Consider the following 57,671-nt stretch of genomic DNA (forward strand, 5'->3'; position numbering starts at 1 on the left):
CTCGATGCCGCGGGTGGAGGGTTCGTCCGTCTCCCAGGTCTCGATCCTCGCGCGCATGCCCTCGACGGGCTCGACCTTCGCCTCGGTGCCGAGGACGACGACACGATCGGCGGTGCGCAGGACCTCGGGGTCGAGCGCCTTGGGGTGGCCGGCGGACATGTCGCCGCCCACCTCCGCGATCGACTCGACCGACTGGGCGTTGAGTTTGCTGCCGGGATTCGTCCCGGCGGACAGTGCGGTCACCCCGCCCTCCGAGCGCAGGGTCGCGAGTGCCGCGGCCATCTGCGACTTGCCGCCGTTGCGCGCGCAGACGAACAGGAGGGTGGGAGCGGTGTCGGTGCGCGCGGAGTTGCCGGTGGTCATGAATGAGTCCTTTCGGAGGATCGTCAGGGCTCGGGTCGAGAGGCCGGCTCAGCGGGCCGGGACGGACGGATCACCCGGGAACAGGCGTGGACCCACCCACAGCAGGACATAGACGAATGCGACGAGGATCGGCACCTCGATGAGCGGACCGACGACACCGGCGAGGGCCTGTCCGGACGTGACCCCGAAGGTGCCGATCGCCACGGCGATCGCGAGTTCGAAGTTGTTGCCGGTGGCGGTGAATGCGACGGCGGTCGACTTCGCGTATCCCAGGCCGACCCCACGGGAGGCGAGCAGACCGACGGCGAACATGAGGACGAAGTACGCGAGCAAGGGCAGGGCGATACGGGCGACGTCCCAGGGGTTCGAGGTGATCGCCTCGCCCTGGAGAGCGAAGAGCAGGACGATGGTGAAGAGCAGGCCGTAGAGGGCCCAGGGGCCGAGCTTCGGCAGGAATCGGTCCTCGTACCAGGCGCGGCCCTTGGTCCGTTCTCCGATCAGTCGGGTGAGGAAGCCCGCGACGAGTGGGATGCCGAGGAACACGAGGACGCTCAGGACGATCGCCCAGAAGCTGAACTCGGCGCTCGTGGTGGGCAGGCCCAGCCAGCCGGGCAGGATCTGGAGGTAGAACCAGCCGAGGAAGCCGAAGGCGAGGACCTGGAAGACGGAGTTGACGGCGACGAGGACGGCCGTCGCCTCACGGTCGCCGCAGGCCAGGTCGTTCCAGATGAGGACCATGGCGATGCAACGTGCCAGTCCGACGATGATGAGCCCGGTGCGGAACTCCGGGAGATCCGGGAGCATGAGCCACGCCAGGCCGAACATGAGGGCGGGGCCCACCAGCCAGTTGAGTACGAGCGACAGGACCATGAGCCTGCGGTCCGCGGTGATGCGGCGAGTCTCGTCGTAGCGGACCTTTGCGAGCACCGGGTACATCATCACGAGTAGACCGATCGCGATGGGCAGGGAGACGGAGCCGATCTTCACGGCTTCGAGCGCGTGGTCGATACCGGGGACGAAGCGTCCCAGGGCCAGGCCCAGCAACATCGCCGCGATGATCCAGGCGGGCAGCCAGCGATCGACGAAGGACAGCTTCCCGGCGACCGGGGCCGAGGTCGGAGTGGGGGCCGTGGAAGCGGTGGCGGTCATGTGGCCTTCCTGTCGGTGGTCGTGCCGGAGGTCGGGAGGGTGCCCGCGGTGGCGAGTGTGGCGGCCACGGAGTCGAGTGCGCCCGGTACGAGTGAGAAGTACGCCCAGGTGCCGCGCTTGGTGCGGTGCAGGAACCCGGCGTCGGTGAGCAGTTTGAGGTGATGGGAGACCGTCGGCTGGCTCAGCCCCACCGGTTCCATGAGGTCGCAGACGCAGGCCTCGTGTGCCTCGGTCGCCTGGATGATCGACAGCAGCCGCAGGCGGACGGGGTGGGCCAGTGCCTTGAGGGTCGTCGCGAGGGCGTCCGCGTCCTCGGGCCCGAGGGGTACGTGCGTGAAGGGGGTGCCGCAACCGGCGGGGCCGCAGTTCGCCGGTGCGTGGCCGGCGGCCGTCCCCTGCGGAGGAGCGTCCTGGATGGTGGTCATGCATCGAGGATAATCGATATTGACGAACGTCGATACCCCGAGGATGATTCACCCCATGGAACTCATCGACCTGACTCCCCGCCTGGTCCCCCACGACCCCCTCGCGGATCTCCCCGTCGCCGTCATCGGTGCCGGTCCCATCGGCCTCACGGCCGCCGTGCACCTGCGCGAACGCGGTCTCGACGCCCTCGTCCTGGAGAAGGGGGACGAACCGGCCTCCGCTCTGCGGGAATGGGGACACGTCCGCCTCTTCTCCCCGTGGGAGCACCTGGTCGATCCGGTCGTCGAGACCGCGCTCGCCGCCACCGACTGGTCCCGCCCCACCGATTCCTACGAACCTCTCGGCTCCGAGTTCGTCCGTGACTACGTCGAGCCGCTCGCCGCCCTCCCGTCCCTCGACGGTGTGGTCCGGTACGGCACCGAGGTCCTCGCCGTCACCCGCGAGGGCAAGGACCGCACCCGTACCACCGCCCGGTCGCAGGCCCCCTTCGTCCTCCGGGTCCGGTCCGCGGACGGGCACGTCGAGGAGCTCCGCGCCCGTGCCGTCCTCGACGCCTCGGGGACCTGGGGACAGCCGGCTCCCCTCGGCTCCCACGGGCTCGACCCGCTCGGCGCCGAGGAGGTGGCCGACCGTCTGCTCCCCGGCCTGCCCGACGTCCTCGGGGTCGACCGGGACCGCGTGGCGGGCACGCACGTGACCGTCGTCGGTGCCGGTCACTCCGCGGCCAACACCCTCATCGCACTGGCCGCCCTCGCCGAGGAGGAACCGGACACCCGTGTCACCTGGCTGCTGCGGAATGCGAACGCCGCCCGGGTGAGTACCGGGGACGACGAGCTCGAAGGCCGCGGGGCCCTCGGGTCCCGGCTCGAACAGCTCGTCGCCGACGGCCGCGTCGAGGTCGTCGACTCCTTCGAGATCGCGCGCCTCGAAGACCTGCCCGGCGGGGGAGTCCGGGCACACGGGGTGCCCGGGGCAGGGCGCCTCGGTGTCGGGGAGGGCGGCGGGAGTGCCTGCTGCGGCACGGACTCCGCGGCGGACTGCGGGGACGGCGCCGGAGCCCCGGTGCACGACACGGACCTGCTCGTCGCCGCTACCGGGTTCCGCCCGGACCTGTCGATCCTGTCGGAGGTCCGCACCGCGGTCGACGAGATCGTGCAGGCCCCGGTGCGCCTGGCGCCGCTCATCGATCCGAACGAGCACTCCTGTGGCACCGTCGCACCGCACGGGTACCGGGAGCTCTCCCATCCGGAGCCGGGGCTGTACGTCGTGGGTATGAAGAGCTACGGACGGGCCCCGACCTTCCTGCTGAAGACCGGCTACGAGCAGGTCCGTTCGGTCGTCGCGTGGATCGCGGGCGACACCGAGGCGGCCGCCCATGTCGAACTGGAACTCCCCGAGACCGGCGTCTGCAACGTCGACGCCGGTGGCTGCTGCTGAAGCCCCGTCCCCCACCGTCACCGAACCGAAGGGAAACCTCCCATGACCGACCGCCCCACCGTCCTCTTCGTCTGTGTCCATAATGCCGGTCGTTCGCAGATGGCCGCGGGCTTCCTGCAGCACCTGTCCGGTGACCGGATCGACGTCCTGTCGGCCGGCAGCGAACCCAAGGACTCCGTCAATCCCGTGGCCGTCGAGGCGATGGCGGAGCTCGGGATCGACATCGCCGCCAACACCCCGAAGGTCCTCACGACCGAGGCCGTCCAGGAGTCCGACGTCGTCATCACCATGGGGTGCGGCGACGCCTGCCCGATCTTCCCCGGCAAGCGCTACGAGGACTGGGCGCTCACCGATCCCGCCGGGCAGGGCATCGAGGTCGTCCGCGGGGTGCGCGACGACATCCGCGTCCGGATCGAGACCCTGATCGGCGAACTCGCACCGGCGAGCTGACGCGAATACCGCCCCGATATGTTCCACGGCCCTCGGAATGTGCTGACATTCCGAGGGCCGTGAAACATATCGGGGCGGTGGGGTTCCGGGGCTGGGGCGGAGTCAGGCACAGCCGGGGCGGTGGGGCCTCACTCCGCCGGGGGTTCGGTGCTCCCTCCGATGTTGAACATCCAGTGGATTCCGAACCGGTCGACGACCTCACCGAAGTGGTCGCCCCAGGGAGCGGCCTCCAAGGGGATGACGACGCTGCCGCCCTCGGCCAAGCGGGGGAAGGCGGCGCTCATCGCCTCGAGGTCCTCGGGGCCGGCGTGGAGCGCGATCGTGCCGTTGGTGAAGGGGCCGCCCATCTGCTCGGCCATCCCGGGTGGGGTGTCCGAGGCCATGACGGAGAAGTCGGCGGCGAACACGAGCATCGAGTGCATGACGAGGTCGGCCTGTGAGTCGTCGGCAGCAGCGCCGAATTCGCCGTAGGAGGCCAACGACAACTCACCGCCGAGGACTTCCTGGTAGAAGGTCATCGCCTCGCGGGTGGAGCCCTCGAAGCGCAGGTACGGGGAGACACGGGGTGTCATGGACATGGCATGGAGCCTTCCGGTCGTCGACGGGCGGCCTCGCTGCCGCCTCCGGTGACCATCCTCGTCGCTGCCCGGAGAGGGGACAAGACCCTACGGTGGACGGCTCCGAGAAGTGCGTCCGAGGCGCCCTCTAGGGTGGGTGCCGGACGTGACAGAACGGTCGAGGTCGCAAGCAGGGGAGCGGGACTATGACGGATACGGGAACGACCGGGATGACCGGGGCGGACGTGACGGGTAGGGGTGAGGGTTCGGAACTCCACCAGCAGGCGCTCGGGGTCCTGCGGGACCTCACGGGGGCACCGGATGCGCAGTTCCACCCCGGCCAGTACGAGGCGATCGAGGCGCTCGTCGCCCGTCGTCGGCGTGCCCTCGTCGTCCAGCGCACGGGGTGGGGCAAGTCCGCCGTGTACTTCGTCGCCTCCCTGTTGTTGCGGCGCATGGGCCGGGGACCGTCGCTCATCGTCTCGCCGCTGCTCGCCCTCATGCGGGACCAGGTGGCCGCGGCCGCCCGGGCGGGTGTGCGTGCGGTGACCATGAACTCCTCGAACGTCACCGAGTGGGACGCGGTCGTCGACGACCTGCGCGACGGCAACGTGGACGTCCTGCTCATCTCGCCGGAACGCCTCAACAATCCGCAGTTCCGGGACCGGGTCCTCGGTCCGCTCATGCAGCAGTTGGGCATGATCGTCGTCGACGAGGCCCATTGCATCTCCGACTGGGGCCACGACTTCCGGCCGGACTACCGGCGGATCGGCGCCCTGCTCGCCACCCTGCCGGGCGACATGCCGGTCCTCGCGACCACCGCGACGGCCAACTCCCGCGTCGTCGAGGACGTGGCGGAGCAGTTGGGCCACGACACCCTCGTCATCCGCGGTCCGCTCTCGCGCAAGTCCCTGCGTCTCGGTGTCACCCCGACCACGGATCCGGGCAGCCGCATCGCCTGGTTGGTCCAGCACATCGGGGACTTCCAAGGCTCCGGCATCGTCTACACGCTCACGGTCTCCGCGGCGGAGGACGTCGCGCGGGCTCTCCGACAGGCCGGGTACGAGGTCGCTTCCTATACCGGTCGGACGGACCCGGAGGAGCGGGAGCGTCTGGAGGCCGCGCTCAAGGGCAACGAACTCAAGGCTCTCGTCGCCACCTCGGCTCTCGGAATGGGCTTCGACAAGCCGGACCTCGGGTTCGTCGTCCACCTCGGCGCTCCCTCCTCCGCCGTGGCCTACTACCAGCAGGTGGGGCGCGCCGGCCGTGGGACCGACAACGCGGACGTCCTCCTGCTGCCCGGCCCGGAGGACCCGGACATCTGGGAGTACTTCGCGACCGCCTCGATGCCGGAGGAGGACGCCGCGAAGGCGGTGCTCTCCACTCTCGACGAAGGACCGGAGGAGGCGTGGAGCATCCCGCGGTTGGAGACGGTCGTCGGGATCAAGCGGTCCAAGCTCGACCTGCTGCTCAAGACCCTCCAGGTCGACGGGGCGGTCGACCGGGTGAAGGGTGGCTTCGTGTCCACCGGACGGGGCTGGACCTACGACGCACAGCGGTACGCGAACGTCGCCCGGGCCCGGAAACAGGAGGCCGACGCGATGCTCGAGTACGAGCGGACCACCATGTGTCGCATGCGGTTCCTGGCCGAGGCACTCGACGACCCGGAGGCCACCGACTGCGGCCGATGTGACACCTGTGCGGGGGTGTGGTGGGACCAGGAGGTCTCCGAGCAGAACCGCACCGGGGCCCGGAAGTTCCTCTCGACCGTCGGTGTACCGGTCGAACCGCGCGGGTCCTGGCCCTCGGGCCTCGCGAACATCGGGGTCGACCTCAAGGGCCGGATCCCCGTCGAGGAGCGGATGGAGGAAGGGCGGGTGGTCGCCCGCTTCACCGATCTCGGGCCCGGTCAGCAACTCCGGGACTTCCTCGCCCCGGGTGCCGAGGACGCCCCGGTGCCGGCGGCGATCGGGCGGCACTGCCTGTCGGTCCTCGGGGACTGGGGTTGGGCGGAACGTCCGACCGTGGTCGTCGGGATGGCGAATCCGCGCAGGCCCGTGACGGTCCGGTCGCTCGCGGCGGAACTCGCCACGGCCGGGCGGCTGAACGACGCCGGGGACCTGCACCTCGTCCACTCGACGGGGGACCCGGACGTCAACAGTGCCTTCCGGGTCAAGGACGTCCACGACGCCTTCGCGGTCCCGTCCGAGGTGGCGCAGGCCGTCAGCGGTCAGGTCGTCCTGCTCGTCGACGACATGGTCGTCTCGCGCTGGTCGATGGCCGCCGCGGCCCGTGTGCTCCGCCGGGCGGGCGCCCGTGCGGTCCTTCCCTTCGCCCTGGCACTGCGCGCCTGATAGGTGTTCCATTGAGTGCGAGATGGCGGGTCTGGTCGGAGCCTTGGAACCGGACGTGAACGGTCCGACGTCAAGCTTCAGGGTTGGATTTCCGCCCTTGTCATCCAACGTTAAGGATTAAAGTTGGATCGCTGACCCTATCGTCCCACCCTGAGCGTCAGGTCGGGTGGAACCGTCAGAGGTCCTGGTTGAGCTGGAAGGTCGCACCCTCGGGGTCGATCACGGTGGCGATCCGGCCGAAGGGTGTGTCCATCGGGCCGTCGGCCACCCGACCGCCGAGCTCTGTGACCTTCGCGCAGGCCGCGTCGCAGTCCGGCACGGCGAAGTACGTGCGCCACAGCGACCGTTCGAACCACTGGGCGGCGTCGCACAGTCCGGCGGTGGCGGAGTCCCCGGCGCCGTTCGTGAAGTAGTGGGTGCCGTCCTCCTGGTCCCCACCGTCCTCCGGACCCATCGGGGTGGCCTCCCAGCCCAGGACGTCGCGGTAGAAGGGGAAGGCCGCGTCGAAGTCGGTGCTCATGCACTCGAACCACACGGGTGTCCCGTGGCCCTGCTCGACGGTGAAACCGTCATAGGTCTTCGCCTGCCACAGTCCCAGGTGCGCGCCGTCGGGAGCGGTCACCATCGCCATCCGGCCCAGGTCACCGACGTCCATGGCCGGGACGTCGGGGGTGATACCGGATTCGGCCGCGCGAGCCACGGTCGCGTCGAGGTCGGCGGTCTCCAGATAGGTCGACCAGGCGGCGGGCGGCGCCTCGGCACCTTCCATGCCCATGTCGTCCATCGCCGCACCGGCGTCGGCCATGGACATGAAGCCGCCCACGTCGTTGCCGCCGGAACGGATCATGTGGTAATGCCCGAATTCGGGGCCCATGTCCTCGAACTCCCAGCCCAGGAGTGCGGAGTAGAAGGCCTTGGCGGTCTCTGGGTCGTTCGAGGAGTAGTCGATCCAGATGGGTGAGCCCGACGGGCGTTCGGTGGTCATGGCGGCTCCTTCGCCTCGCGGAGGCCACCACGTGCGGGAATGCACGCGGTGGTGGTCCCCTTGACGACTACGAGAGTAGACCCGGGGTGAGCAGCCCGGAATGCCTTGGGTTCACTCGTCGGTGACCGGACTGCGCTCTCCGGTCGGTGACGACGGGTCAGTCCGCGATGATGCTCTCGGAGGACTCGGACTCGTCACGCTTGTAGACGACGCAGATGACGTGGCGGCCGGTGGCGATCTGCCATTCGGACTCGTCGAGCGGGTAGAGCGCCGCCCAGTAGTACTCGGAGAGCAGCTTGACCATGTCGAGCTGGTCGAGCTCGCCTCCGCAGAAGTCGTCGGCGATCTCGACGACCGCGTCCTCACCCGGCCAGTCGCCGTCGAGCGGTTTGGTCGCGTAGACCTCGTACTCGTGCGGCTCCGTGCAGTCGACGTAGTCGAGGGAGCTCTCGTCGTCGGAGACGTCCAGACACTCACCGGCCATCGCATAGGGCTCGGAGGTGTTGCCGCTGCCGTCGTGCTCCTCCGCGGCGTTCGAGTCGGTCGACTCGTCGGGGCTCTCGGTGGATCCCTGGCCCTCGCCCTCGCCGATCTCGGTGAGGATGTCCTCCTCCTCGGAGGTGGACGGGTCCGTGGGTTCGTCGGTGCCCGCGGGCTCCTCCGCGGTCGGCCCCGGTGTGGGCTGGGTGATCGGATGGGGTTCGTCCTCACCACCGCGGAGGACGTTGACGAGGATGATGGCACCGAGGGCGACGACCGCGATGAGGAAGAACCCACCGGCGACGACCGCAGCGATGAGGCCTCCCTTGCCCTTCTTCTCCGGCTGCTGACCGAAGGGGCCGCCCTGGGGAGGTCCTCCCTGCCCGGGGCCACCCGGCCCTCCACCGAACCCGCCGGGCGGGCCGGCTCCGGGGCCGCCTGCGCCGGGATACCCGGCGCCCATCGGTCCGGGTGGCGGGCCCTGTCCGCCGGAGTTCGGTCCCTGTCCGTACGGCCCCGCCTGCGGATTCGTCGGCGCCCAACCCTGTGAGCCGGGCTGCTGAGGGCCGGGTGCCCCCGGGTTGCCCGGGGCCTGCGGGTACGGAGGGTTCGGCCCCTGCGGGTTATGCCCGTAGGGGTTCTGAGGATTCGGCGGGCCGTACTGGTTGCCGTTCATGGCCCCACCCTAGGGACCGCTGTCCCCACCCCGCCAGGGTGGGGAACCCCCGTATGGCCGGACTGTGACATCTCCGCCGGGGCGAGGTCGGCGTACGACCGGCGCACGGCGAGCATCGCGGGTATGACTTCCCCTCCGATGATCATCGGATCGATCCCCGGGACAAGTCCCTCGGTTCCCACGTGATCCGGTGCCTGGCGGCCCACGGGGTCACCACGGTCCTCGGGATCCCCGGCACCCACAACATCGAGTTCTACCGCGGGCTCGGCGCCCACGGGATCCGCCACGTGGCACCCCGGCACGAACAGGGCGGGGTCTACGCGGCCGATGCGATGGCCCGCGCGACGGGACGAACGGGTGTCGTCCTCACGACCTCCGGGCCGGGCCTGACGAATGCGCTCACCGGACTGGCGAACGCCCACGGCGACTCCCTGCCGGTCCTCGTGATCTCCCCGGGCATGCCCCGCGGGGCCGAACGGCGTGACACCGGTGACCTCCACGAGACCCGGGACCAACGGGCCCGTCCTGGTCCACGTCCCCGCCGAGGTGGCCGCGTCCTGGTGAGCCAGGTCACGCAAGGAGAGCCTCAACTGGCTGAGGTTTTCCTGTGCATACTGGCCGACGACCGAGAGCGGTCGTAGCGTTGGCCCTGATCGGCGATCCCGTCGATCAGGGCCACATGACCGGATACGTTGCACAGAACTCGCATGCCTCCGTCGCCCGGCGGGGGACACCGAAGGAGTAGGTATGGAATACACCGTTCCCGGACTCACCACCGACACCGGCCGCAAGGTCACCGAGATCCTGCAGGACCGCCTGGGCGTCCTCAACGATCTGCACCTCACGCTCAAGCACGCGCACTGGAACGTCGTGGGCCCCACCTTCATCGGTGTCCACGAGATGCTCGATCCGCAGATCGAGCTCGTGCGCGGATACGCCGATGAGGTCGCCGAGCGCATCGCGACGCTCGGTGGGTCCCCGGTCGGCGTGCCCGGACGTACCGCCTACACCCGTCCGTGGGACGAGTACACGCTGGACAAGGGGAAGACGGTCGACCACATCGCCGCGCTCGACGGCGTGTACACCGGCCTGATCTCCTCCCAGCGCACCGCGATCGAGGAGGTGGGCGACCTCGATCCCATCACCGAGGACATGCTCATCGCCCAGTCCGCAGAACTCGAGAAGTTCCAGTGGTTCCTCCGGGCACACCTCGACGGCTGAGTTGTACGCCGCCCGAGCCCCGGCACCTCGCCGCTGCTCACGGCTGAGTTCTACGCCGCCCGAGCCCCGGCACCCCGCCGCTGCTCACGGCTGAGTTCTACGCCGCCCGAGCGCTGACACGTGGTTGGGCCCCGACACCGAGCACGGTGTCGGGGCCCAACCACGTATCTGTCGGCGTTGCTGTCAGTAATGGCCGGGCGGATCACTGCTGGGGAAGGACTCGTCGCCCCACTCGTCGGCCAGGGCGTCGTCGTGGTCGTGCTCGGCCTGCTCCTCGGAATCCCGTTCCGAGTCGTCGTCCGGGGTGTCGGCCGCGTCATCGCCGGCGGACGCGAAGAGTGCGTCCGCGAGGGATTGTCCGTCCGGCCCGGTGAGTGGCTGGGTGTCGTTCGCGCCGGACGCCGGTTCCTCCACCGGATCCGCGTCGCAGGGGGTGTCGGGTGTGAGTGAGTCGGTCATGGCGCCCTCCTGAGGGTCTGCGAACCGTTCGTACATCCACGCTACGCCGCACCACCTGGCCCGACAAGGGTTCCTGTTCTCCTGTCAGGGGTACTCCATGCGGTGTTCACAGGACTCTGCGAAAAATTCTTCTCCCTCGCGGAATAGATCGACGCGACGCTTAGTTGAGTCGAGTACACGCAAGTTTGGTGAGTGTGGCTTTGACACGCTCCGGACCCGTCCGCAGACTTGAGTCGGAATCACTCAGGGACCGTCCGGACCCGACCGCGGTGGACACCGCCGGTAGCCGGAGGAACCGCAAACCGTAGGAGGAAACTCATGGCACGTGCAGTGGGCATCGACCTGGGCACCACGAACTCCGTCGTCGCCGTCCTCGAGGGTGGCGACCCCAAGGTCATCGCGAACGCCGAGGGTGGCCGCACCACCCCGTCGGTCGTCGCGGTCAACAAGAACGGTGACTCGCTCGTCGGCGAGATCGCCAAGCGTCAGGCGGTCACGAACCCCAAGAACACCGTGGCCTCCGTGAAGCGCCACATGGGCACGGACTGGTCGACGGAGCTCGGTGACAAGACGCTCACCGCCCCGGAGATCTCCGCCCGCATCCTGCAGAAGCTCAAGCACGACGCCGAGGAGTACCTGCAGGAGGAGGTGACCGACGCGGTCATCACCGTCCCGGCCTACTTCAACGACGCCGAGCGTCAGGCCACCAAGGACGCCGGTCAGATCTCCGGCCTCAACGTCCTGCGCATCATCAACGAGCCCACCGCGGCCGCCCTGGCCTACGGCCTGGAGCGCGGCAAGGAGGACGAGCTCATCCTCGTCTTCGACCTCGGTGGCGGTACCTTCGACGTCTCCCTCCTGGAGGTCGGCAAGGACGAGGACGACTTCTCCACCATCCAGGTGCGCGCCACCTCCGGCGACAACCGCCTGGGCGGCGACGACTGGGATCAGCGGATCGTCGACTGGCTCATCGGTGAGGTCAAGAACGGCTACGGCGTGGACCTGTCCAAGGACACCACCGCCCTCCAGCGCCTCAAGGAGGCCGCGGAGCAGGCCAAGAAGGAGCTGTCCTCGGCCTCGAGCACGAACATCTCCCTCCAGTACCTGTCGATGAGCGACAACGGCCCGATCCACCTGGACGAGTCGCTCACCCGCGCCAAGTTCGAGGACCTCACCAAGGACCTCCTCGAGCGCACCAAGAAGCCCTTCGAGAACGTCATGGCCGACGCCGGCGTGAAGATCGACGAGATCGACCACGTCGTCCTCGTCGGTGGTTCGACCCGCATGCCCGCCGTCTCGGAGATCGTCAAGAAGCTCACCGGCGGCAAGGAGCCCAACAAGGGTGTCAACCCGGACGAGGTCGTCGCTCTCGGCGCCGCCGTCCAGGCCGGTGTCCTCAAGGGTGAGCGCAAGGACGTGCTGCTCATCGACGTGACCCCGCTGTCGCTGGGTCTGGAGACCAAGGGTGGCGTGATGACCAAGCTCATCGAGCGCAACACCCCGATCCCCACCAAGAAGTCCGAGACCTTCACGACCGCCGAGGACAACCAGTCCACGGTGTCGATCCAGGTTTTCCAGGGCGAGCGTGAGTTCACCCGCGACAACAAGCTCCTGGGCACCTTCGACCTCACCGGCATCGCCCCGGCTCCCCGTGGCATGCCGCAGATCGAGGTGGCCTTCGACATCGACGCGAACGGCATCGTCCACGTGTCCGCCAAGGACAAGGCGACCGACAAGGAGCAGTCGATGACCATCACGGGTGGCTCGTCCATCCCGCAGGAGGACATCGACCGCATGGTGCGCGAGGCCGAGGAGCACGCCGACGAGGACAAGAAGCGTCGCGAGGCCGCGGACAACCGAAACACCGCCGAGAACATGGCGTACTCCGTCGAGAAGCTCCTCGAGGAGAACGACGAGAAGCTGGACGAGGAGGTCAAGTCCACGGTCAAGGCCGACGTCGAGGCCGTCAAGGAGGCCCTGAAGGGCGAGGACGACGACGCCGTGAAGACCGCGATGGACGCCCTGTCCCAGTCGCAGCTCAAGATCGGCGAGGCCCTCTACGCCCAGCAGGACGCCGCGGGTGCCGCTGCGGGTGCCGAGGCCGGCGCCGAGTCGGCGGACGCCGATGACGACGTCATCGACGCCGAGGTCGTGGACGAGGACGAGGACAAGAAGTGACGTCCGGCGACCAGGACCCGAACCTGCCCGACGAGAACGAGGACGTCCCGCAGGACACCTCCGCCGCCGAGGCGCCCGCCGATTCCCAGCCGGACGCGGACTCCGCGTCCGCGCAGGAGGACCAGGGCGCCTCGGGCGCGGGGGAGTCCGCGGAGGCCGACGCCTCCGACCTCGGCGTCGAGATTCCCGAGGACGCCTCGGAACTCGACGGGATGACCGAGGAGGAGAAGGAGGCCGACCGGAAGACGGCCGCCGGGTACCTGGCTGACCTGCAGCGGATCAACGCGGAGTACGCCGCGTACCGGATGCGGGCCCAGCGGGAGCAGGAGCGGGCCAAGGAGTCGGGCATCGTCAAGGTGGTCGAGTCGCTGGTCCCCGTCCTCGACGAGGTGAAGCTCGCCCGCGACAACGGTGACGTCACCGGTCCCTTCGAGACCCACGTGGCGAAGCTGGAGTCGGCGCTCGAGAAGCTGGGTGTGACCCAGTACGGCGAGCCCGGCGACGAGTTCGACCCCAACCTCCACGAGGCGCTCATGCAGCAGCCGAACGAGGAGGTGGAGACCACCACGGTCTTCATGGTGATGCAGCCCGGCTACAAGGTCGGTGACCGCGTCGTCCGTGCCGCCCGCGTGGGTGTGCACGCCCCGGCGGAGTGACCGTCGGCTGACCGCTTCCGGCCGGTCGGGATCCTGCCCGGCCGGCCGGAAGCGTTCCGGCGCACGACGCGTCGGAGAACCCACATCCCACATCAGCCCCGGTGTGGGGATCGTCCGTTCGGAGGAACCGACCCTTCGAGGAAGGAGGCGCACGGTGAATACCGGTCCGCAGCAGGAATGGTTCGACAAGGACTACTACAAGGTGCTCGGCGTCTCCGAGGACGCCACCGAGACCGAGATCAAGAAGGCCTACCGCAAGCTCGCCCGCAAGTATCACCCCGATCAGAACCCCGGTGACGAGGTCGCCGAGTCGAAGTTCAAGGAGGTCGGTGCGGCCCACCACGTGCTCGCCGACCCGGAGACGCGCGAACAGTACGACCAGGTGCGGAAGATGGGCAGCGGCGCCCGCTTCACGGCCGGCGGTCCCGGCGGCGGCGCAGGTGGATTCGAGGACGTCTTCTCCGGTCTGTTCACCGGCGGTGGCGGCCGCCCGCGTCCCGGTGCCGGTGGGTACGGGGACGTGCCCCCGGACCTCGCCGACCTGCTCGGTGGTTTCGGCGGCATGGGTGGTGGCAGCCCCTACGGCGGCGGTTTCTCGACCGGCCCGCAGAAGGGCGGCGACATCAAGGCCTCGACCACGCTGTCCTTCACGGAGGCCGCGAGGGGCGCGACCGTCAAGCTCACGATGCCCGGCGGCAAGCCCGTCTCGGTCCGCACCCCGGCGGGTGTGACCGACGGGCAGAAGATCCGCCTGCGGGGCAAGGGCAAGGACGGAGTACGCGGTGGTGAGAAGGGCGACCTCATCCTCACGGTGAAGGTGTCCGGCCACCCGGTGTTCTCCCGGGACGGCGACAACCTGCGCGTTGAACTGCCCGTCACCTTCGCCGAGGCCGCTCTCGGCGCCGAGGTGCGGGTCCCCACCCTCGACGGGCAGCCCGTGACGATGAAGATCCCCGCGGGCACGCCTTCGGGTCGCGTCCTACGTCTGCGCGGACGGGGGATCGAGACGAAGAAGGGCACCGGCGACCTGCTCGTCACGGTGGAGATCTCCGTGCCGAAGAACCTGTCCGAGGAGGCCGTCGCCGCCGTCGAGGCGTTCCGTGACGCCACCACGGCCGAGGACCCGCGGGCGGAGCTGTACAGTCGGGCGAAGGACAGCTGACACCTGGAGGTGAGCCGCCATGGACATCGCACCGGGCAAGGCCGTCTACGTCATCTCCGTGGCCGCCGAACTGGCCGGGATGCACCCGCAGACCCTGCGCCAGTACGACCGGATGGGACTCGTGTCGCCGCAGCGGACCTCGGGCCGCGGGCGGCGCTACTCCGCCGCCGACATCGAGCGCCTGCGCCTCGTCCAACGCCTGTCGAAGGACGAGGGCGTGAACCTCGCGGGCATCAAACAGATCCTCGACCTGCGGACCGAGCTCGAGGACCTGCGGAACCGGGCCGAGCAGCTCTCCGGCCAACTCGACTCCGTGCGTGCCCGGCTGCAACAGGCGACGGGTGGCCGGGTCTTCGCCGCCGGTTCCACCGGTGACGTCGTCTCGATCGTCCACGGGCAACGTCCCGAGGCGGGCCGCCCCGTGCCCCCGCCGCGGCTGGGTCTGCCCGCCCCGGTGCCCGGTCGACGGGCGCCTCGGGCGCGGGAGGCCCGCAATGCGAAGGGCGAGATGGTCGTCTACCGCGGGCGCTGAGGAGTTGCGGGTCCGCGCTCGTTCAGGCGCCGCGGGCGTGGCCGATCCGCCACGACCCGTGGCCGTTCCGTGTCCGAGGCGTTCCCTAGGATGGTCCTGCAACGTCCGCCCTCACCCGGGAGTCAGCCATGAAACCGCAGGTCATTCCGTCCCGTCCTCGATTCCGTACCGCTCTTCTCGGGTCCGTGCTCGCCGCCGGGCTCGTCCTCGCCGGTTGCTCGTCCCCGGGTGGTGGGGACCAGGGTGGGGAGAACGGTTCCGGTGAGGGTGGCTCGACCGTCGAACCGGCCGGCCCCGTCGGCGTCGCGACGATCGACCCGGAGCAGGTGATCGTCTCGCAGACCTACGAGAAGCCCGGCACCGAGCAGTCGATGACCATCGACGTCCTGTCCCTCGAGGTCGAGGAGGGCGGTCAGCTCATGACACTGCGTCTGGCGCTCACCCCGCAGGACGGGGACATCGGGGACTCCGACGAGATCTCGGGATACGAGATGGAATCGATGGTCGGAGTCTCGAACTTCGAGGGGGCCGTCAAGCTCATCGACCGGTCGAACCTCAAGCAGTACTCCGTGGTCCGTGGTGATCCGGGGCCCATGTCGACCGAGCTGTACAACATCGACGGGGTGAACGGCGAGACCTTCATCTGGTGGGGCACCTTCGCCGCACCGGCCGACGAGATCGGCTCGCTCGACCTGCACATCTCCGACGATCTGCCGGATTTCACCGACGTCCCGATCACTTGGTGATCACGATGGGACGCACACATATCCATCCGGGCATCCGCGCGCAAGCACGTGCCCTCGGCGGGCGGTCCGGCCGGCGGTTCGCCCCCGCTCTCGCAGCGATCACTCTCGCCCCCGTCCTCGCGACCGCGACGGTGGCGGGTCCGGCAGCGGCTCAGGTGGGTGAGGACGGGGACCTGGGTCTGCCGGGCGAACCCCCGGCCACCCTCCCGTCGGCCTCCTCCGAGGTGATCACGGAGTCCGTCGAGGCATGGTCGGACGAGGACCTCGCGGATTCCGTCGAACAGTGGGTCGGCGAGGACGTCAAGGACTCCGTGGAGGGGTGGACCGGTGGCGACATCGACGACTCCGTCGGGGAGTTCGTCGAGCAGTCCGAGATCGAGGGCCGCACCACCCTGTCCCTGTCGACGGACATCCTGTTCGAGACCGGCAGCTGGGAGGTCGCCGCCGAGTCGGAGGACGGTATCGCGACCGCCGTCGAGGACATCCCGGACGGTGCGACCGTCGAGGTCAACGGACACACGGACTCCCGCCCCGTCCGCGGGGGCGGCAGCAACCAGGAACTCTCCGAGAAGCGCGCGGAGGCCGTCGCCGAGGTGATCGCCGAGGCCCGCCCCGACCTCACCCTGGAGACCGCCGGGTTCGCCGATTCCGAACCGAAGGTCGACGAGGACCCGGAGGACCCGGACACCTACGCGCAGAACCGCCGAGTCGAGATCGTCTACGACAGCTGAGTCCGCGGTCGGGACACGTCGAAGGCCCTGCCCGCACCCCGCGGGGGGAGGGGGCGGGACCTTCGACGTGTGCCGGTGGCGTCGGTCAGAGCCAGGCGGGGGGGGTGGGCAGGGCCCTCGACGTGTGCCGGTGGCGTCGGTCAGAGCCAGGCGGGGGGGGTGGGCAGGGCCTTCGACGTGTGCCGGTGGCGTCGGTCAGAGCCAGGCGGGCGGGGTGGGCAGGCCGGACGGCTCGTCGAGGGAACCCGGCCAGCCGCGTCCGGACAGGTGGGCGAAGACGGCACCCGCGGGGCCTTCGACCGTGTCCGTCGCCGGGGTGTCCACGTCCGCGGAGCCCGTCCGCAGGTGCCAGACACCGACCTCGGGGCGGTCGGTCAGGGTGATGTCGTAGGCGACGGTCTCGTCCCGGCGGTCCCATTCGCCGGCGATGTCGGTGAGCATGCGGTCGAGGACCTCCGTCGGGAAATCGAGTGCGGACATGCCGATACCGAGGTCGAGACTGTGCACCCAGGCCTCGCGGCCCCGCATCCACGGGATCCACTCGGCGGTGATGGGGCCGCGGTGTGTGCGCAGCGGTCGGTTCCACGCCTCCTCGGTCATGGTCGCGAGTTCCTCGGTGATCTCCTCGACGATCTCGTCGGACATGGCGATCGCGTCTCGGGCGGAGGTGTGGGAGTGCGCCTCTTCGATCTGCGCGTCGCGCCATTCACGGGAGGGGTACATGGGGTTCTCGACGCCGGTCTTCGCCCAATCGATGAGGCGCAGCATGGCCTCGCCGTTGAACAGCATGTGGAGGACCAGGTGTTTGCGACTCCAGCCGGGCAGAGGAGAGGCCTGCTCGACCGCAGCGGGGGACAACTGCCCGAGCGCCTGGAGGTAGAAGGTCTCGCCCAGCAGGCGCAGGCCGAGATCGCGTTCGAGGTCGGATGTTCCGGCGTTCGTCGTGTCCATGGTCACCACTCTAGGTCGGTGGGCCCGCCCGTGTCCGCGCGGGGTGTGTCCGGGCCGGGTGTGTCCGAGCCCACCACGTGCACGGGAAGTAGTCCCGGCGCCGGTTGTTCTACATGACGTAGAAATCATCCTCCTGAAGCGAGGCGAGGCACATGTCCACCACCACCCTGCACCCGGCGCCTGTCGTGCGGGTCGTGGGGAGAGGTGCGGGAACCGCGAAGTCCGTACCGCGGCCGTCGGTGATCGTGCCGATCCGGTGTGAGGACTGAGGGGGTCGACTGGTGAAACAGGACCACTACAAGTCCTGCACGATGGTCGAGGGCGGAGTCCACTTCACGTGTCTGGACTGCCGCGCGGAGTTCGACCCGCGCGACATCGCACGGTCCTACGACCTGGGTTGATCAGTTCTGCGGGCGGCGGGTGAGGACGACGATCGTCGCGCCCACGGCCAGGAGAGCCGCACCGGCGCCGAGGCTCAGCAGGTCGCCGCCGGTGCTCGGCAGGTCGCCGGACTCGGCGGCGAGATCGACCTCGGCCGGGTCGACCTCGGCGGCACCGGCATTCCCGGTCTCCGGCTGATCGCCGGTCACCCGGAAGTCCGCCGTGAGCACCTGTGCGCCGGTGGCGTCGGTCACCACGACGTCCCAGGTGCCGATGAAGTGGTCCGAGTTCTCGCGCTGTTCGGGGAACACCCGGGAGGAGAACACACCGTCCGCGTCCGCGGTGTACGTGTACTCGAAGCCGCCCAGTCCCTCGGTGACCCCGTCACCGGGTGAGACCGTGAGCGTGTACTCGGCGCCGGGTTCCAGGCCGGTCGCGCGGATGAGGACGACACCGCCGCGCACGAACTCCTCGGCGGATCGGGTTCCCGGTGTCACCGTGATCTCGGCGTCTGTGGCCTGCTCGGCCGGGACCGGTGCAGGGTCCTCGTCGACGGGCTCGGCATCCGCAGGAGTCGAGGGGCGCGAAGGGACGGGGTCCGCTTCCGTCGGCCCGTCGGACACGTCCGGCGATCCGGTGGGGTTCGGAGCGGGTGTGCCCGTGTCGGTGGGCCCCGGGGTCGCCGGTTCCGTGGTCGGAGTACCGGTGGGGCCGTCCGTCGGAGAGGTCGGCGTCCCCGATTCCGTCGGTGAGGGGGTCGGCGCCTCCGTGGGAGCGGTCGTGGGCTCTTCGGTGCCGGGCGTTTCCGTCGCGGGCCCGGTGGGTGTGCCGGTCGGGTCCTCGGTGGGCGCCGTCGGTGCGGCGGTCGGCCCGTCCGTCAGTTCCGGACCGGTGACCGGTGTGCTCTGCGTGGGCTCCGGTTCGATGGTCGGGCCCGTGGTGGTGGCGAGGACGGGCGCAGCTCCGAGACCCAGGGCGACCAGTGTCGCCGCAGGTGCGAGTACGAAGGTGCGTGTCCTCATGTCCGCCTCCTCCTGGAGTCGTCGACCGTCGGTCGTGGATCCGGAACACATCGTTGTGCCCGGGGTCACGATTCTACGTGGCGCAGGCCGTCCACGTCGTGCAGCCACGCGGGTCATTTGCCGTCATGTCGCCCCGACCCCGGCCTCCCGCCCCGATTTCGTTCACGGCCCTCGATATGTCGGCACATATCGGGGGCCGTGAACGAAATCGGGGCGGTGGGGCCCCCGGGGTGGGGTGGGAAACGACGAGGCGCCCTGCACTTCGAGTGAGTACAGGGCGCCTCGGCAGCGAGGGCCTGGCCGGAACGATCCGACTGCGTCGGGGTTCGAGCCAGGGCGCCTCGGGAGCGGTGACGTCGGGGGAGTGGCTCCCCGTCAGCCTCCGTGGTGGATCACTTCACGCGGCGACGCGTGAGGACGACGGCGGCACCGCCGACCAGCAGGAGGCCGGCGCCGGCGATGGCGGCGGTCATCTCGGTACCGGTGCGGGGCAGAGCGGAGTCGTCGGACTCGTCCGTGCCGCCACCGGCCTGTGCACCGGTGATGGTGATGTCGGTGGTGGCGGTGGTGCCGGACTCCTGGCCGGTGAGGGTCAGGGTGTAGTCGCCCGGTGCCAGGTCCGCCGGGATGGTGGCGGTACCGGAGACGGCGCCGTCCTCACCCGCGGTGTAGGTGCCGAGGTCGGGGTTGATCTCCAGGAGGACGTCCTCGCCGGCGGCGAAGCCGGTGGCGTCGAAGGAGATGTCGTCGCCCGCGGCCACGGTGGACGGGGTGACGTTGAAGGTCGTGCCCCCGGCCTGCGAGTCGTCGCCGGAGTCGTCATCGTCGTCGCCGGTGGTCTCGACGATGGAGAAGCCGTCGGTGAGGATGGCCTCGCCGTTCGCGTCGACGATCTGGACGATCCAGTCACCGGCGAAGGAGGCCGCCTGCGAGGGGTCCTCGGCGTAGATCTCGTGGGCGTAGGTGCCGTCCTCGCCCACCTCGACCTCGAAGGTCTGGAGGCGATCGCCCGTGCCGCCACCGGCCGGGTACACCTTGTAGGTGTAGGAGGCGTTCGGGTCGAGGCCCTCACCGGTGATCTGGATGCGGGCGCCGTCGGCGAACTCGTCGACGGTGACCTCGGACGGGGAGACTGTGAGTGCCGGGTCGACGGTGACGTCCTCGGTGGGCTCGTCGGTCTCGGTCGGCTCCTCGGAGGGCTCCTCCGTCGGGGTGTCGTCGTCCGTGGGCTCCTCGGTGGGCTCTTCGGTCGGCTCCTCGGTCGGCTCCTCGGTGGGCTCTTCCGTCGGCTCCTCGGTGGGCTCTTCGGTGGGCTCTTCCGTCGGCTCCTCGGTGGGCTCTTCGGTGGGCTCGTCCGTCGGCTCCTCGGTGGGCTCTTCGGTCGGCTCCTCGGTCGGCTCCTCGGTGGGCTCTTCCGTCGGCTCCTCGGTGGGCTCTTCGGTGGGCTCTTCCGTCGGCTCCTCGGTGGGCTCTTCGGTGGGCTCGTCCGTCGGCTCCTCGGTGGGCTCTTCCGTCGGCTCCTCGGTGGGGGCGTCGCCGGTGAGCTCGAAGTCGACTGCTCCGAAGCCGTTGTTGTTCGAGTCGAAGAGCTGGGCGGTGTAGGTGCCCGCGGCGAGCTCGGCAGCGGCGTCGGCGTTCGTCATCTCGTAGGAGAGCGAACCGTCGGCGCCGGCGACGACGTCTGCGTAAGCGACGACCTCATTGTTCTCGTCGAGGACTGCCAGGCCGTACTCGCCGTTCTCGAAGAGGCCGGTGGTCGTGAAGGTGAGGATGGCGTCACCGGCGTTGAAGTCGGCGGCGGCGGTCGAGGACGGCTCGACGGAGAGAGTCGAAGCGACCTGGTCGACGCGGAAGGAGTTCTCCGCGACGACCTCACCGTTCTCATCGGTGAGGGTGATGTGCCAGGTGCCGATGAAGATCTCGGCGTTGTCCTGACTCGTGCCGTAGAGGCTCATGACGGAGGTGCCGTCCTCCTCGGGGAGGAGGGTGTCCTCGAGTCCTCCGGCGTTCTCGGAGACGTCGTCACCCGGGGTCACGGACAGGCCGTACTGGACCTCGGGGTCGAGGCCGGTGAAGTTGACGAGCACACCGCCGGTCTCGCCGCCGTCGGGGGAGTAGAACTCGGTGGCGGACTGGACCTTCGGGTCCACGGCGATCGCCGGGTCGACGACCGGGGCCTCGGCCTCCGGGGTCGAGCTGACGGCGGCCGAGAGGTTCGGTGCCGACTGGGTGGGCTGTGCCGGGGAGGTTGAGGTGGCCAGTGCCGGGGCGACACCGATGCCGGTGATCGCCAGGGCGACGGCCGGGGCGAGGACGAGCGACTTCTTCACGGATGACTCTCTTCGTTCGTGAGTGCGGCCCGGGAGCGCTGGGCGCACGGAGGGCCTCGATGGGTCTTTGCGACCCTACGGGCTACTCCCAGGTAACGCCAAACTTTTCTGAAGAAAGTAGTGTTCCGGTCTTGACGCACGGACGAATCTCCAGGTCACAAGCGTGCTGGGAGGGGAGTGTGATGCCTGCCTCATTCAGGTCGGGGATCGGCACGAGCGGGTGTCCCGCACTTAATTCTGTATGCCGAAGGACCAGCCCGTCAGCTTGATGCTCCGGGTCTGCTCGGCCGTCGGCACGCGCAGGACGAGCGACAGCGGATCGACCTCCATCTCCAGGTAGCGGGTGCGCCCGTGGGCGTCCCCGTCGAACTGGACCTCGATGGGCCGGTCCGTCTCGATGACGATCCGACGGCACTGCAGGATGTCCATGTGCAGGCCACGCTTACCGGCCCGCCCCAGGATCGACAGCGCGACCCCGAGCCACTGGATCAGGTGTTCGGGCGTCACGAGGAGCACGTTGAGGTACCCGTCGTCGGGACGCGCCCCGGGCACGAGCTCCAGGCCGCCCTGCACCTCGCCGCAGTTGGCGCCGAGCACGGACCGGATCTCCACCTCCCGCGGCTCCTGGTCGTCGACCGTGAGCCGGACCGTCGTTCTCTCGCCCTTGAGCTTGCGGGACCCCGCCTCCAGATAGGCCAGCCATCCGGCCCGCTTCTTGAGCTCGGGGTCCGTGTCGGCCATGACGTCCGCGTCGTACCCGATCCCCGCCATCACCATGAAGGCGTGGTCCTCGCGGTCGTCGGAGGCGACCGGGGAGGGCGTGTCCGTGCCTTCCGGAGAGGGCGCCTCGGCCGCGGGGGAGGAGGTGTCCGCGGACCGTGGCGGCTCCAACTTGGCGTGGACGACGTCGAGGCGGTCGTCGCGGCCGGACAGGGCGATCCGCAGCGCCCACTCGGGGCGGTCGAGCGGGAGGTCGAGGTTCCGGGCGAGCAGGTTGCCGGTGCCCAGCGGGACGATGCCCATGGGGACGTCGGTGCCGGCGAGGACCTCCGCGACGTGCCGCACGGTGCCGTCCCCGCCTGCGGCGATGACGAGGTCGACGTGGGCGGCCAGGGCCTGCTCGGTCATCGCCTGGCCGGGGTCGTCCTCCGTGGTCTCGATGACCAGCGGCGGGGCCCAGCCCTCCTGGCGGCTGACCGCCTCGGCGGTCCGTCGCAGGTCGTCGGCCCCCGACTTCACGGGGTTGAGTACCAGCGAGGCGCGGGGTCGGTGGTCGTCGCCCGCGTCCGAGGCGCCCCGCCCACGGGCGGACCGTGTGCCGGGGCCGTCCGCCGCGTCCTTCCGGACCGCGCGGCCGATCGCCCAACCGACGAGGAACACGAGGGAGACGAGGAGGACGCCGAGGAAGCCGAAGGTCACCATTTCCGTGTTCACATGGATGAATGTACGTCCCCGCGGCGCGGTAGGGTGGGGAAACGTGATCGATCTACAGCAGCTCCGAGAGAACCCGGAGGTCTTCAAGGCCTCGCAGCGCGCCCGTGGCGACGACGAGTCGCTCGTCGACACCATCCTGCAGGCGGACGCTTCTCGTCGCTCCGCGATCACCGCCTACGAGGAGGCCCGCGCCGAGCAGAAGGCCTTCGGCAAGAAGGTGGCGCAGGAGAAGGACAAGGACGCCAAGCAGGCCCTCGTGGCCGAGGCGAAGACCCTGTCCGAGCGGGTCAAGGCGTTGCAGGCGGACTCGGAGGAGGCGGAGCTCGCTTTCGACCAGTCCATGCGGAAGCTCGCCAACCTCATCATCGACGGGGTGCCCGCCGGTGGCGAGGACGACTTCGTCGTCGTCAAGGAGGTCGGCACTCCCCGTGACTTCGCGGCCGACGGCTTCGAACCGGCCGACCACCTGGCGGTCGGGGAGAAGCTGCGTGCCATCGACACCGACCGTGGCGCCAAGGTCTCCGGCGCCCGGTTCCACTACCTCACCGGTTTCGGCGCCCGGTTGGAGCTCGCGCTCCTCACCCTGGCCCTCGACACCGCGGAGAAGCACGGCTTCCGCGCGGTCGTCACCCCCACGCTCGTGAAGCCCGAGGTCATGCAGGGCACCGGCTTCCTCGGTGAGCACGCGGACGAGGTCTACCGACTGGAGTCGGAGGACCTGTTCCTCACCGGCACCTCCGAGGTGGCGCTCGCCGGCTTCCACATGGACGAGATCATCGACCTGTCCGAGGGTCCGATCCGCCTGGGCGGCCTGTCCTCCTGCTACCGCAAGGAGGCCGGCTCCTACGGCAAGGACACTCGCGGCATCATCCGCGTCCACCAGTTCCAGAAGGTGGAGATGTTCAGCTACGTCCACGCCGAGGACGCGGAGGCCGAGCACCAGCTCATGCTGTCCCTCCAGGAGGAGATGCTCGGCAAGTGCGAGCTGCCCTACCGCGTCATCGACACGGCCGCCGGGGACCTCGGTGACTCCGCGGCCCGCAAGTACGACTGCGAGGCCTGGGTGCCCACACAGGGCAAGTACCGTGAACTCACCTCGACCTCGAACTGCACGACATTCCAGGCCCGCCGCCTGAAGATCCGCGAACGCGGCGAGGACGGCACCCGGTTCGTCGCCACGCTCAACGGCACGATGGCGAACACGCGGTGGCTGGTCGCGATCCTGGAGAACCACCAGCAGGCCGACGGCTCCGTGCGCGTGCCGGAAGCCCTGCGGCCCTACATGGGCGGCATGGTCGCCTACGGTCCGGAAGGTCCCCGGTACGCATGAGCGATCGTCACCTCGTCGCCCTCGACGTCGACGGCACGATCGTCGACTACGACGACCGGATGTCCGAGCGGGTGCGGGAGACCGTCCGCGCCGTCGAGGCCGCCGGTCACCACGTGGTGGTGTCCACCGGGCGATCCATCCGCGGTGCCCTGGAGGTGGCCAACCGCCTCGGGCTGGAGACCGGGTACGTCGTCGCCTCGAACGGTGCCGTCATCGCCCGCCTCGACCCCTCCGCGGAGACGGGGTGGGAGGTCGTCCACACCGAGACCTTCGACCCCCGCCCCGCGCTGGAGCGGATGCACGCGGCGATGCCGACCGGGATCCTCCTCGTCGAGGACGAGAACCTGGTGCGGCACTCGACCGCCGAGTTCCCGGACGGGGATCTCAACGGGGACGCGCCGCTCACGATCGTGCCCTTCGCCGACCTGCTCGACCTGCGTGCGATCCGCATCGTCCTGCGGGAACTCAGCGCGACCTCCGAGGAGTTCGCGGCGGCCGTCGAGGACTCCGGTCTGCACGGGGTCACGTACAGCGTCGGCTGGAGCAACTGGCTCGACATCTCGCCGGAGGGCGTGTCGAAGGCCAGCGCACTGCGGATCGTGGCGGAGAACCTGCGGGTCGCCCCCGAACACACCGTGGCCGCCGGTGACGGCACCAACGACCACGAGATGCTCGACTGGGCCCACCACGCCATCGTCATGGGCCAGGCCAAGGACGAGACAAAGGCGTTCGCCACCCTCGTCACCGCTCCCGTGCACGAGGACGGACTGGCGCTCGCGCTCGAGGACCACTTCGGTGTCCGACCCCTCGCCTAGGGTGGGGGCATGCGCGCAATCACGATCCCCACGCCCGGCGGCCCCGACGCACTCGTGATCGACGAGGTCGAGGCCCCGCAGGTCCCCGCAGGTTCCGTCCTCGTCAAGATCCACACGGCCGGCATCAACCGTGCCGACGTCCTGCAGCGGCAGGGCTTCTACGACCCACCGGCGGGAGCCACCCGTGTCCCCGGCCTGGAAGTCTCCGGCACCATCACCGAGCTCGGTGAGGGTGTGACCGGCTGGGAGGTCGGCCAGCGCGTCGCCGCGCTGCTGAGCGGTGGTGGCTATGCGGAGTACGTGGACGTCCCCGTCGGTCAGCTCCTGCCCGTGCCCGACGACATGGATCTGCGGGACGCCGCCGCCCTTCCCGAGGTCCTGTGCACCGTGTGGTCGAACGTCTTCATGGGTGCCCGGTTGCAGGCCGGCGAGTGTCTGCTCGTCCACGGAGGCGGCTCCGGGATCGGTACCGCGGCCATCCAGCTCGCCCGGACCTTCGGTGCCCATGTGGCCGTGACCGTCGGCTCCGAACGCAAGGCGGAGTTCTGCCGGGAGCTCGGCGCGGACGCCGTCATCGACTACACGACCGAGGACTTCGTCGAACGGATCAAGGAGATCACGGACGGTCGCGGTGCCGACGTCGTGTTCGACATCATCGGTGCCAAGTACCTGGAGCGGAACATCACGGCCCTCGCGCTCGACGGCCGGCTCACCATCATCGGTCTGCAGGGCGGACGCAAGGCGGAGATCGACCTGGGAGCGCTCATGACGCAGCGCAAGACCGTCATGGCCGCCACCCTGCGGGCCCGCCCGGGCGAACAGAAGGCCGCGATCGTGCAGGAGGTCGCCTCGACTGTGTGGCCACGGGTGCTCGACGGCAGCGTGAAGCCGATCGTCCACACCGTGCTGCCGCTGGCCGAGGCCGGCCGCGGCCAGGCGATGCTGGAGAACGGCGAGTCCATCGGCAAGGTGCTGCTCGCGGTCGAGGAGGACGCATGAGCGACGAGGACCTGACCACCGACACCGGCCACGGCGCACCCGCGGGCGGGGCGGACGAACGCCGCGAGGACCCGGGACGCAGCGACGATCAGGGCCACGGGGTGCAGGAGCGCGCCGAACGCGTACACCTGGTCGCCCACGTCCCCGACCCACCGCTCGGCGGTGAGGCCTCCGACGAGGACGACGAACCGGCGGTGTCCGAACCCGGCAAGCTCATGCGCCTGGGCACGATGGCCAAGCAGCTGCTCGAGGAGGTCCGCCAGACCGAACTCGACGAGTCCGGCCGTGAACGACTGGCGGAGATCCACCGCCGGTCGGTCGATCAGCTGGCCGAGGGGATGTCCCACGACCTCGCGGACGAACTGCGGTCGCTCGCGCTGCCCTTCGAGCGCGATGCCGTGCCGTCCACCGGCGAACTGCGCATCGCGCAGGCCCAGCTGGTCGGCTGGCTGGAGGGGCTCTTCCACGGCATCCAGACCGCCATCATGGCGCAGCAGGCGATGGCCGGGCAGCAGGCCCGGGCCCTGCCACCGGGTGTGTCAGTCCAGGGCCGCAGCCAGGGTGAGACACCGGGACACCCCGGCGCGCACGGTCAGTCCGAGGACGGTCACCACCGCCCCGGTAACTACCTGTGAGGCGACACCCGTGAGTCTGTGGTCCCGCGTGCGGGACGCCTTCGCCGGGAGCAGTGACGCCGGTGCCCGGGCGGCGGGCGCCTCGGGGGCCGACGTGGCCGACCTCGACGAGGTGTACGGCACCGGTCTGTGGCGCGCGCACCGCGACCGGTTCGTCCGTGCCGTCGACCGCTATTACGAGACGGCCGTGGCCCTGCGGAACGAGGCGGACGGCCCGGGCGGGGCCGACTCCCCGGCGGGGTCGGCGGCCGAGACCGTGGCCCGCGGAACGGTGGTCCTCAACGCTCTCACCGACCGGGTGGACGCCCTGATCGCCCGGTTGCACGCGGAGCACCCCGTCGAGGGGTCCGTGATCCCGGCGACCGTGCGCGCACACGTCGGCCAGACCTCCGAGCTGCTGTCCCGGGCCGCCGGGACCGTCTCGGAGGCCTGCCAGGCCGCGGCGATGAGCCGCGTGGCGGTGCGGACCGGTGGGGATCCGGCCGGCCCCGCCGGGTCGGCCGCGGAATTCGTCGAGCGCATCGGGACCCTCGTGGACCGGTGCGAACAGGAGGTCCCATGAGTGCGACCGCCCCGCAGACCCCGGGCCCGGAGGGCACCGGTCCGCCGAGCGGACGACCGGACGACGGTGGACCGGAGGGCCCGACGCCGCTCGTCCGGCTGGTCGCCAGTGACATCGACGGGACACTGCTCCGGCACCCCGCGCCCCTGCCGGAGGCGACGGTCGTGGCGATCCGCGACGTCCTCGACGCCGGGATCGAGTTCCTGCCCGTGACGGGCCGTCCCATGCGGTGGCTCGACGCGATGGTCGAGGCGGACCTGGGCATCCGGCACGTCGTGTGCGCGAACGGGGCCGTGGTCTACGACGTCGCCGCGGGCCGGGTCGAGCACGCCTCGACGGTGCCGGCCGAGGACCTCGCGGAGTTCGTGGCGGCGGTGCGGGAGTCGATCCCGGCCGCCCGGCTCGCCTTCGAGACGCTCGAGGGCATGCGGATGGAACCCGGTTTCCGCCGCGAGGGAGAGGGGCACAGCCGGGTGCCGGAGGTCGACCCGGCCGACGGGACCGCGCTGCGCGACGTCGTCAAGGTCCTCCTGCGGACAGGAGACTCCGACTCGGACGCGTTGCTGGCGCTCGTCACCGGGGTCCAGGACCGGACGGCCGCCGGACGGTCCTTGCACGCCTCGCACTCGAACCCGTCCAACGGACTGGTCGAACTCGCTGCCGCCGGCGTGACGAAGGCCCGCACGCTCGCGACGTACTGCGGGACCCGGGGGATCGGACGCGCGCAGGTGGCGGCCTTCGGCGACATGCCCAACGACCTGGAGATGCTCCGCTGGGCCGGACACGGCTACGCGATGGCAGACGGGCACCCCGACGCGATCGCGGCAGCCGCCCACGTGGCCCCGGCCCTCGACGAGGGCGGTGTGGCCCCGGTACTCCACGCCTTCGCCGCGGCCGTCCGCGCCGCCCGGTGACAGGTCAGGAGTGACAGGTCGGGGGTGACGGGTCAGGCCGGAGCTCCCGTGGCACTCCTCGTCCGGAGGAACTTCCGGTACCGGAACCAGGTCCCGGCGCGGGGGAGGAACGCGAAGACGACACTGGCGAGGCCGAACACCAGGAACACCGAGGTGAGCGTGGGACTCAGGGGAGTCACGACGAAGAAGGCGAGGACGACGGTCGCGACACCCACCCAGCGTGATCGTCCCGTTCCCGCCCACAGCCTCCAGGCGTAGAGCACGAAGGCCGCGGTGACGATCGCCCCGGCCACCACCCCGGCGATCAGGATCGCGGTGCCGATCTCGGAGAGGACCTGGCCAGTCGTCTCCACCGTCGAGTTGTCGAGTTCATCGCCCGTCGACCGCGTGAAGAACCCGACGATCCGGAACGTCCGGCCGCCGGTGAAGGCGAGCCACACGATGGACAGTGCGATCGCCAGCGACGCGACGATGCCGAGGACACCGGCGACGACGACCTCCCACGGTCGCTTGGGCGTGCCGTCCGGGTGCGCGTCCAGGCCACCCAGGTCCGCATAGACCCCGCGGGCCATGCCGGCACCGGTCCGGACGGCACCGGCTGTCGTCCGCGTCGCATGTCCCGCGACCGAGGCGGCCGCCGCCGCGGCCTCCTGGCGGTGGTCCCAGGCGGTCCGGGCGGTGCTCCGGGTCGCGTCATAGGCACTCCGGCCCTTCTCGCGGGCCACCCGGGCCAGGATCTCGCGGTCGTCCCAGGCGCCCTTCGCCGCCGTCCCCGCCCGTTCCGCCGCGACCGAGGCACCCTCGACCGCCTTCTTCCGCAGCCTCTCCCAGCGGTCGGGGGGTGGCTGTGGTGGGGCGGCGGGTGGGTCGGGAACGGCACCGTTCGGGTCGGGGTCGTGCGGACCGGGGTCCGGGGGTGTGGGCGCGGACATGTCCCGATTCTATGGAACCGTCGCGGGTTCCCACCGGGGAAAGCGGTGGGAAAACCTCCGTGGGCCGGCGGCACAACCCCACGGGAACCGGGTCGGCTCCGTTCTACGGTTCTTCACATGGACATCCCAGCTCGCCCTCAGGCCATCCGGTTCCTGTCCCTCTTCGCCCTCGTCGTCATGGTCGCGGTGGTGCTCGCCTCCCTGCCCGTGTACCTCGGTGCCGCTCCCGACTACCTCACCGTCCTCACCCCGGTCTTCCAGTGGGTCCCGGCCCTCGCCGTCCTCGCTCTCCACCCCCTGCTGCGACGGCGCACCGGGACGTGGACCCTGCTCGGTGCGGCAGCCGTCCGGGGTGTGCGGTTCGGGGCGGTCCTGCGGTGGTCGGCGGTGGCGCTCGCGGCGCTCGTGGTGGTGGCCGGGGCGACGCTCGGGATCTCCGGGGCACTCGGGTTCGCCGAGCTCCGGGTGGCCGAGGGTGCTTTCGTCGCACTCGCCTTCACGCTGCCGGTGATCCTCGTGTTCATGCTCTTCTGCCTCGGTGAGGAGGCCGCCTGGCGCGGGTACCTCACGACACTGCTCGCGCCGCTGGGATTCGTGCGGACCACGGCGCTCATCGGTGGGCTGTGGGCGCTGTGGCACCTGCCCCTGTCGATCGGACTGCTGGTCGCCGGGGAGATGGACGGACGCGACGTGGTGAGCAAGACCGTCGACCTGCTGCTCGCCGCCGTGTTCGTGAGTGCCCTGCGGTACCTGTCCGGCAGCGTGTGGCCGGCGGTGTTCGCGCATGCGGCCTTCAACAACCTGTTCCAGATGGCGTACTACAACTTCATGGAACCGGCCACTGGACTGGCCGAGGGTGCCTACTGGGGGCACACGGCGGTGTCGTGGGCGGTGTGGCTGGTGGTCGACGCGGTGGTGCTCACGTGGATGGTCCGCAGCGGTCGGCACCGGAGTCCACTCCCGAGCGGTGCCTGACGCCGCCCGGAGCTCAGGCGAGCATCCGGAAGAGCGGGGAGTCCTGCTCGACCTTCTCGATCTCCAGGGGGCTCTCCGCCATCCGGCGCAGGAGGGCCGGGAGGTCCTCGGCGGCACCGAGGGTGATGCCCACGAAGGCCGGGCCCGTCTCGCGGTTGGACCTCTTCACGTACTCGAAGAGCGCGATGTCGTCGTCCGGACCGAGCACCTCGTCGAGGAACCGGCGCAGGGCACCGGGCTCCTGCGGGAAGTTGACGATGAAGTAGTGTTTGAGGCCCTCGTGGACGAGGGAGCGTTCGAGCACCTCGGGGTAGCGCGAGATGTCGTTGTTGCCGCCGGAGACCACGCACACGACGGTGCTGCCCGGCTCCACCTCGACGACGGCCCCGGACCCCACGGGCCCGACGGAGGCCGCGGCGAGGGCCCCGGAGGGCTCGGCGATGATCCCGTCGATCTGGTAGAGGTCGAGCATCTCCGTCGCGGCGGCGCCCTCCGCGGTGGCGCGCACGTCGACACCGAGGTCGTGGAGGATCGCGAAGGTCCGATCACCGGCGCGGCGCACCGCGGTGCCGTCGGCGAAGGTGTCGATCTCGTCCATCGTCACCGGTTCCCCGGCGGCGAAGGCCGCGAGCATGGAGGCGGCCCCGGCCGGTTCGACCCCGATGACCGTCGTGCCGGGCATGTTCTGCGCGGCGTATGCGCTCATTCCGGACAGCAGGCCACCGCCCCCGACGGGCACGATCACGTAATCGGGGCGGGTGGGCAGCTGGGCGGCGATCTCGGCCATGACGGTGCCCTGGCCGGCGATCGTCCGGGGGTCGTCGAAGGCGGAGACGAGCAGGGCACCGGTGTCCGCGGCGTACCGCTTGGCGAGGTTCGAGGCGTCGTCGTAGGTGGAGCCCTCGACGACGACCGTGACGTCCTCCCCGCCGAAGTGGCGGATCCGGTCGATCTTCTGGCGCGGGGTCGTCTTGGGCACGAAGATCCGGCCGGTGATGTCGAGCTCGTTGCAGGCCCGGGCGACACCCTGGGCGTGGTTGCCGGCCGAGGCGCACACGACCCCGGCGGCCCGCTCGGGCCCCGACAACTGCAGCATGAAGTTGAAGGCGCCGCGGATCTTGTAGGACCGGACCGACTGCAGGTCCTCGCGCTTGAGGTAGACCTCCGCGCCCGTCCGGGAGGACAGGCGCTCGGAAATGTGCAGAGGGGACGTGATCACGGAGCGGGAGATCCGCTCGGCCGCCGCCTCCACGGCCAGGGCGGTGTCCCGCACCCGGGTGGACAGGTCCTTCTGTGTCCGTACCTCTGCTGACATGGGGTCCATCATGCTCCCCGGCGCCCGGGTTCCGGCACTCGGCCGTCATTTCGTCCGAATCCCGGGACAGGTGTCCGTTCCCCGGACGGTCCGTTCAGGAGTGTGCGGACTGTTCACCGGAACGTCCCTGTCGTGATGTCGCTCACGCGCACTAATGTTGGCACCATGAGTGGCATGGCCGGTTACTACTCCCGCATCCCCGTCGTCGATCCGCAGCCCCAGGTGGAGAACGGCGCGTTCCCCGCGAAGGCGATCCCGGGACAGGACGTCCCCGTCTCCGCGCTCGTGTTCAAGGAGGGCCACGACGTCCTCGGTGCGAACGCGGTGCTCTACGACCCACGGGGGAAGAAGGTGCACCGGTCCCTGCTCTTCAACACCGTCGAGGACCAGGACCGGTACCAGGGGTTCGTCACCCCGGAGGTCGCCGGACGCCACACGATCGTCATCGAGGGCTGGGTCGACGAGTTCCGGACCTGGGCGCACAAGGCGGAGGTGAAACTCGCGGCCGGTGCCGACGAGGACCTCATGCTCGCCGAGGGCCGCGCACTCCTGGCCGAGCACCTGAAGAAGACCAAGCCGGCCGGCCGGGGCAAGGAACTGCTCCAGGACGCCATCGATCACCTGGGTGGCGACGAAGCCGGTGCCGTCTCCGACGGACAGGGCGCCTCGACCGCGGGTGACGACCGGACCGCTCTCGACCGGTTCCATGCCGCCGTCACGCCGGAACTGCGAGAGTTCTTCAAGCGCAGCCCCAAGCGGGGGCTCGTCTCCGCCTCGAAGACGCTCGCCCTCCTCGTCGAGCGGACCGGGGCGGGCAACGCCGCCTGGTACGAGTTCTTCCCGCGTTCCGAGGGCGCCCGCCGCGACCCGGAGACGGGCGAGTGGACCTCCGGCACCTTCCGCACCGCGGCGGACTCCCTGCAGCGGGTGGCCGACATGGGCTTCGACGTCGTCTACCTGCCGCCCGTCCACCCCATCGGGCGGACGAACCGCAAGGGACCGAACAACACGCTCACCGCCGGGCCCGCCGATCCCGGGTCGCCCTGGGCCGTCGGTGCCGCCGAGGGCGGGCACGACGCCATCCACCCGGACCTCGGTGACTTCGCGGACTTCGACGCCTTCGTCTCCCGCGCCCACGACCTCGGGCTCGAGGTCGCCCTCGACCTGGCACTCCAGGCCAGCCCCGACCACCCCTGGGCGAAGGACCACCCCGAGTGGTTCACCACCCAGCTCGACGGGACGATCGCCTACGCGGAGAACCCGCCGAAGAAGTACCAGGACATCTACCCGATCAACTTCGACAACGACTACAAGGGTCTGCGCAAGGAGGTCCTGCGGATCGTCGAGCTGTGGATCTCCCACGGCGTCACGATCTTCCGCGTCGACAACCCCCACACCAAGCCCCTGAAATTCTGGGAATGGCTGATCCGGAAGGTCAACGCCACCCACCCGGACGTCGTCTTCCTCGCGGAGGCGTTCACCCGCCCGGCGATGATGCAGTCCCTGGCAAAGGCCGGGTTCCAGCAGTCCTACTCGTACTTCACGTGGCGGAACACGAAGGAGGAGATCGAGGAGTACCTCACGGAGCTCTCCACCGAGACCCACCCCTTCCTCCGCCCCAACTTCTTCGTCAACACCCCGGACATCCTCACCGAGTACCTGCAGTTCGGTGGGCCCGCGGCCTTCCGGATCCGCGCCGTGCTCGCGGCGACCTCCTCGCCGCTGTGGGGCATGTACGCCGGGTTCGAGCTCTTCGAGCACGTGGCCCGTCCCGGTGCCGAGGAGTACATCGACAACGAGAAGTACGAGTACAAGGACCGCGACTTCGACACCGCGCTCGCCGAGGGACGCTCGCTGGCACCCTTCATCACCCGGCTCAACGAGATCCGCGGCGCCCACCCGGCTCTCTCCGAGATCACGAACATCACCTTCCACGCCGTCACCGACGACCACCTGGTCGTCTACTCCAAGCGCAAGGGTGACGACGTGGTCCTCGTCGTCCTCACCACCGACCCGCTGGGTACCCGCGAGGCGACCGTGACCCTCGACCTCGCTGCACTGCGCCCCTTCGACCCGCACCGGGAACCCGCGCCGGACCATCCGACGGCCGCACAGGTGGCCGCCGCCGAGGCGGCCGGTACCCACCCGAGCACCGTCGCCTGGGACGGGGGATCGATCGACGGACAGGGCGCCTCGGCGGGCTCGGTGGAGGACGACACCTTCACCGTCCACGACCTCCTCACCGGCGAGGAGTGGACCTGGGGTCGGGAGAACTACGTGCGACTGGACCCGCGCGAGCGGCCCGCCCACGTCTTCCACGTCCGCCGGGAAGGCTGAGTCGAGTCCTACGCCGCCGAGGTGCCCTGCACCGGGCACCGCGTCGCGCGGTGCACCGCCGCCGAGGCGCCCGACGGAATTCATCGGGCGTGGACGGACATCTGTGTCCGTCACAGTCGCTAAGGTGGGGGAATACACCTGACGGCGAGGGGGAACAGTGGCGATCAGCAGCGACCTGGAGCGCCTGCTCGCGGCCTGGTTGCCGCGCAGGTCCTGGTACCCACAGGCCGCGAACCTGTCCGATTCCGTGGACATCACCCCGTTGTCGGTCACCCGTCTGTTCGGGTTCGGCCCGGCGGACACGGAGATCGGGAGCACGGACGGCGCCGGCCCCGGGACCACGGGCTTCGGTTCGACCCCGGGTGCGGGTGAGGACCCGGGCACGGAGACCGCGGACGGCCTGACCGTCGAGGGCCTCATGGCCGTCGTCGAGGTCGCCTCGGACCGGGTCGTCTCCCGCCTCAACGTGCCGCTCACCTTCCGCACGCGGGAGGACTACGCCCTGCGTCCACACCTCATCGGCGTCGTCGAGGACATCACGCTCGGCACCTGCTGGGTCTACGACGGCATGGCGGATCCCGTCTTCGTCGTCACCCTCGCGCAGGCGCTCGCCACCGGTCGGGCCTTCGACGGGGACCAGGTCGTCGCCCACGGGGTCGGGGAGACCTCCCGGACCTGGGCCGCGGTCGGGACGGGGCAACGCCTCGTGTCCCGTGCGGCGGAGGCCCGCCTGGGCTTCCTCGACGGCGCGGACGAGGTCACCAGTGTGCTCGTCTCCGATCCGCAGGAACCCTGTGTGCTCACACTCTTCCGGGTGCTCGAACCCGGGACGGCCGGTGACCCCGCCGCGGCCCGCACCCCCGGTGCCGGGGGCGCTCCGCGGCCGGCCGGGGTCGCGACCACCGGCACCGGTGTCGTCACCGTGCCCGTGGCCCTCACCGAGGCCGACTCCGCCGCCGTCTCCCCGGTGCTCGGCTGGGCCGAGGGCCGCTGGTTCGACGCCCGGACCCTGCGCACCGAGACCGCGCCGCTGGGTCTGCTCAGCAGCTGCGACACCGACACCACCCCGGCCTGGCGGGAAGCCGTCGACACCGTGCTCGACGTCGACTCCGGGTCGCTGGGTGGGTACAACAAGCGGGCGATGGCACTCGGTGGACGGGTGGGGGAACTCCACCTCGAGCTCGCCGGTGAGTTCGGGACCGTCGTGAGCGCCGGTGACCCCGCCCGTGGCTGGGTCTCCAAGTGGTCCGAGCGAGTGGACTGGGCATTCGCCCGTGCGCCTCTGGCCCTGCAGAACCTGGCCGGCCCACTGCGGCGGCACAGGAAGCTGCTCCAGCAGATGCCCGACGTCGGCGTCCTCCAGCGGATCCACGGGGAGCTCACCCTCAACCACGTCGTCACCTCGGAGGCCTCGGGCTTCCGGATCACCGACTTCGCCGACACCCCGGCCGACGACCCCAAGCCCGCCGCGATCGACCTCGTGGCGCTGTTGCGCAGTATCGACTACGCCGCCGGGTACGCCCGGCTGCGGCGGATCGGCGCGCTCGATTCCTCCGCCGATCCCACGACGGTCGGCTCCACCGGACTGGACCGGACCTCTCTGCACGAGGTCACGGAGTCCCCCGAACACCTGTGGTCGGGCCAGGCGCAGAACGCGCTGCTCACCGGGTACTCGCACGCGGTCGGGGCCTCCGTCGGTCTGGAGAACCCGGTCCTGCGGGCCGCGCTCGTCGACCGGCTGCTCGTCGAGACGGTCACCGAGCTGCGCAACCGTCCCACCTGGCTCGTCGTCCCGCTCGCGGCCCTGTCCGGCCTGCTCGGGGTTGATGCGGACGCCCCTGCACCCCGCGAGTCGAACCCGGTCGAGGCGCTCGTGCACACCGGCGACGTCGAGCCCATGGACTGGGCCAAGGACCTGGGCAAGCCCGTCGAGGGCGCCGAGGCCCCCTCCTTCGACTTCGCCTCCCCGGCCGCCCGGCGCAAGCAGGCCGGAATCGCGCAGGAGCGTGCCGCCCGCGCGGCCGAGGCGCCTGCGGAGCAGGACGAGGCGGACCGGGAACCCGCGGCGACGCCCCCGGACCCGGCGGCCGCGGAGGGCACGGACGGTGCCGGGGTGCAGGGCGCCTCGGCAGCGGTACCGGACGAGGTCCACCTCGTCGAGGACAACGATCCGGAGTTCGAGGAGTACCCACCGGTGCGATCGTCGGCGACCGGGGACCCGGACGCCGACGACGACACGATCGACTCCGGAGAGATCGACATCTACCCGCCCCGGCCGACCTCCCCACCGGCCTGAGGACCAGGAGAACACCCATGACGGACACCGGCCTCCCCATCGCCACGTTGCCCGCGGCCGACCTCGTCGGTCCCGTGGCCGCCGGCGCCCACCACGCCCCGCACTCCGTCCTGGGGGCGCACCTGGTCCAGGTGAACGGCGCGGTGCCCGGCACCGCCAAGCACCCGGTGGTCGTCGTGCGGACGGTCAAGCACATGGCGGAGTCCGTCGTGGTGCTCGTCGACGGTGAGCGGTACCCCGCGACCCACGTCGACCAGGGGCTCTGGCAGGCGGTCCTGCCGCTCGACCGGGTGCCCGACTACCGGATCGAGGCGACCTGGGCCGACGGCGAGCCCGTCGTGTCCGACGACCCCTACCGGTTCCTGCCGACGGTCGGGGAGCTCGATCTGCACCTCATCGGCGAGGGCCGGCACGAGGAACTGTGGAAGGTCCTCGGTGCGCGCCTGCGCGAGTACCCGAGCACGTACCCCGGCCAGGAGACGGTGCGCGGGACGGGATTCGCCGTATGGGCGCCGAACGCCCGGGCCGTGCAGGTCGTCGGTGACTTCAACGGCTGGGACGGTCGGGGGACCTCGCTGCGGTCGCTCGGTTCGAGCGGTGTGTGGGAGGTGTTCGTCCCCGGCGTCGACGTCGGATCCGTGTACAAGTTCCGGATCCTGTCGGCCGAGGGCCACTGGGTCGAGAAGGCCGATCCCCTCGCCCGGGCGACCGAGGTGCCACCGGCCACGGGCTCCGTCGTCACGGAGTCGACCTTCGAGTTCTCGGCGGCGGACGCGGACTGGACCGCCCTGCGCGATGCCACCCCACCGGTCGACTCGCCGATGAGCGTCTACGAGGTCCACCTGGGCTCCTGGCGGGTGGGCCTGACCTACGAGGAACTGGCCGAGCAGTTGGTCGAGTACGTCGTCGAGGCGGGCTTCACCCACGTCGAGTTCCTCCCGGTGGCCGAACATCCCTTCGGGGGGTCCTGGGGCTACCAGGTGACCTCCTACTACGCGCCGACGAGCAGGTTCGGGGACCCGGACGGGTTCCGGCGTCTGGTCGACGCCCTGCACGCGGCCGGTGTCGGCGTCATCCTCGACTGGGTGCCCGCGCACTTCCCGAAGGACGACTGGGCCCTCGCCCGGTTCGACGGACAGCCCCTCTACGAGCACCCCGACCCGCGCCTGGGCGAGCACCCCGACTGGGGCACGCTCATCTTCGACTACGGGCGCAAGGAGGTGCGCAACTTCCTCGTCGCGAACGCGCTGTACTGGATCGAGGAGTTCCACGTGGACGGCCTGCGGGTCGACGCGGTGGCCTCGATGCTCTACCTCGACTACTCGCGCGAGGACGGCGAATGGGTGCCCAACGAGCACGGGGGCCGCGAGAACCTGCGGGCGATCGAGTTCCTCCAGGAGGTCACCGCGACGGTCGGCAAGAAGCACCCGGGTGTGGCGATCATCGCCGAGGAGTCGACGGCCTTCCCCGGCGTCACCGCGCCGACCTCCGAGGGCGGGCTGGGCTTCGATCTCAAGTGGAACATGGGGTGGATGCACGACTCCCTGCAGTACGTGGCGCACGACCCCATGTACCGCAACTGGCACCACAACGAGATCACCTTCTCGATCGTCTACGCCTTCAGCGAGAAGTTCCTGCTGCCGATCTCGCACGACGAGGTCGTCCACGGCAAGGGTTCCCTGTTGCGCAAGTTCCCCGGAGACCGGTGGCAACAGCTGGCGGGTCTGCGGGGCTTCCTCGCGTACCAGTGGGCGCACCCGGGTAAACAACTCGTCTTCATGGGCACCGAGTTCGCCCAGGAGGCCGAGTGGTCCGAACAGTACGGGCTCGACTGGTGGCTGGCCGACGACCCCCGTCACGCCGGGGTCCTGCGTCTGGTCCGTGACCTCAACACCGTCTACCGCGACGAGGCGGCCCTGTGGGAGCAGGACGCGACGAGCCTCGGGTTCCAGTGGCTCAACGGAGCCGACGGGGAGAACTCGGTCCTCTCGTTCGTCCGGTGGGCGCGTGACGGTCGCGCCGTCGTCGCGGTCGTCAATTTCTCCGGTCGGACGCTCGAGGGGTACTCGGTGCCCTTCCCCTTCGCCGGGGAATGGACCGAGCGGATCAACACCGACGCGGACATCTACGGGGGTGCGGGTGTGGGCAACATGGGTTCCGTGACCGCCGACGGTCCGGGGTGGAACGGGTTCCCGACCTCGGCGTCGATCACCGTGCCGGCCTACGCCGCGCTCTGGTTCACCCCGGAGGGGTGAGGCGGCGGCCCGGGACCGCACGGCGGGTGGCCCGGGCCCCGACCGTCGACCGGGCAGCCTCTCCCGTCCATAGGGCGCTCCCTTCCATCCCCCGGAGAGCGTGGTTTCACGCGGGCGAAACATCACCGTCACGGCGAGCCGATGATCGGTGGATAGATTCCGGAACGTGAAACTGTTCGCCGACGAACTCCGTAGGGAGACCCGACGCGGTCGCAAACGTGCGACCGTGGTCCATCCGGTGACCCTCGAACTACGGGAGTCGTCAGCACTCGGACTCGTCGGGGGGCGGGAGCGGTCGGGCACCGTGCCACTCGCCGGGATGCTCGCGGGGCTCGTCGCACCGACCGCGGGGACCCTCGAACTCGACGGCGAGCCGGTGCGAGATCTGCTGCGGAACCCTGCCGGACGCAAGAGGTTCCGGCGGCACGTGCAGTTCGTCGGGGTGGAGACCTCCGCGGGGTTCGACGCCCGCCGGACCCTCGCCGAGGCGGTCGCAGGTCCTCTCAAGCCACTGCGGAGGATCACGGCCGAGGCGGAGATCAAGGAGCGGCTCACGCGCACGGCCGCGTCGCTCGGGCTCGATCCCGCGCTCTACCAGATGCACGTCATGCACCTGTCACCGGAGGAACTCCACCGGATCGCGCTGGTCCGGGCGCTCGTCGTGGAGCCTGCGCTGCTCGTGCTCGACGACTTCGGCCACGGTTTGCCGGACCCGGTGCGAGAACTCGTGTTGCGGGACCTCCGGATCCACTGTCGGGTGCACGGGATCGGGCTCGTGTGCACCGCTGCGGAGGCCCCGGTGCTCCACGGAGTCGTCGACGAGGTCCTCGTGATGAACTCCGGCCGCGTGGTCGACCGTCAGACGGTGCGCGGATCCGGGCAGGGCCACTCATCGACTGTTGGTAGAACTGCGCTCCGGAGCCCGAATTCCGCACTCCATCCAGCAGCTGATCTCTCGGATCCCTAGACCGGCAGGGGACTCACCCCACCCAGGCGCTGCCGTCGGCGCGGGGATCGGAGGCGGCGAGCACCTGTCCGCCGGTCGCCTCGGGCCGCCGGTCGATGACGTTCGCGTGGCCCATGAAATCGGTGAGCGGCTCGACGACCGTCACCTCTTCCGGGGTGGCCGCCGCGAGCACCTGCTGGACGGAATCCTCGACGTCCGCCTCGACGCTCAAGGAGAGAGGTGTGTCCCCGGGATTGCGCACCCCGGAGACCCAGCGGGGGAGCGCGACGGCCTCCGCCGGGGTCCCGCCGTGGACGAGGTGCGCGAACAGGCGGGCATGGATCTGGGCCTGCCCCTTGCCGCCCATGGTCGACTGCACGAGTGCCACCCGGCCGTCGGCCCCGGTGACGATGACGGGCATGAGGGTGTGCGGCGGGCGGCGTCGTCCGCTCACCACCTGCGGCGATTCCGGATCGAGCGAGAACATCGCCCCACGGTTCTGGAACACGATGCCGCTCACGGGGTCGAAGCAGTAGGACCCGAAGGCCGAGTAGAGGCTCTGGATGAGCGAGATCGACAGGTTCTCGTCACTCGCGGCGATGCCGACGGTGTCGCCGTCGGCAGAAGGGGTCGGCGCCGCGGCCTCCCGCAGATCCTTCTCCGGCAGGGACAGATCGAGCAGGGTCGCGTCCTCGACCCCCTCGGCGAGGATCGTGTCACGGAGGGTGTCCGAGGCCGCGAAGGAGTCGACCCAGTGTTCGGCGACGGTCTCGGCGGACAGGGCGGACGCCTCGGCGGCGGGGCCGAGTGCAGCCTTGAGACCTTCCAGGTAGCGCAGGAAGCTGAAGCCCTGACACGGTGCCGAACCGGTGTGGACCGTGTACCCGGCGAAGGTGCGCGAGAGCGAACCGGTCACCTCGACCTGGTACTCGGTGAGGTCGGCGGCCGTGAACTCGGGGCGCACCGACTGCAGGAAGGCGAGCACGTTGCCACCCACCTCGCCGGTGTAGAAGTCCGTGGGTCCTGCGGCGGCCAGACGCTCGTAGGTCGCGGCGAGCGCCGGATTCGCGAAATCGGTCCGGTTGGCCCAGTCATCACCGAAGAACTGCTCGACGAAGGCCACACCGAGTTCCCCGTCCCGCGCCGTCCGATCGATCGCCTTGCGGACCGAGGGCGCGAGGGGGAATCCGTCGCGGGCCGCGTCGATCGCGGGGGCCAGGAGGGTCTCCCAGCTCAGCGACGCGTACGTGGAGTGCAGGTACTCCCAGCCCTGCGCGGTCCCGGGCACCGTGATCGAACGGGGTCCGCGCGCCGGGACCCGTTCCTGGCCGGGGAGGTCGTTCCGCCAGGACTCGACGTCGACGTCCGCGGGCGCCCAGCCGAACCCGGTGACGAGTTCCGGTTCGCCGCCGTCCTTCGACACGAGCGCGATGAGATCGCCACCGAGCGAGGTGTTGTGCGGGTAGACCACTGTGAGGACGGCGTCCGCGGCCAGTGCGGCGTCGACGGCGTTGCCGCCCAGTTCGTACATGCGGCGGCCGGCCTCGGTGGCCAGGGTGTGGGCGGTGGAGACGGCGCGTGCAGCGGTCATGGGGATCGGGGTCCTTCCGGAGGGGCCGGGATGTCGAGGGGTGGGTGTTCGGGGGAGAGCGGGTGTCAGGTGCCAATGTATACAGGCCGGCGGTCGACGGGAACCCGCCCGCCGCTCCCGAGGCGCCCCGGCCTCCCGCCCGACGTGCACTTCGCGGCGCGGCCCCGGTACCCCGCCCCGGCCTTCCTGGACAGCAACCGCCCCGATATCTTTCACCGCCCTCGGTATGTCGCGATATATCGGGGGTCGCGGAACATATCGGGGCGGTTCCCGCAGCTTCGTCGCGCCGGTAGCGTGGCGCATGGGAGCCCGGACCGACGCAGCCGGCGAAAAACTTCACGACCGGCTGTCGATCCGGCGGTACCCCGTTCGTCATGCAGGTGTCGGACAGATCGTCCGATGCACCGACAGGAGGACCTGCCATGAAATACGCACTGCTGCTCATCGGAGACCCGAACGATCCCGCCTGCGGCGAGGACGGCGGGGCGAACCCGGAGGAGTTCTTCGCCTTCGACCAGGAGATCACCGCCGCCGGCGTCGTCGTCGACTCCTTCGCCCTCGAGGACCCCGACATGGGTGTGAGCGTCCGCAGCGAGGCCTCGGGCGAACGGGTGGTGACGAAGGCACCGTTCACCGAGACCTCCGAGTTCGTGGGCGGCGCCTACGTCATCGACGTCCCGGACCTCGACGCGGCGATCGAGTGGGCGAAGAAGAGTCCCGGCTCGGCCCCGGGTGGCCGCGTGGAGATCCGCCCCCTGGCCCCGTACTGATCCGGACCGGACGCCAAGCCACGGCACCCGGCCACCACACCCGGACAGGAACACAGGACGCCACCGATGGACACCGCACCCGAGGACTCGGCCCAGGCCCTCGCGGGGATCACCCGTGAGGACCGCGGCCGGGTCCTCGCCGCGCTCGCCCGCCGGTTCGGTGACCTCGACCTCGCCGAGGACGTCACCCAGGACGCCATGGCCCGCGCCCTGGAGGTCTGGCCCCGCACCGGTGTCCCGGACTCGCCGGTCGCCTGGCTCATGACGACCGCGCGGCGCCGTGCCCTCGACCTGCTGCGCCGGGAATCGACCCTCGCGCAGAAACTCGCACGGTTGCACGTGGAACAGGAACCGGAGCGCGCTACCCGTGCCACCGACAGCGGACTCGTCGACCGGATCCCGGATGACCGCCTCGCCCTCTTCTACACGTGCGCCCACCCGGCACTGCGCCCCGAGGAACGCGTGGCCCTCACCCTCCGGTTCCTCGCCGGTCTCACGACCGAACAGATCGCCCACGCCTTCTTCGTCCCCGTGGCGACCTTGCAACAGCGGATCGTCCGGGCGAAGAAGCGGATCGCGACGATGGGCATCCCCTTCGAACCCCCACGCCTGGCGGACCTACCCGCCCGCACGCCCCTCGTCCTGCGGGTCGTCGCCGTCCTCTTCACCGAGGGTCACACCGCCACCACCGGGGACGACCACCTCCGGGCCGACCTCTCGACCGAGGCGATCCGCCTCGCGCGCCTGCTCGCCCGGATGCTGCCGCACGACACCGAGGTCCGCGGGCTCCTGGCCCTGCTCCTCCTCACCGAGGCCCGGCGCCACGCCCGCACCACCGCCGACGGCACCCCCGTCCCCCTCGACCGCCAGGACCGGACCCGCTGGGACGCCGGGCTCGTGCACGAGGGCCTCGTCCTCGCCGAACGGGCCGCCGGGTCGCCGGGCGCCGGGACCTGGACGATCCAGGCGTCGATCGCCGCCGTGCATGCCGAGGCGCCCTGCACTTCCGACACCGACTGGCGCCAGATCGTCGTCCTCTACGATCTCCTCGACCGGGTCGATCCCGGCCCGCTCGTCGCCCTCGGCCGGGCCGTCGCGCTGGGGAAGGCGACCGACCTCCGGCGCGGACTCGCAGCACTCGACGCGCTCGCCGCCGACCCGGCTCTCGACCGACTCCGGGCGTTCCACGTGGCACGCGCGATCACCCTGCGGGACCTGGGACGCACCGCCCAGGCGCGGCAGGCCTTCGCCCGGGCCCGTGACCTGCCCGGCAACGCGGCGGAGAGCCGGTTCCTCGACGGGGAGATCGCCGACCTCCCCTGATCGCGGCGGCACTCTCGACGGCGTCGTGCCTTCAGCGCCTACACTGATGCACACCGCACGCGGGAGACCCCTGTGCGCGGGTGCCTCGGCGGCGGACCCCACCGGGGCGCGGACACGTGGACTCAAGGAGGAGCCATGACGTCGACGGATTCCCTGCCCCTCGTCACCGACGCGGACCTACGCGACACGGACGCCACCCGGAAGGACGAGGACGACACGGATTCCACCCCGGACCCGGACGTCCCGGAGCCCAAGCTCACCCGCCTGGCGACCTCGTCGACGGCACTGCTCGTCGTCGACATGCAGAACGGCGTGCTCACCACCTGCCACGACGTCGCCGGTGTCACCGGGCGGGTCGGACTGCTCGTGGAGAAGGCGCGGGCCGCCGGTGGAACGGTGATCTGGGTGCGCAACGTGAGCCCCGAGACCCCGCGGGGGACGGAGGCGTGGAAGATCGTCCCGGAATTGCGGCCGCTGCCCACGGAGACGGTGCTCGACAAGGAGTACGGAGATTCCTTCGAGGCGACCGACCTGGGGACGGTGCTCGCCTCGCACGGCATCGACCACGTCGTCGTGTGCGGGGCGCAGACGGACGCCTGTATCCGGTCGACGCTCCACGGCGCCTTCGTCCGCGGATACGGGGTCACGCTCGTGTCGGACGGGCACACGACCGAGGACCTCACGCCCTGGGGCAACCCCGCGCCGGAGGTCGTCATCGCGCACACGAACCTCTACTGGCAGTTCACCTCCGCACCGGGCCGTGAGGGCCAGGTCGCCGAGGTCGCCGACATCGAGTTCGTCTGACGGGAACACTCGCACGCCCTCCACCGGATAGCGTGAGGTCATGGATCCCGTCACCACCTCGCAGGACGCCGCGGTTCCGAACGCCGCCCCGCAGTCGACCGCCCAGCGGGTCGCAGCCCGCTACGGGCGATTCGCCCGGTACGACGTGGCCGGGTACTCGCCCGTCTACGAGGCGTGGGCCCGTGCGGTCGAGGACACCCCGGAGGTGGCCGCCCGGATCGCCGGTCTCCCGGAGGCCAAGCGTCAGCCCAACCTCGTGTTCGCGGCGGTCCGTGTCGTCGGCGGTGACGGAGACCGGTCGACGGCATCCTCCCTCGACACCGGGTTCTTCCTCGACACCGTCCGGAACCACTGGGACGCCGTGGAACGGATCGTCCGGACGCGCAGTACCCAGACGAACGAGGCCGCCCGCTGCGGCGTGCTCCTGCCCTTCCTCGCCCGTATCGCGCGGCAGGAGGACCGTCCGCTCGCCCTCCTCGAGGTCGGGCACTCCGCCGGGGTCTGTCTCCACCCGGACCAGTACGCCTACAGGTATTCCGTCGCCGGCAGGACACCTGCCGCTGGACCCATTTCGCCTGTCCCGGGCCCGTCGAAACGACCGGACGGTCCGTCCCGGGTCCACCTCACCACCGACCTGCGGGGTGATCTGCGGGGTCTTCCTCCCGTCCCGGCCTCCGTGCCCGAGATCGCGTGGCGTGGCGGGATCGACCTCAACCCACTCGACCCGACGGACCCGGACGACCGGGCATGGTTGCGCACCCTCGTGTGGCCGGAACACACGGACCGCCGGAGGCGTCTCGACGCGGCGCTCGACGTGGCCGCCGTGGGGATCGACACCGGACAGGTCGACGTACGGACCGGGGACCTCCTCGAGGAACTCCCGGCGATGCTGCAGCGCATTCCGGACGGTATCGTCCCGGTCGTCCTCCACTCCGCTGTCCTCGCCTACGTACCCGGCGATCGGCGGGCCGCCTTCGTCGACGACATGCGTACCCGCGTCGCCGCGGGCGAACTCCACTGGATCAGCAACGAAGGGGTGAAGGTCGTCGACCACCCCGGCCGTCCCGATCTCGTGACACCGGAGTTCCTCCTGGCGGTCGACGGGGTCCCGCAGGCCTTCGCCCACCAGCACGGTGCGTACCTGCGCTCCCTGTCCTGAGGGGCCGGCACCCCGCCCCTCAGGGGCGCATCGTGCCGGCGATCTCCACGAGGTCCTCGACGCTCGCACGGTCCTGGTACCCGCGGAACACGACCGTGGGGAACCGGGGCAGTGTCGGGTCGTCGAGCGTGACGATCACGTACGCCTCGTCCCAGGTCGTGCACGCGGCCTCCGCGCCGTCCTCGCCCTCGGAGGCCTCGTCCTCGGCACTCGTGCATTCCTCGTAAGTCTGGGTGAAGGAGACGGCCGGACCCATCGGGGTGGAGAACTCCTCGACGCCCTCCGGGTTCTCCACGTGTTCGAGGGTCACGTAGACACCCCGGTCCCCGTCCTTGTTCGTCGCGTCCTGCAGCGCCTCCGGGCAGGTGTTCCGCGGGGCCGTCTGGACGGAGAACCGCAGGCCCTCCTCGCCGGTGCTCTGGACGTTGTAGGAGCGCAGCCCGGCGCACCCGGACTTCGCGTCCCCGCCACCCTCCCGCCGGTACATCCCGTGGATCGCGGTGTCCTGGGGGACGTCGAGACTGAACCGGGTGACGTCGCTGAACCGCAGGGTGTGGGTGTCCTGCGGCATGATCCGCGGCATGTAGACCATCGCGGCGATCACGACGATCAACAGCAGCGACACACACGCGAACACGAAGGCCAGCAGCCGCGCGAACCGGGTCTTGCCGTGGACGGGCCGGGGGTCCCAGATGTGCGGATCGTCCTCGGGGCGGGGAGGGGTCTGGCTCATGTGGACACCTTAGGCCCCGAAGGCGACGACCGCAGCCGACAGCGGCGGCAACACGGCCACGCCGTCGGGCAGGAGCACCACCCGGGAGAGGTCGACGGTCCGGTCGTCCCGGTCGGCGGCCGGTCTCCCGGCACCCTTCCGGGACAGGTCGACGGGGGTGGCCGGACGTCCTGCGAGCAGGTCCGCGACGTGGGCGACCGGTTCGAACAGCAGCCGAGGCGCCCTGTCCTCCACCAGCCCTCGCCCGTCGGTGCCGGTCCGGTCACCGCCGGGCCCGTGACCGTTCCCGACCGCGGTCCCGTGTCCGGAACCCGCACCGGTCGCGGACTCCGGACTGCGGACCGGGACCTTGCGGCGTTCCGTCGAGAGGTTGACGAGCACCGCGAGCGAGTCCTTGAGCGAGTAGGCGACCCAGGAGCCGTCCTCGGCCCAGCCGACCGCCAGGTCCTCGAACTCCAGGCGGGTGAACTCCGGACGGACCGTCCGCAGCGTCCCCAGCTGCCGGTGGAGCGCGAGCAGAGCGGTGTGGACGGTGTGGGAGTCGGGACCGGGCGCGGACACCTCGGTGGAGGGCACCTCGCCGGCCTGGGTCCAGTCGAGGACCGAGCGGTCCGTCGTGGCGGTCTCCTGCGGGTCCGGCACGCGGTCGGGGTCCCAGCCGTGGCGGGAGAACTCGCTGCGCCGGCCGGACCGCACGGCGTTGCCCAGCCAGTCCTCGCGGTGGTCGGTGAAGAACTGCCAAGGGGTGGTCGCCGCGAACTCCTCGCCCATGAAGAGCATGGGGGTGTTGGGGCTCAGGAGCACGAGCGTGGCGGCCAGTGCCAGCCGGCGGACCCCGGGGTGGTCCCCGTCGTGGACGTGGTCGGGCACGGGGACCGGTGGGGTGCCGGCGGGCCGTTCCTCCGCCGCACGGGACCGTCCACTGGACGGTTCGGGAGCGCCCAGTGGACGGTCAGGGAGTGCCCGGTCGACGGTTGCGACGGCCGGTGAGTGGTCCTCGTGGGGATGCGCGGGGGCGTCGTGCTCCAGGAGCAGGTGCGCCAGGCGCTCGCCGGAGGCCCGGTTGCCCACCTGGTCGTGGTTCTGGACGCACACGACCAACTGGTCGGGCCGTACCCGGTCGAAGGGGATGGGCCGTCCGTGCGACCGGCCCCGGAAACTGGAGAAGGTGCCGTCGTGGAAGAACCCGCGACCGATCGTCTTCGCGAGCGCCCCGGGGGCGGCGAAGTCCGTGTAGTACCCGGAGGTCTCGCCGGTGAGCGCCACGTGGAGGGCGTGGTGGAAGTCGTCGCTCCACTGCGCGGTGAGTCCGTACCCGCCGTCCACCCGCAGGGAGACGAGCCGGGGGTCGTTCGCGTCGGACTCCGCCACGAGCCAGGCGGGGTAACCGCGGACGGCGGCGACCACCTCCATCCGCATCGTCATCTCCTCGAGCAGGTGGACCGCGCGGGAGTCGACGAGGGCATGGACGGCGTCGAGCCGGAAGGCGTCGACCCCGAGGTCGAGGGCGAACATCTCCAGGCAGTCGAGCACGTACTCCCGGACCTCGTCGGACTCCGGCCCGTCGAGGTTGATCGAGTCGCCCCAGGGGTTCGAGGCGGCCTGGTGCAGGTAGGGGGCGAACCGCGGCAGGTGGTTGCCCGAGGGCCCCAGGTGGTTGAAGACGACGTCCTGCACGACGCCCATGCCCAGTTCGTGGGCCCGGTCGACGAAGCGGCGGTAGGCCTCGGGGCCGCCGTAACTCTCCTGGACGGCGTACCAGAGCACGCCGTCGTAGCCCCAGTTGTCGAGCCCGGCGAAGGTGTTGACCGGCAGCAGTTCCACCCATCCGACACCCAGGGAGGCGACGTGTTCCAGGCGCGCGGCGGCCGCGTCGAAGGTGCCCTCCGGGGTGAACGTGCCGATGTGCATCTCGTACACCGGGCTGGAGTCCCAGGGTCGGCCGCGCCAGTCCCGGGCGCACCGGAACCAGCCACCGGGGCCGTCCGCCGCGGGTGAGCGCAGGTCCGTCGGTCCGGTCCCGGGGTCCGTGAAGTCGATCGAGTCGAGCGCGTAGGTCGAGGTCTCGACCGTGAGGACCGAGGGACCGTGGGGCCCGTAGGGCTGCCGGTCGGACCGCGGGTCGGGCAGGAGTGCCGGGTCGTCGTCGAGCAGGTACCCGTACTCGAACCGCGTACCGGTTTCCATCCCGTCCGGCTGTGGCACGTGCCACCAGCCGGCCTCGTTGCGGTGTGCCTCGGCGATCCGGAACCCCCAGGACTCCAGCTGCGATTCCTGCACGGGCTCCTCCAGGTAGGACCGACGCGCGAAGTCCGCGCCGTACGGCCCCTCGGCGGAGTCCTGGTCGACGGGACGCCACGCGACCCGGACACGGTCCGGTCGGGGCGCCCACACGGCGAAGGTCATCTCAGCGGGTCCTCTCCAGCACGGCGACGGGCAGGGTCTGCAACAGGTCCGCGACCGCCAACCGGTGGCCGGTGAATTCGCGGCCGGTGACGACGTCCCGCCACACCGGCGGGTCCCCCGCGGGGCCGACCCCCGCTCCCGAGGCGCCCTCACCTCCCGACTCCCCGTGCGGTCGGTCGCCCGGTGCGTGGGGACGCTCGGGGTCGGTCTCGGCGAGGACCTGTTCGAGGTAGTCGGTGAGGTCGAGGGGAGGCAGGAGCGCGGGGTCGACCTCGACGACGGTGTCCTTCCACCCGCCGCGGGCCTCCAGACCCAGGGGCAGACGGGTGGTCACAGCGAGGACCCGGCCGCCGAACAGGTGACCCAGGCAGTACTCCCAGTTCGTACCGTCGCGGCGGACCTCCTGGGGTGGGCCGACGAGGTGGACGTCCGCGGGCACGAACACGTCCCGGTGCCGGGTGCGCAGGTGCAGCAGGGCGGTGACGAGGGCGGTCTTCACCCGCCCGGTCTCCCAGTCCTCCTCGGTGGGCGGCGCCGCCACCCAGTCGCGGTCGGTCACTGCGTCGAGGGCGGCACCACGGGCCTCCCAGTCGACGGGGCGCCGGTTGTCCGGGTCGACGAGGGACCGGTCCCAGGTCTCGGTGCCGCGGTAGACGTCGGGGACACCGGGGGCGAGCATCTGCAGGGTCTTGGCGGCCAGGGAGTTCGACCACCCGGCCGTCCGGATCCGGGCGTCCGTGTCGTCGAGGAGCCGCCGCAGGTCGGTGTCCGCGCACACGGTACGGACCGCGTGTTCGAGTGCGGACTCGAAGTCGGCGTCCTGGTCGGTCCACCGGGTGTGGAGACCGGCCTCCCGGGCGGCCTTGAGGGCGTAGTCGACCAGGCGGTCCGGTTCGGCCGGCCAGGCCCCGATCACCGCCTGCCACAGGAGGATGTCGAAACTCGTGTCGGCCGCGAGCCTGCCATGCGCCTCGCGGACGCTCGCGTTCGCACCGAGCACGGGGACGCCCGTGGATTCGGAGGTGTCGGACCCGGCGGCGCCGCCTGATCCACCCGCGGACGTCCCACCCGCGGTCGCCCGGTAGGGCAGGGGCAGCGCGTGGCGCAGGCGGGCGAGCAGGTCGACGAACTCCCCGGGCAGCTCCGCGAGCGCGAGGATCCGGGCCCGGGTGTCCTCGGACCGCTTGGTGTCGTGCGTGGTGAGCGAGTTGATCCCCGCTGGAGTCCCGGCGAAGCGGCGTCCGAACTCCGTGGCGAGAGCCGCCGGGGCCAGCGGTTCGGCGGGGCGTCCGCCCACCTCGGCCAGCGCGGTGAGAGCCGCGTACCGGTAGAAGGAGGTGTCCTCGACGCCCTTGGCCATGATGGCGCCGGTCGTCTGCACGAACCGTCGGAAGACCGGATGCTCCGGGCTCGTGAGGACCGCGCCGATGTACGCGAGCGCCCGGTCGCCGAGCACCGAGGACCGTGCGGTCGTCCGCACCCGGGCGAGAGCCCGGAGGACCGTCCGGCCGTCCTCGCTCGGCGGCACCGGCGAGGCGAGGTCGATCGGACCGGTGTCGGTCGGCTGTGGCGGACGTGGTTCGTCGCCGAGCAGCGCGAGCGCGTGGAGCCGGTCGGTCGGCACCGGTGCGTAGACCCGGTAGACGGACAGGGCCGCGCAGATGGTGCCGAACACGTCCGCCACGTGCTCGACCGGTACGTCGAGCAGGGGATCGGCCCCCACGACCTCCCGGGTGTGGGCGTCGACGTGCTCCCATCCGTCAACCTTGATCCGTCGGGCCAGCCGCAGCATCTCTCCCGACAGTGCACCGAACGCGAACTGCGACTTCGCCGTGTGTTCGATCTGCGTGAACAGGCCGGTGACGGAGGTCGGGTGCCGGGTGAGGTGGCGGGCCTGCGTGGTGAGCTCGGACCACACCGCCGCCGAGGCGCCCTGGTTCGATCCCCGACGCAACCGGGCAGTCCCTGCCCGGACTGCCTCCGAGGCGCCCTGTCCGGAGCCGTCCACGCCGGTGCCGTCCTCTCCGGCGGTGTCGGGCTCCCCGTCGGGACCGGCCTCCCCACCGGCGTCGAGGACCCCACCGGCCTCGAGGTGCTGGCGGAGCGCCTCGAAGACGAAGAAGCCCCAACGGTCGGTGAGTGCCCCGTCGACGTAGGGGACGAGGTCGTAACCGGTGGTGCCGGCGGCACCGGCGGCGATCCAGCCGGTGGGCACCTCCTCGCGGGTGCCTCGGGGGCCGATCGCCAGGATCTTCTCGGCGACGACGTAGGCGCCGGTGAGACGACACAGCCGTTCCAGGTAGTCCTGCGGGTGGGCGAGGCCGTCGATGTGGTCGATGCGCAGCCCGTCGACCAGGCCTTCCCTGCACCAGTCGAGCACGCGGGCGTGGGTGGCCTGGAAGACCTCCGGGTCCTCGACGCGGACGCCGGCCAGCGTCTTGATGGAGAAGAACCGCCGGTAGTTGAGGTCGGTGTCCTCCGCACGCCAGTAAACGAGGCGGTAGTTCTGGACCGCGTGGAGCTCCTGCGGGGTCATGCCCTCCCGGAGGCTGCCTGGCGCGACGGGGAACACGTGCTCGTGGTAGCCGAGGACGGGGGCACCGTCGAGTTCGCGGATCTCCAGGGCGGCGAGGTCGTCGGGGGAACCGAGCACGGCCTGCACGACCTTGCCGGTCGGGGTGCCGCACCAGCCTCCCGCGGGACGGTGGGCCGGGGTCGTGGCCGAGGTGGCGTCCCCGTACTCCCCGGTGAGGCCGGCCGACCAGTCGATGTCGAACCAGTGCGCGTACCGGCTCGCCTCGCCGAAGGTGAGCACGTCCCACCAGTACGGGTTGTGGCGCGGGGTGGCGATGCCCATGTGGTTGGGCACGATGTCGACGAGGACACCCATGTCGTGGTCGTGGGCGGCGGTCGCGAGCGCCTCCAACCCGGCGCGGCCACCCCGCTCGGGGTCCTCGACGAGCGGGTCCGTGACGTCGTAGCCGTGGTTCGAGCCGGGCTCGGCGGCGAGGACGGGGGAGAGGTAGACCCAGTCGACGCCGAGGCGGTGCAGGTAGGGCACGAGCGCGGCCGCGTCGAAGAGCGTGAAGTCGGCATTGAGCTGGAGTCGGTAGGTCGAGGCGGGGACGGGGGCGGTCATGCGTCGTCCTCCTCCGGGGTCCGGGTGGCGGACCCCCGCTCCGGCGAGTCCGGGGTCGTCGTGTCGTCGAAGGGGCGGGGCGCCTCGGCGGCGGGGGTGGTGCCCGTGGGAGGGATGCGGGTCCACGGTGCGACGGCCGGTGGGGCGTCGTCGGGCCCGGCGGCACCGCGCGTGGCGGAGGCGGCGGCCTGCCCTGCGCTGCGCATCCCGGTGACCCAGGGGGCCTCGACGGTGACGGCGCTCATGAGGTGGGCGCGGTTGTCGAGCGAGGCGGCCGGGGTGAGCGCCGGGACCTCCGGGGCGGTGGTCGGGGACTCGACGAGGACGAGCATCGACTTGGCGCGGAGGCGGACGGTGTCGCCCGCGGCGTAGACGGTGCCCTCCGTGAAGTCCCCGGCGGTGTCGAGGACGACGGACCACCGCTCGGCGTAGTCCGCGTTCGGCAGGACGAAGTCGACCTCGTTGAGCGCGGCGTTGAAGTAGACGACGAAGTCGTCGTCGTAGATGTGCCGACCGCGCTTGTCCTGGCCCTGGATGCCCTGGCCGTTGAGCCACACGCCGAGGGCCTTGGCGAAGTACTCGTTCCAGTCCTGGACGATCATCTCCTCGCCGTCGGTGTTGAGCCACACGAGGTCCGGCAGCGGCTCCTCGACGTCGGAGCGGACGACCTTGCCACGGAAGAATCGGGAACGGCGGAAGGTGGGGTGTTCGTGGCGCAGGCGGAAGACCCGGGCGGTGAAGGCCGCGAGCGGGGAGTCGGCGTGCTGCCAGTCGATCCACGACAGTTCGGAGTCCTGGCAGTAGGCGTTGTTGTTGCCCTGCTGGGTGCGGCCCATCTCGTCACCGTGGCTGATCATCGGAACGCCCTGGCTGAGCGCGAGCGTGGCGATGAAGTTCCGCTGTTGGCGGGCGCGCAGTTCGAGGATGTCGGGGTCGTCGGTGGGCCCCTCCTCGCCGTGGTTCCACGAGCGGTTGTGGCTCTCGCCGTCGCGGTTGTCCTCGCCGTTGGCTTCGTTGTGCTTCTCGTTGTACGACACGAGGTCGCCCAGGGTGAACCCGTCGTGGGCGGTGACGAAGTTGACGCTCGCGAAGGGACGGCGGCCGGAGTCCGCGTAGAGGTCTGCCGAGCCGCTGATGCGGGAGGCGAACTCCCCGAGGGTCGAGGGTTCGCCGCGCCAGAAGTCGCGGACGACGTCGCGGTACTTGCCGTTCCACTCCGACCACAGGGGCGGGAACCCACCGACCTGGTAGCCACCGGGTCCGATGTCCCACGGCTCGGCGATGAGCTTCACCTGGCTCACGACCGGGTCCTGCTGGATGAGCTCGAAGAAGGTGGAGAGGCGGTCGACGTCGAAGAACTCCCGGGCGAGTGCCGCGGCGAGGTCGAAGCGGAACCCGTCGACGTGCATCTCCGTGACCCAGTACCGCAGGGAGTCCATGAGCAACTGCAGCGAGTGCGGCATCCGGACGTTGAGGGTGTTTCCGGTGCCCGTGTAGTCCATGTAGTGGGTCGGGTCGTCGTCGACGAGGCGGTAGTAGTGCGCGTTGTCGAGGCCCCGGAGGCTGATGGTCGGGCCCAGGTGGTTGCCCTCGGCGGTGTGGTTGTAGACGACGTCGAGGATCACCTCGATGTCCGCGGCGTGCAGACGCCGGACCATCTCCTTGAACTCCTGGACCTGCTGGCCGGTCTGCCCGGACGAGGAGTACTCGTTGTGCGGGGCCAGGAACCCGATGGTGTTGTAGCCCCAGTAGTTGCGCAGGCCCTCCTCCTCCAGGCGCTGGTCCTGGACGAACTGGTGGACGGGCATGAGTTCGAGGGCCGTGACGCCCAACTGCTTGAGGTGCGCGATGACGGCCGGGTGCCCCACACCGGCATAGGTGCCGCGCAGCTCCCCGGGGACGTCGGGGTGGAGTTCGGTGAGGCCCTTGACGTGCGCTTCGTAGATGACCGACTGGTAGTAGGGGTGGCGGGGCGGCTGGTCACCGCGCCAGTCGAAGTAGGGGTTGATGACGACGCCGAGCATCATCGAGTCGGCGGAGTCCGTCTCGTCCATGCCAGTGCCCCCGGAACCCAAGGGGTAGGAGAACATGGGCTGGCCCCAGGTGATCTGCCCGGAGACCGCCTTGGCATAGGGGTCGAGCAGCAGCTTGTGCGGATTGCAGCGGACCCCGTTCGCCGGGTCGTAGGGACCGTGGACGCGGTACCCGTAGAGCTGGCCGGGTTCGATGTTCGGCAGGTAGCAGTGCCAGACGAAGGCGTCCTTCTCGGTGAGTTCGATCCGGTCCTCGTTGCCCCACTGGTCGAACAGGCACAGTTCGACCCGGATGGCCGGTTCGGAGAAGATCGCGAAGTTGGTTCCGGTGCCGTCGTAGGTGGCCCCGAGGGGATACGGGGTACCGGGCCAGACCTGCATGTCGTCTCCTCCTGGGGTGTGACGGGAACCACCGGGTCCCACCCTACTCATACGGGGGCGAGGAGTTCAGGGGTGTCCGCGACGAAACCGGGAGAAGTCGGTGCGCGAGGCGTGTCGACGCGTGTAGTGGGGTGCGGCGGAGTCGGTCAGGCGAACTCGACGACCGTCGTGGTCTCCTCCCGGGTGTCCTTGGGGTTCCCGGGGTTGAGGACGACGCGGCGGGCGTCCGGGTCGAGCTGCACCGTCACGAGCGTGCCGGAGCGCTGACCGAAGGGCTTGGCCGGGTCGACGACGCAGCAGACGGGCGCCTGATCGCCGGAGGTCGACAACAGTGGCAGGAAGTCCGCGGTGGACGTGGGGGCCGGGGCATCGGCGACCCGGTCGGTGAGCAGTGCGTACCGGGCCTGCGAGGTCGAGGTGGCCGACAGCTCCGCCGCACCCTCCTGGAGTTCGGTCCCGACGAAGTGATTGGTGTGGACGAGCCAGCCGTCGGCCTCGATCACCTGCTTGCCGGTCGGGGAGAGCTCGATCATGACGGACCGTCCCGGGCCGGTCACCGTGATGACCGAGGAGCTGGTGGTCGGCGCGGAGAGGACGAGGTCGATCGCCTCCTCGACGGTGCCGGCCCGCTCGAGCACCGCGGTGAGGATCGCGTGGACGGGCACCCCGCCCGGGACGTCCGCGGTGTTCTTGAGGATGTTGAGGTGGACGCCGATCCCGGCGTCGTTCATGCCGATCTTGCCGAGCATGCCGTACTCCGCGAAGCCGGCATGGGCGTGGAGGGCCCTGTGATCGGCGGGTGCCGACCCGGCGGTCAGTGCGTCGACGGTGTGGAGGTGCCAGACCTCGGCGAACTCGACGTTCCAGTCCCAGGTCTGCACGGAGAAGGAGCGCTCGGCGCCGCGGAAGGCGAGCGTCGAGCACTCCTGGGGGTCGCTGTCGGCGAGCGTGAGGACCTCGGTGCGCGCGGCCAGCAGGCCGACCTGCCAGTCCTCCAGGCCGGCCGCGGCGGCCACGGCCCCGAGCTCCTGCACCTGACCGGGATCCCAGTCCTCGAGCGCGGCGAGCGAGGCGCGGGCGGCCTCCTCCTGGGCGCGGGCGTCGATGCCCTTGGTGGCGAAGAGCGTGGTGTAGGCGTCCAGCGCGTACCGGATGCCGGCGGCCGCGGCCCGCCCCCGGGAGGTGCCGCGTTCCTCGCGGGTCGTGCCCGTCACGTGGAGGAACTCGGGAGCGGCGGTGGCCGGGTCGATGATCCGCTCCGGGTCGAAGCGGTCGGGGACGTGCGGGCGGACACGCGGTGTGGTGACGGTCGGAGCGGGGCCGGTGGGTGCGGGGGACTGGGTGAGGGGTGTCATGGCTCACAGTGTAGGGAGCGCGTCCGAACGCCGGCTGGGTGGATCCACCCAGGCCCTCACCGGGCATCGCAACCTCATTGCACTCTGCCGTACCGATGCCCGGCAGTCCGTCGTGATTGCCGGGCACCGGTACGGCAGAGTGCAATGAGGTTGCGATGCCCGGTGAGGGCCTGGGGGGATCCCCCCAGGCCCTCACCGGGCATCGCAACCTCATTGCACTCTGCCGTACCGATGCCCGGCAATCACGACGGACTGCCGGGCATCGGTACGGCGATCGACCATGAGGTTGCAACCGTCCCCGCGGACATGCGCGGAGACGGCACTCCGAGTGCAGGGTCAGGCCGCGGACTCCTCCGCGGGGCCGACCGGAAGGTCGAGGTAGTGCATGTGCGCGGCGGTCTCCGCAAGGGCGGCGAAGAGGTTGAAGTTCTTCAGCCCCTCGAAACCGCGGGCCCATTCGAGACCCTGCGCGACGGAGTAGACGGTGCGCTGTGACGCGTCCTCGGCCGCGTCCCAGCGCTCGCGGATGGCCTGCAGGCGCTCCTCGTGGTGTTCCTTGAGCTCGGTGGTGCGATCGTGGAGCCCGGCGAACCGGAACCCGTGCGCGGGGAGGACGGTGACGTCGCCGTCCAGGTCCTCCATCCGGTCGAGCGAGCTCAGGTAGTCGCCCAGGCTGCGGGTGATCCGCGGCGCGTCGAGGCCGATGTTCGGCGAGATCGTCGGCAGCACGTGGTCGCCGGAGACGAAGGCCGCGGTCGTCCCGGACCGCCCCTCGGTGTTCCCGGCGTCGGCGATCCGGAAGGCCGAGTGGCCGTAGGTGTGTCCCGGCGTCCACAGGCTCGTCACCTGCCGACCGGCGACGGGCAGGTCGTCCTCCTCGCCGAGCACGATGAGGTTGGCGGGCATCGGGACCCCTGCGAAGACCGCCCGGCGTTCGGTGTCCTGGTCGGAGTGCTCACGGTCCGCGGATCCCGCACCCGAGGTGCCCGCTCCTCCCGGCAGGCGCTCGCCCTGGGCGCCCACGCCGGCGGGGCGGGGGCGACGGTGGCGGGCCGGTGCGATCTCCTCGTGGCGGTCGTCCGGGACGCCGTACTCGCGGCAGATGTCGACGCCGGAGCGCGTGCCGGTGCGGAAGTTGACCTTGCCGGTGGAGAAGCCCTCCATGGTCTTCAGGTCGTGGGAGTGCATGGCGAGCCAGATGTCGGGCTGCTTGTCCAGGATCCACGGGACGAGGCCCACGTGGTCGCGGTGGTAGTGAGAGACGGCGACGCCGCGGATGTCCTGCACGGTGAAGCCCGCCTGCCCGAGGCCGGCCGTGAGGGCCTCGAACTGCTCGGGGCCGTCCCAGCCCGGGTCGATGACGGTGACGCCGTCGTCGCCGGCGATCGCGTAGCAGTAGGTGTAGACGAGCGGGTTGTCCGGGATCGGGACGGGGATGGCCCAGAGTCCCTCGCCCACGGATTCGACGGGTGGCAGGACCCGGTCCTTCCAGGCCTGTCGTTGTGCAGCGCTCAAGGATTCGATGGGCATCTCGTGTGTCTTTCCGTGCTCGACTCGACCGGTCCGCCCGTGGTCCCTGCGCGTGGGTGCGCCCGTGATCGTGGGAACCCGCGTGCGTGGAGCCTGCGGCGGCAGTACATCGTCGTACTGAACGGTCGTTCGACAGTTTAGCGCGGACGGTGTCGGTTGTGGTGGCGGGTGGGGTGCCGGGGTTCGGGCGGCGTGTAGCTCAGTCGTGCTCGCCGGGGTGATCGGTTGCGAGCCTGCAGGGGTAGCCGATTGTGCCGATCCGGCCGCACCGGACCTCGGACGACAGGGGTGTGGTCTCGCCGAAGCGGACCTTGTGGGGGTTCATGACGATGTCCGCCTCGGTGAAGGTGTCGGGGTGGAGGACCGTCATGACGTCCGTGAGGTGGTCGAAGTCCCGGGTGTTGCACGTGAGGATCGACGCATTGACCGAATAGGCGTGGGCGGCGATGAGCATGTCCACGGAACGTGCGTGGCCCGGCCGCCCGACGGCGAGTGGGAGTACACGATCAGCCTCGACGGCGCCACGGTGCACGACCGGCACGAAGAGAACGACGACGATGACGACGACCGCGAGGCAGCGCAGAACGCCTCGATCACGCTGAACCGTGCGGTCGAGATCGCGGCGGCCGACCAAAACGGTCGCATCGAGAGCGCGGAGCTCGACGAGGACGACGGACGGATCTCCTACGAGATCACGATCGAGGACGGTGACACGGAGTACGAGTACGTGGTCGACGCGAGCACCGAGGAGTTCCAGGTCGAGCGCGACGACTGATCGACAGGCTGCTCGGTCCCCATCCGCGGCACCCCACCGCCCCGGCTGTGCTTGACGCCGCCCCATCCCCGGCACCCCACCGCCCCGATATGTTCGACGACCCTCGATATGTGCCGACATACCGAGGGTCGTCAACGATATCGGGCCGGAATCCGGTGGGTCCGCCGCGTCAGGAGGTCGGCGCGGGCCGGCGGAACCGGCCGGTCGCGGCGAGGATCCCGATCAGGACCACGGGCGCGATCCAACCGGTCCAGCCGAGGACGGTCGCCTGTGTCGTGTCGACGAGGGCACCGGCCTGGGCGAAGAGGACATACGACCCGGCGGCGGCGTTGAGGGAGCCGTGGGCCAGCGCCGCCGGCCACACGCTCTCCGACCGGATCCGCAGCCACGCGAAGACCGCGCCGACGACCGTGCACATGCCGGTCATCGCGAGGACCCCGAGCCACCCGGGTGCGAGAGGGTAGTTGTAGCCGAGCAGGATGAGTGGTGCGTGCCAGAATCCCCACGCGATTCCGGAGACGAGGATCGCCGGGACGGTGCCGAGCGGGAGGAGGCGTGGCAGGAGCCATCCGCGCCACCCGATCTCCTCGCCTGCGGCCGGGATCGTGTTGACGAGTGCGCCGACCGGGATGGAGACGAGCTGGAGGACGACGAGCACCCAGAGGGGGAAGGGTGGGGGTG

At 70.5% G+C, this 57,671-nt stretch carries 48 protein-coding genes and 1 pseudogene (1 of these 49 running past the window's edge); 27 read left to right on the forward strand and 22 right to left on the reverse strand.

Translation table 11 applies throughout. The annotated features are described in order from the left end of the window. From AAD496_RS02140 to AAD496_RS02150, 3 genes are all read right to left on the reverse strand, one after another. Nucleotides 1-363: arsenate-mycothiol transferase ArsC (locus AAD496_RS02140; RefSeq protein WP_349826988.1), on the reverse strand; the 363-nt coding region annotated here is incomplete at its 3' end. Nucleotides 364-411: 48 nt separating this feature from the next. Next, on the reverse strand, nt 412-1,512 hold the full coding sequence (gene arsB / locus AAD496_RS02145; protein ID WP_349826989.1) for an ACR3 family arsenite efflux transporter: 1,101 nt from the start codon (nt 1,510-1,512) through the stop codon (nt 412-414). Then, complete coding sequence (locus AAD496_RS02150) at nt 1,509-1,937, reverse strand: ArsR/SmtB family transcription factor (RefSeq protein ID WP_349826990.1); 429 nt, start codon at nt 1,935-1,937, stop codon at nt 1,509-1,511. Before AAD496_RS02150 ends, arsB begins: the two co-directional genes overlap by 4 nt. Nucleotides 1,938-1,992: 55 nt before the next feature. Here AAD496_RS02150 and AAD496_RS02155 point away from each other — a divergent pair, with 55 nt between their 5' ends. Next, nucleotides 1,993-3,375, forward strand: a complete 1,383-nt coding sequence (locus tag AAD496_RS02155; protein WP_349826991.1) for an FAD-dependent oxidoreductase — start codon at nt 1,993-1,995, stop codon at nt 3,373-3,375. 42 nt (nt 3,376-3,417) lie between these two features. Next, complete coding sequence (locus tag AAD496_RS02160) at nt 3,418-3,825, forward strand: arsenate reductase ArsC (protein WP_349826992.1); 408 nt, start codon at nt 3,418-3,420, stop codon at nt 3,823-3,825. A gap of 128 nt (nt 3,826-3,953) precedes the next feature. Here AAD496_RS02160 and AAD496_RS02165 read toward each other — a convergent pair whose 3' ends face one another. Continuing rightward, nucleotides 3,954-4,403, reverse strand: coding sequence for a VOC family protein (locus AAD496_RS02165; protein ID WP_349826993.1), 450 nt, complete (start codon nt 4,401-4,403; stop codon nt 3,954-3,956). Between the two features lie 185 nt (nt 4,404-4,588). Between AAD496_RS02165 and AAD496_RS02170 the strand changes: the two genes are divergently transcribed. Then, the gene (locus tag AAD496_RS02170) at nt 4,589-6,736 is read left to right on the forward strand and encodes a RecQ family ATP-dependent DNA helicase (protein ID WP_349826994.1); all 2,148 of its coding nucleotides are present in this window, start codon (nt 4,589-4,591) and stop codon (nt 6,734-6,736) included. Between the two features lie 175 nt (nt 6,737-6,911). Here the strand turns inward: AAD496_RS02170 and AAD496_RS02175 are convergent, their stop codons facing one another. Both AAD496_RS02175 and AAD496_RS02180 read right to left on the reverse strand, forming a co-directional pair. Continuing rightward, nucleotides 6,912-7,721, reverse strand: coding sequence for a VOC family protein (locus tag AAD496_RS02175; protein ID WP_349826995.1), 810 nt, complete (start codon nt 7,719-7,721; stop codon nt 6,912-6,914). Between the two features lie 157 nt (nt 7,722-7,878). Then, the gene (locus AAD496_RS02180) at nt 7,879-8,877 is read right to left on the reverse strand and encodes a hypothetical protein (RefSeq protein WP_349826996.1); all 999 of its coding nucleotides are present in this window, start codon (nt 8,875-8,877) and stop codon (nt 7,879-7,881) included. 182 nt (nt 8,878-9,059) lie between these two features. Between AAD496_RS02180 and AAD496_RS02185 the strand changes: the two genes are divergently transcribed. Together AAD496_RS02185 and AAD496_RS02190 are read left to right on the forward strand one after the other, a co-directional pair. Further along, a complete protein-coding gene (locus tag AAD496_RS02185) occupies nt 9,060-9,518 on the forward strand; it encodes a thiamine pyrophosphate-binding protein (RefSeq protein ID WP_349826997.1) in 459 nt (152 codons plus the stop codon). Nucleotides 9,519-9,624: 106 nt separating this feature from the next. Continuing rightward, on the forward strand, nt 9,625-10,098 hold the full coding sequence (locus AAD496_RS02190) for a Dps family protein (protein ID WP_349826998.1): 474 nt from the start codon (nt 9,625-9,627) through the stop codon (nt 10,096-10,098). Between the two features lie 183 nt (nt 10,099-10,281). On the opposite strand, the gene AAD496_RS02195 is transcribed toward AAD496_RS02190, so the two are convergent. After that, nucleotides 10,282-10,557, reverse strand: a complete 276-nt coding sequence (locus tag AAD496_RS02195) for a hypothetical protein (RefSeq protein ID WP_349826999.1) — start codon at nt 10,555-10,557, stop codon at nt 10,282-10,284. Between the two features lie 318 nt (nt 10,558-10,875). Between AAD496_RS02195 and dnaK the strand changes: the two genes are divergently transcribed. From dnaK to AAD496_RS02225, 6 genes are all read left to right on the forward strand, one after another. Then, nucleotides 10,876-12,735: a molecular chaperone DnaK gene (gene dnaK, locus AAD496_RS02200; RefSeq protein ID WP_349827000.1), complete on the forward strand. Its 1,860-nt coding sequence runs from the start codon at nt 10,876-10,878 to the stop codon at nt 12,733-12,735. After that, on the forward strand, nt 12,732-13,391 hold the full coding sequence (locus tag AAD496_RS02205) for a nucleotide exchange factor GrpE (RefSeq protein ID WP_349827001.1): 660 nt from the start codon (nt 12,732-12,734) through the stop codon (nt 13,389-13,391). The genes dnaK and AAD496_RS02205 overlap by 4 nt, the downstream gene beginning before the upstream one ends. A 154-nt stretch (nt 13,392-13,545) precedes the next feature. After that, entirely contained in the window at nt 13,546-14,553 is a 1,008-nt protein-coding gene (locus AAD496_RS02210) for a DnaJ C-terminal domain-containing protein (protein ID WP_349827002.1), read from the forward strand. Between the two features lie 19 nt (nt 14,554-14,572). Beyond that, a complete protein-coding gene (locus tag AAD496_RS02215; RefSeq protein ID WP_349827003.1) occupies nt 14,573-15,085 on the forward strand; it encodes a heat shock protein transcriptional repressor HspR in 513 nt (170 codons plus the stop codon). Nucleotides 15,086-15,213: 128 nt separating this feature from the next. Next, nucleotides 15,214-15,831: a hypothetical protein gene (locus AAD496_RS02220; protein ID WP_349827004.1), complete on the forward strand. Its 618-nt coding sequence runs from the start codon at nt 15,214-15,216 to the stop codon at nt 15,829-15,831. Nucleotides 15,832-15,836: 5 nt separating this feature from the next. Continuing rightward, the gene (locus AAD496_RS02225; RefSeq protein WP_349827005.1) at nt 15,837-16,562 is read left to right on the forward strand and encodes an OmpA family protein; all 726 of its coding nucleotides are present in this window, start codon (nt 15,837-15,839) and stop codon (nt 16,560-16,562) included. Nucleotides 16,563-16,757: 195 nt separating this feature from the next. Here the strand turns inward: AAD496_RS02225 and AAD496_RS02230 are convergent, their stop codons facing one another. The 4 genes from AAD496_RS02230 to AAD496_RS02245 form a co-directional block, all read right to left on the reverse strand. Continuing rightward, nucleotides 16,758-17,513, reverse strand: a complete 756-nt coding sequence (locus AAD496_RS02230) for a maleylpyruvate isomerase family mycothiol-dependent enzyme (protein WP_349827006.1) — start codon at nt 17,511-17,513, stop codon at nt 16,758-16,760. 401 nt (nt 17,514-17,914) lie between these two features. Then, nucleotides 17,915-18,916 (reverse strand): hypothetical protein, encoded by a 1,002-nt coding sequence (locus tag AAD496_RS02235; protein WP_349827007.1) that lies wholly within the window; start codon nt 18,914-18,916, stop codon nt 17,915-17,917. 392 nt (nt 18,917-19,308) lie between these two features. Continuing rightward, nucleotides 19,309-21,246: an LPXTG cell wall anchor domain-containing protein gene (locus AAD496_RS02240; RefSeq protein ID WP_349827008.1), complete on the reverse strand. Its 1,938-nt coding sequence runs from the start codon at nt 21,244-21,246 to the stop codon at nt 19,309-19,311. Nucleotides 21,247-21,477: 231 nt separating this feature from the next. After that, on the reverse strand, nt 21,478-22,680 hold the full coding sequence (locus AAD496_RS02245; protein WP_349827009.1) for a diacylglycerol/lipid kinase family protein: 1,203 nt from the start codon (nt 22,678-22,680) through the stop codon (nt 21,478-21,480). A gap of 43 nt (nt 22,681-22,723) precedes the next feature. Here AAD496_RS02245 and serS point away from each other — a divergent pair, with 43 nt between their 5' ends. Genes serS through AAD496_RS02275 form a run of 6 tightly spaced genes read left to right on the forward strand, consistent with a single transcriptional unit; the run spans nt 22,724 to nt 27,935 of the window. Then, complete coding sequence (gene serS, locus AAD496_RS02250; RefSeq protein ID WP_349827010.1) at nt 22,724-24,010, forward strand: serine--tRNA ligase; 1,287 nt, start codon at nt 22,724-22,726, stop codon at nt 24,008-24,010. Next, complete coding sequence (locus AAD496_RS02255) at nt 24,007-24,825, forward strand: HAD family hydrolase (protein ID WP_349827011.1); 819 nt, start codon at nt 24,007-24,009, stop codon at nt 24,823-24,825. The genes serS and AAD496_RS02255 overlap by 4 nt, the downstream gene beginning before the upstream one ends. Nucleotides 24,826-24,834: 9 nt before the next feature. Then, nucleotides 24,835-25,824: an NAD(P)H-quinone oxidoreductase gene (locus tag AAD496_RS02260; RefSeq protein ID WP_349827012.1), complete on the forward strand. Its 990-nt coding sequence runs from the start codon at nt 24,835-24,837 to the stop codon at nt 25,822-25,824. After that, complete coding sequence (locus tag AAD496_RS02265) at nt 25,821-26,459, forward strand: proteasome activator (RefSeq protein WP_349827013.1); 639 nt, start codon at nt 25,821-25,823, stop codon at nt 26,457-26,459. The genes AAD496_RS02260 and AAD496_RS02265 overlap by 4 nt, the downstream gene beginning before the upstream one ends. Before the next feature lie 10 nt (nt 26,460-26,469). Beyond that, entirely contained in the window at nt 26,470-27,021 is a 552-nt protein-coding gene (locus AAD496_RS02270; protein WP_349827014.1) for a hypothetical protein, read from the forward strand. Continuing rightward, complete coding sequence (locus AAD496_RS02275) at nt 27,018-27,935, forward strand: HAD family hydrolase (protein ID WP_349827016.1); 918 nt, start codon at nt 27,018-27,020, stop codon at nt 27,933-27,935. Before AAD496_RS02270 ends, AAD496_RS02275 begins: the two co-directional genes overlap by 4 nt. Before the next feature lie 32 nt (nt 27,936-27,967). Here the strand turns inward: AAD496_RS02275 and AAD496_RS02280 are convergent, their stop codons facing one another. Then, complete coding sequence (locus AAD496_RS02280; protein WP_349827017.1) at nt 27,968-28,867, reverse strand: hypothetical protein; 900 nt, start codon at nt 28,865-28,867, stop codon at nt 27,968-27,970. 117 nt (nt 28,868-28,984) lie between these two features. Between AAD496_RS02280 and AAD496_RS02285 the strand changes: the two genes are divergently transcribed. Beyond that, on the forward strand, nt 28,985-29,842 hold the full coding sequence (locus tag AAD496_RS02285; RefSeq protein WP_349827018.1) for a CPBP family intramembrane glutamic endopeptidase: 858 nt from the start codon (nt 28,985-28,987) through the stop codon (nt 29,840-29,842). A gap of 13 nt (nt 29,843-29,855) precedes the next feature. On the opposite strand, the gene ilvA is transcribed toward AAD496_RS02285, so the two are convergent. Continuing rightward, nucleotides 29,856-31,157, reverse strand: a complete 1,302-nt coding sequence (gene ilvA / locus AAD496_RS02290; protein WP_349827019.1) for a threonine ammonia-lyase IlvA — start codon at nt 31,155-31,157, stop codon at nt 29,856-29,858. Between the two features lie 165 nt (nt 31,158-31,322). Here ilvA and AAD496_RS02295 point away from each other — a divergent pair, with 165 nt between their 5' ends. The 4 genes and pseudogenes from AAD496_RS02295 (at nt 31,323) to AAD496_RS02310 (ending at nt 39,012) form a co-directional block, all read left to right on the forward strand. Continuing rightward, complete coding sequence (locus tag AAD496_RS02295; RefSeq protein ID WP_349827020.1) at nt 31,323-33,494, forward strand: alpha-1,4-glucan--maltose-1-phosphate maltosyltransferase; 2,172 nt, start codon at nt 31,323-31,325, stop codon at nt 33,492-33,494. 157 nt (nt 33,495-33,651) lie between these two features. Then, nucleotides 33,652-35,790, forward strand: a complete 2,139-nt coding sequence (locus AAD496_RS02300) for a maltokinase N-terminal cap-like domain-containing protein (protein ID WP_349827021.1) — start codon at nt 33,652-33,654, stop codon at nt 35,788-35,790. Nucleotides 35,791-35,816: 26 nt separating this feature from the next. After that, nucleotides 35,817-38,045, forward strand: a pseudogene (glgB, locus tag AAD496_RS02305) (1,4-alpha-glucan branching protein GlgB); the annotation flags it as partial. A 166-nt stretch (nt 38,046-38,211) separates the two neighbouring features. Continuing rightward, nucleotides 38,212-39,012 carry an ATP-binding cassette domain-containing protein gene (locus tag AAD496_RS02310; protein ID WP_349827022.1) on the forward strand — a complete coding sequence of 267 codons (801 nt, stop codon included), beginning with the start codon at nt 38,212-38,214 and terminating at the stop codon, nt 39,010-39,012. A 13-nt stretch (nt 39,013-39,025) separates the two neighbouring features. Here AAD496_RS02310 and AAD496_RS02315 read toward each other — a convergent pair whose 3' ends face one another. Beyond that, entirely contained in the window at nt 39,026-40,582 is a 1,557-nt protein-coding gene (locus AAD496_RS02315) for a gamma-glutamyltransferase (RefSeq protein ID WP_349827023.1), read from the reverse strand. A 422-nt stretch (nt 40,583-41,004) separates the two neighbouring features. Between AAD496_RS02315 and AAD496_RS02320 the strand changes: the two genes are divergently transcribed. The 4 genes from AAD496_RS02320 to AAD496_RS02335 all read left to right on the forward strand — a co-directional run bounded on the left by AAD496_RS02320 (nt 41,005) and on the right by AAD496_RS02335 (nt 44,638). Next, complete coding sequence (locus AAD496_RS02320) at nt 41,005-41,352, forward strand: YciI family protein (RefSeq protein ID WP_349827024.1); 348 nt, start codon at nt 41,005-41,007, stop codon at nt 41,350-41,352. 66 nt (nt 41,353-41,418) lie between these two features. Further along, nucleotides 41,419-42,675, forward strand: a complete 1,257-nt coding sequence (locus AAD496_RS02325) for an RNA polymerase sigma factor (RefSeq protein WP_349827025.1) — start codon at nt 41,419-41,421, stop codon at nt 42,673-42,675. Nucleotides 42,676-42,810: 135 nt separating this feature from the next. After that, nucleotides 42,811-43,479 carry an isochorismatase family protein gene (locus tag AAD496_RS02330; RefSeq protein WP_349827026.1) on the forward strand — a complete coding sequence of 223 codons (669 nt, stop codon included), beginning with the start codon at nt 42,811-42,813 and terminating at the stop codon, nt 43,477-43,479. Between the two features lie 40 nt (nt 43,480-43,519). Beyond that, nucleotides 43,520-44,638, forward strand: coding sequence for a DUF2332 domain-containing protein (locus AAD496_RS02335; RefSeq protein ID WP_349827027.1), 1,119 nt, complete (start codon nt 43,520-43,522; stop codon nt 44,636-44,638). A 19-nt stretch (nt 44,639-44,657) separates the two neighbouring features. On the opposite strand, the gene AAD496_RS02340 is transcribed toward AAD496_RS02335, so the two are convergent. The 7 genes from AAD496_RS02340 to AAD496_RS02370 form a co-directional block, all read right to left on the reverse strand. Further along, a complete protein-coding gene (locus AAD496_RS02340; protein WP_349827028.1) occupies nt 44,658-45,371 on the reverse strand; it encodes a hypothetical protein in 714 nt (237 codons plus the stop codon). Nucleotides 45,372-45,380: 9 nt separating this feature from the next. Next, nucleotides 45,381-47,777 (reverse strand): alpha-amylase family glycosyl hydrolase, encoded by a 2,397-nt coding sequence (locus AAD496_RS02345; RefSeq protein WP_349827029.1) that lies wholly within the window; start codon nt 47,775-47,777, stop codon nt 45,381-45,383. Between the two features lies 1 nt (nt 47,778). Then, nucleotides 47,779-50,916, reverse strand: coding sequence for an alpha-amylase family glycosyl hydrolase (locus AAD496_RS02350; protein ID WP_349827030.1), 3,138 nt, complete (start codon nt 50,914-50,916; stop codon nt 47,779-47,781). After that, nucleotides 50,913-53,330: a glycogen debranching protein GlgX gene (gene glgX / locus AAD496_RS02355; RefSeq protein WP_349827031.1), complete on the reverse strand. Its 2,418-nt coding sequence runs from the start codon at nt 53,328-53,330 to the stop codon at nt 50,913-50,915. Before glgX ends, AAD496_RS02350 begins: the two co-directional genes overlap by 4 nt. Before the next feature lie 146 nt (nt 53,331-53,476). Next, nucleotides 53,477-54,685, reverse strand: a complete 1,209-nt coding sequence (locus tag AAD496_RS02360) for a C45 family autoproteolytic acyltransferase/hydrolase (RefSeq protein ID WP_349827032.1) — start codon at nt 54,683-54,685, stop codon at nt 53,477-53,479. Between the two features lie 336 nt (nt 54,686-55,021). Further along, nucleotides 55,022-56,215: an MBL fold metallo-hydrolase gene (locus tag AAD496_RS02365; RefSeq protein ID WP_349827033.1), complete on the reverse strand. Its 1,194-nt coding sequence runs from the start codon at nt 56,213-56,215 to the stop codon at nt 55,022-55,024. 199 nt (nt 56,216-56,414) lie between these two features. Next, nucleotides 56,415-56,675, reverse strand: a complete 261-nt coding sequence (locus AAD496_RS02370) for a type II toxin-antitoxin system VapC family toxin (protein WP_349827034.1) — start codon at nt 56,673-56,675, stop codon at nt 56,415-56,417. 9 nt (nt 56,676-56,684) lie between these two features. Between AAD496_RS02370 and AAD496_RS02375 the strand changes: the two genes are divergently transcribed. Then, nucleotides 56,685-56,990 carry a PepSY domain-containing protein gene (locus AAD496_RS02375; RefSeq protein ID WP_349827035.1) on the forward strand — a complete coding sequence of 102 codons (306 nt, stop codon included), beginning with the start codon at nt 56,685-56,687 and terminating at the stop codon, nt 56,988-56,990. Nucleotides 56,991-57,159: 169 nt separating this feature from the next. Here AAD496_RS02375 and AAD496_RS02380 read toward each other — a convergent pair whose 3' ends face one another. After that, nucleotides 57,160-57,671, reverse strand: the 3' portion of a protein-coding gene (locus AAD496_RS02380; protein WP_349827036.1) for a CPBP family intramembrane glutamic endopeptidase. Its footprint extends 406 nt past the window's final position; only the last 512 of its 918 coding nucleotides appear in the window; the start codon falls outside the window, past its right edge — the gene reads right to left on this strand; its stop codon occupies nt 57,160-57,162.

This window comes from Brevibacterium litoralis, assembly GCF_040212315.1.
Lineage (GTDB): Bacteria > Actinomycetota > Actinomycetes > Actinomycetales > Brevibacteriaceae > Brevibacterium > Brevibacterium litoralis.

What these genes read in the sequence shown, in the direction of transcription:
- arsB (WP_349826989.1), bottom strand. Translation starts at nt 1,512, where the DNA reads ATGACCGCCACCGCTTCCACGGCCCCCACTCCGACCTCGGCCCCGGTC.
- AAD496_RS02150 (WP_349826990.1), bottom strand. Translation starts at nt 1,937, where the DNA reads ATGACCACCATCCAGGACGCTCCTCCGCAGGGGACGGCCGCCGGCCAC.
- AAD496_RS02155 (WP_349826991.1), top strand. Translation starts at nt 1,993, where the DNA reads ATGGAACTCATCGACCTGACTCCCCGCCTGGTCCCCCACGACCCCCTC.
- AAD496_RS02160 (WP_349826992.1), top strand. Translation starts at nt 3,418, where the DNA reads ATGACCGACCGCCCCACCGTCCTCTTCGTCTGTGTCCATAATGCCGGT.
- AAD496_RS02165 (WP_349826993.1), bottom strand. Translation starts at nt 4,403, where the DNA reads ATGTCCATGACACCCCGTGTCTCCCCGTACCTGCGCTTCGAGGGCTCC.
- AAD496_RS02170 (WP_349826994.1), top strand. Translation starts at nt 4,589, where the DNA reads ATGACGGATACGGGAACGACCGGGATGACCGGGGCGGACGTGACGGGT.
- AAD496_RS02175 (WP_349826995.1), bottom strand. Translation starts at nt 7,721, where the DNA reads ATGACCACCGAACGCCCGTCGGGCTCACCCATCTGGATCGACTACTCC.
- AAD496_RS02180 (WP_349826996.1), bottom strand. Translation starts at nt 8,877, where the DNA reads ATGAACGGCAACCAGTACGGCCCGCCGAATCCTCAGAACCCCTACGGG.
- AAD496_RS02190 (WP_349826998.1), top strand. Translation starts at nt 9,625, where the DNA reads ATGGAATACACCGTTCCCGGACTCACCACCGACACCGGCCGCAAGGTC.
- AAD496_RS02195 (WP_349826999.1), bottom strand. Translation starts at nt 10,557, where the DNA reads ATGACCGACTCACTCACACCCGACACCCCCTGCGACGCGGATCCGGTG.
- dnaK (WP_349827000.1), top strand. Translation starts at nt 10,876, where the DNA reads ATGGCACGTGCAGTGGGCATCGACCTGGGCACCACGAACTCCGTCGTC.
- AAD496_RS02215 (WP_349827003.1), top strand. Translation starts at nt 14,573, where the DNA reads ATGGACATCGCACCGGGCAAGGCCGTCTACGTCATCTCCGTGGCCGCC.
- AAD496_RS02220 (WP_349827004.1), top strand. Translation starts at nt 15,214, where the DNA reads ATGAAACCGCAGGTCATTCCGTCCCGTCCTCGATTCCGTACCGCTCTT.
- AAD496_RS02225 (WP_349827005.1), top strand. Translation starts at nt 15,837, where the DNA reads ATGGGACGCACACATATCCATCCGGGCATCCGCGCGCAAGCACGTGCC.
- AAD496_RS02230 (WP_349827006.1), bottom strand. Translation starts at nt 17,513, where the DNA reads ATGGACACGACGAACGCCGGAACATCCGACCTCGAACGCGATCTCGGC.
- AAD496_RS02235 (WP_349827007.1), bottom strand. Translation starts at nt 18,916, where the DNA reads ATGAGGACACGCACCTTCGTACTCGCACCTGCGGCGACACTGGTCGCC.
- AAD496_RS02255 (WP_349827011.1), top strand. Translation starts at nt 24,007, where the DNA reads ATGAGCGATCGTCACCTCGTCGCCCTCGACGTCGACGGCACGATCGTC.
- AAD496_RS02260 (WP_349827012.1), top strand. Translation starts at nt 24,835, where the DNA reads ATGCGCGCAATCACGATCCCCACGCCCGGCGGCCCCGACGCACTCGTG.
- AAD496_RS02265 (WP_349827013.1), top strand. Translation starts at nt 25,821, where the DNA reads ATGAGCGACGAGGACCTGACCACCGACACCGGCCACGGCGCACCCGCG.
- AAD496_RS02275 (WP_349827016.1), top strand. Translation starts at nt 27,018, where the DNA reads ATGAGTGCGACCGCCCCGCAGACCCCGGGCCCGGAGGGCACCGGTCCG.
- AAD496_RS02280 (WP_349827017.1), bottom strand. Translation starts at nt 28,867, where the DNA reads ATGTCCGCGCCCACACCCCCGGACCCCGGTCCGCACGACCCCGACCCG.
- AAD496_RS02285 (WP_349827018.1), top strand. Translation starts at nt 28,985, where the DNA reads ATGGACATCCCAGCTCGCCCTCAGGCCATCCGGTTCCTGTCCCTCTTC.
- ilvA (WP_349827019.1), bottom strand. Translation starts at nt 31,157, where the DNA reads ATGTCAGCAGAGGTACGGACACAGAAGGACCTGTCCACCCGGGTGCGG.
- AAD496_RS02295 (WP_349827020.1), top strand. Translation starts at nt 31,323, where the DNA reads ATGAGTGGCATGGCCGGTTACTACTCCCGCATCCCCGTCGTCGATCCG.
- AAD496_RS02315 (WP_349827023.1), bottom strand. Translation starts at nt 40,582, where the DNA reads ATGACCGCTGCACGCGCCGTCTCCACCGCCCACACCCTGGCCACCGAG.
- AAD496_RS02320 (WP_349827024.1), top strand. Translation starts at nt 41,005, where the DNA reads ATGAAATACGCACTGCTGCTCATCGGAGACCCGAACGATCCCGCCTGC.
- AAD496_RS02325 (WP_349827025.1), top strand. Translation starts at nt 41,419, where the DNA reads ATGGACACCGCACCCGAGGACTCGGCCCAGGCCCTCGCGGGGATCACC.
- AAD496_RS02330 (WP_349827026.1), top strand. Translation starts at nt 42,811, where the DNA reads ATGACGTCGACGGATTCCCTGCCCCTCGTCACCGACGCGGACCTACGC.
- AAD496_RS02335 (WP_349827027.1), top strand. Translation starts at nt 43,520, where the DNA reads ATGGATCCCGTCACCACCTCGCAGGACGCCGCGGTTCCGAACGCCGCC.
- AAD496_RS02340 (WP_349827028.1), bottom strand. Translation starts at nt 45,371, where the DNA reads ATGAGCCAGACCCCTCCCCGCCCCGAGGACGATCCGCACATCTGGGAC.
- AAD496_RS02345 (WP_349827029.1), bottom strand. Translation starts at nt 47,777, where the DNA reads ATGACCTTCGCCGTGTGGGCGCCCCGACCGGACCGTGTCCGGGTCGCG.
- AAD496_RS02350 (WP_349827030.1), bottom strand. Translation starts at nt 50,916, where the DNA reads ATGACCGCCCCCGTCCCCGCCTCGACCTACCGACTCCAGCTCAATGCC.
- glgX (WP_349827031.1), bottom strand. Translation starts at nt 53,330, where the DNA reads ATGCAGGTCTGGCCCGGTACCCCGTATCCCCTCGGGGCCACCTACGAC.
- AAD496_RS02360 (WP_349827032.1), bottom strand. Translation starts at nt 54,685, where the DNA reads ATGACACCCCTCACCCAGTCCCCCGCACCCACCGGCCCCGCTCCGACC.
- AAD496_RS02365 (WP_349827033.1), bottom strand. Translation starts at nt 56,215, where the DNA reads ATGCCCATCGAATCCTTGAGCGCTGCACAACGACAGGCCTGGAAGGAC.